The sequence below is a fragment of the Xanthomonas sp. NCPPB 1067 genome (assembly GCF_020783795.1).
GTDB lineage: Bacteria > Pseudomonadota > Gammaproteobacteria > Xanthomonadales > Xanthomonadaceae > Xanthomonas > Xanthomonas melonis.
The window spans coordinates 283,152-340,822 of sequence record NZ_JAJGQG010000002.1; the positions used below are offsets into that span (position 1 = coordinate 283,152).

At 67.1% G+C, this 57,671-nt stretch carries 45 protein-coding genes and 1 other RNA gene (2 of these 46 cut by a window edge); 30 read left to right on the top strand and 16 right to left on the bottom strand.

The window, feature by feature from the left end:
• Window positions 1–561, top strand: partial view of a CoA transferase subunit A gene (locus tag LL962_RS03050; RefSeq protein ID WP_228315846.1) — the 3' portion only. The gene continues 168 nt to the left of window position 1, outside the view; 561 of the gene's 729 nt are visible here — the last part of the coding sequence; its start codon lies off the left edge, out of view; the stop codon is at window positions 559–561.
• A complete protein-coding gene (locus LL962_RS03055) occupies window positions 561–1,199 on the top strand; it encodes a CoA transferase subunit B (protein ID WP_228315847.1) in 639 nt (212 codons plus the stop codon). Before LL962_RS03050 ends, LL962_RS03055 begins: the two co-directional genes overlap by 1 nt.
• 76 nt (window positions 1,200–1,275) lie before the next feature.
• Here LL962_RS03055 and LL962_RS03060 read toward each other — a convergent pair whose 3' ends face one another.
• Window positions 1,276–2,574 carry a glycosyltransferase gene (locus LL962_RS03060; protein ID WP_228315848.1) on the bottom strand — a complete coding sequence of 433 codons (1,299 nt, stop codon included), beginning with the start codon at window positions 2,572–2,574 and terminating at the stop codon, window positions 1,276–1,278.
• Entirely contained in the window at window positions 2,571–4,220 is a 1,650-nt protein-coding gene (locus LL962_RS03065; protein ID WP_228315849.1) for an electron transfer flavoprotein-ubiquinone oxidoreductase, read from the bottom strand. The genes LL962_RS03060 and LL962_RS03065 overlap by 4 nt, the downstream gene beginning before the upstream one ends.
• 125 nt (window positions 4,221–4,345) lie before the next feature.
• On the opposite strand from LL962_RS03065, the gene LL962_RS03070 reads away from it, so the two are divergent.
• Window positions 4,346–4,942, top strand: coding sequence for an alpha-ketoglutarate-dependent dioxygenase AlkB family protein (locus LL962_RS03070; RefSeq protein ID WP_104585590.1), 597 nt, complete (start codon window positions 4,346–4,348; stop codon window positions 4,940–4,942).
• A gap of 373 nt (window positions 4,943–5,315) precedes the next feature.
• On the opposite strand, the gene LL962_RS03075 is transcribed toward LL962_RS03070, so the two are convergent.
• From LL962_RS03075 to LL962_RS03090, 4 genes are all read right to left on the bottom strand, one after another.
• Complete coding sequence (locus LL962_RS03075) at window positions 5,316–5,960, bottom strand: ABC-type transport auxiliary lipoprotein family protein (RefSeq protein ID WP_104585058.1); 645 nt, start codon at window positions 5,958–5,960, stop codon at window positions 5,316–5,318.
• Entirely contained in the window at window positions 5,957–6,883 is a 927-nt protein-coding gene (locus LL962_RS03080; RefSeq protein WP_228315850.1) for an MlaD family protein, read from the bottom strand. The genes LL962_RS03075 and LL962_RS03080 overlap by 4 nt, the downstream gene beginning before the upstream one ends.
• Window positions 6,884–6,885: 2 nt before the next feature.
• A complete protein-coding gene (locus LL962_RS03085; RefSeq protein WP_104585054.1) occupies window positions 6,886–7,722 on the bottom strand; it encodes an ABC transporter ATP-binding protein in 837 nt (278 codons plus the stop codon).
• 85 nt (window positions 7,723–7,807) lie between these two features.
• On the bottom strand, window positions 7,808–8,920 hold the full coding sequence (locus tag LL962_RS03090) for an MlaE family ABC transporter permease (protein WP_228315851.1): 1,113 nt from the start codon (window positions 8,918–8,920) through the stop codon (window positions 7,808–7,810).
• Between the two features lie 155 nt (window positions 8,921–9,075).
• Here LL962_RS03090 and LL962_RS03095 point away from each other — a divergent pair, with 155 nt between their 5' ends.
• Window positions 9,076–10,335 carry a threonine/serine ThrE exporter family protein gene (locus tag LL962_RS03095; protein WP_228315852.1) on the top strand — a complete coding sequence of 420 codons (1,260 nt, stop codon included), beginning with the start codon at window positions 9,076–9,078 and terminating at the stop codon, window positions 10,333–10,335.
• Between the two features lie 59 nt (window positions 10,336–10,394).
• Here the strand turns inward: LL962_RS03095 and LL962_RS03100 are convergent, their stop codons facing one another.
• The 3 genes from LL962_RS03100 to LL962_RS03110 form a co-directional block, all read right to left on the bottom strand.
• Window positions 10,395–10,859, bottom strand: a complete 465-nt coding sequence (locus tag LL962_RS03100) for an H-NS histone family protein (RefSeq protein WP_104585048.1) — start codon at window positions 10,857–10,859, stop codon at window positions 10,395–10,397.
• 142 nt (window positions 10,860–11,001) lie between these two features.
• Complete coding sequence (locus LL962_RS03105; RefSeq protein ID WP_228315853.1) at window positions 11,002–12,696, bottom strand: proline--tRNA ligase; 1,695 nt, start codon at window positions 12,694–12,696, stop codon at window positions 11,002–11,004.
• 177 nt (window positions 12,697–12,873) lie between these two features.
• Window positions 12,874–13,275, bottom strand: a complete 402-nt coding sequence (locus tag LL962_RS03110; RefSeq protein WP_228315854.1) for a DUF4124 domain-containing protein — start codon at window positions 13,273–13,275, stop codon at window positions 12,874–12,876.
• Between the two features lie 119 nt (window positions 13,276–13,394).
• On the opposite strand from LL962_RS03110, the gene pssA reads away from it, so the two are divergent.
• From pssA to LL962_RS03130, 4 genes are all read left to right on the top strand, one after another.
• Window positions 13,395–14,168 carry a CDP-diacylglycerol--serine O-phosphatidyltransferase gene (pssA, locus tag LL962_RS03115; protein WP_104585044.1) on the top strand — a complete coding sequence of 258 codons (774 nt, stop codon included), beginning with the start codon at window positions 13,395–13,397 and terminating at the stop codon, window positions 14,166–14,168.
• The gene (locus LL962_RS03120) at window positions 14,165–14,623 is read left to right on the top strand and encodes an alanine acetyltransferase (protein WP_228315855.1); all 459 of its coding nucleotides are present in this window, start codon (window positions 14,165–14,167) and stop codon (window positions 14,621–14,623) included. The genes pssA and LL962_RS03120 overlap by 4 nt, the downstream gene beginning before the upstream one ends.
• Window positions 14,620–15,102 (top strand): ribosomal protein S18-alanine N-acetyltransferase, encoded by a 483-nt coding sequence (gene rimI, locus LL962_RS03125; RefSeq protein ID WP_208621380.1) that lies wholly within the window; start codon window positions 14,620–14,622, stop codon window positions 15,100–15,102. The genes LL962_RS03120 and rimI overlap by 4 nt, the downstream gene beginning before the upstream one ends.
• A gap of 414 nt (window positions 15,103–15,516) precedes the next feature.
• On the top strand, window positions 15,517–16,650 hold the full coding sequence (locus LL962_RS03130) for a pectate lyase family protein (protein ID WP_228315856.1): 1,134 nt from the start codon (window positions 15,517–15,519) through the stop codon (window positions 16,648–16,650).
• 121 nt (window positions 16,651–16,771) lie between these two features.
• Here the strand turns inward: LL962_RS03130 and LL962_RS03135 are convergent, their stop codons facing one another.
• The 3 genes from LL962_RS03135 to LL962_RS03145 form a co-directional block, all read right to left on the bottom strand.
• Window positions 16,772–19,714: a valine--tRNA ligase gene (locus LL962_RS03135; protein WP_228315857.1), complete on the bottom strand. Its 2,943-nt coding sequence runs from the start codon at window positions 19,712–19,714 to the stop codon at window positions 16,772–16,774.
• Window positions 19,715–19,920: 206 nt separating this feature from the next.
• Window positions 19,921–20,346 (bottom strand): DNA polymerase III subunit chi, encoded by a 426-nt coding sequence (locus tag LL962_RS03140; RefSeq protein ID WP_104585034.1) that lies wholly within the window; start codon window positions 20,344–20,346, stop codon window positions 19,921–19,923.
• 121 nt (window positions 20,347–20,467) lie between these two features.
• Complete coding sequence (locus LL962_RS03145) at window positions 20,468–21,952, bottom strand: leucyl aminopeptidase (protein ID WP_228315858.1); 1,485 nt, start codon at window positions 21,950–21,952, stop codon at window positions 20,468–20,470.
• Window positions 21,953–22,059: 107 nt separating this feature from the next.
• On the opposite strand from LL962_RS03145, the gene lptF reads away from it, so the two are divergent.
• Genes lptF through LL962_RS03160 form a run of 3 tightly spaced genes read left to right on the top strand, consistent with a single transcriptional unit; the run spans window position 22,060 to window position 24,562 of the window.
• The gene (gene lptF / locus LL962_RS03150; RefSeq protein ID WP_228315859.1) at window positions 22,060–23,142 is read left to right on the top strand and encodes an LPS export ABC transporter permease LptF; all 1,083 of its coding nucleotides are present in this window, start codon (window positions 22,060–22,062) and stop codon (window positions 23,140–23,142) included.
• Window positions 23,139–24,245 carry an LPS export ABC transporter permease LptG gene (gene lptG / locus LL962_RS03155; protein WP_104585028.1) on the top strand — a complete coding sequence of 369 codons (1,107 nt, stop codon included), beginning with the start codon at window positions 23,139–23,141 and terminating at the stop codon, window positions 24,243–24,245. Before lptF ends, lptG begins: the two co-directional genes overlap by 4 nt.
• Before the next feature lie 53 nt (window positions 24,246–24,298).
• Complete coding sequence (locus LL962_RS03160) at window positions 24,299–24,562, top strand: hypothetical protein (protein WP_255626162.1); 264 nt, start codon at window positions 24,299–24,301, stop codon at window positions 24,560–24,562.
• Window positions 24,563–24,618: 56 nt separating this feature from the next.
• Here LL962_RS03160 and LL962_RS03165 read toward each other — a convergent pair whose 3' ends face one another.
• Window positions 24,619–25,119 carry an RDD family protein gene (locus LL962_RS03165; RefSeq protein WP_104585024.1) on the bottom strand — a complete coding sequence of 167 codons (501 nt, stop codon included), beginning with the start codon at window positions 25,117–25,119 and terminating at the stop codon, window positions 24,619–24,621.
• A gap of 176 nt (window positions 25,120–25,295) precedes the next feature.
• On the opposite strand from LL962_RS03165, the gene xerD reads away from it, so the two are divergent.
• The 19 genes from xerD (at window position 25,296) to LL962_RS03260 (ending at window position 54,399) form a co-directional block, all read left to right on the top strand.
• Complete coding sequence (gene xerD, locus LL962_RS03170; protein WP_228315860.1) at window positions 25,296–26,267, top strand: site-specific tyrosine recombinase XerD; 972 nt, start codon at window positions 25,296–25,298, stop codon at window positions 26,265–26,267.
• 383 nt (window positions 26,268–26,650) lie between these two features.
• The gene (locus LL962_RS03175; protein WP_228315861.1) at window positions 26,651–27,448 is read left to right on the top strand and encodes a DsbC family protein; all 798 of its coding nucleotides are present in this window, start codon (window positions 26,651–26,653) and stop codon (window positions 27,446–27,448) included.
• A gap of 414 nt (window positions 27,449–27,862) precedes the next feature.
• Complete coding sequence (gene purL / locus LL962_RS03180; RefSeq protein WP_228315862.1) at window positions 27,863–32,029, top strand: phosphoribosylformylglycinamidine synthase; 4,167 nt, start codon at window positions 27,863–27,865, stop codon at window positions 32,027–32,029.
• Between the two features lie 375 nt (window positions 32,030–32,404).
• A non-coding RNA gene (locus LL962_RS03185) (sX9 sRNA) lies at window positions 32,405–32,480 on the top strand.
• A 7-nt stretch (window positions 32,481–32,487) separates the two neighbouring features.
• Window positions 32,488–32,679: a hypothetical protein gene (locus LL962_RS03190; RefSeq protein WP_228315863.1), complete on the top strand. Its 192-nt coding sequence runs from the start codon at window positions 32,488–32,490 to the stop codon at window positions 32,677–32,679.
• A 1,050-nt stretch (window positions 32,680–33,729) separates the two neighbouring features.
• Window positions 33,730–40,113: an ESPR-type extended signal peptide-containing protein gene (locus tag LL962_RS03195; protein ID WP_228315864.1), complete on the top strand. Its 6,384-nt coding sequence runs from the start codon at window positions 33,730–33,732 to the stop codon at window positions 40,111–40,113.
• A 221-nt stretch (window positions 40,114–40,334) separates the two neighbouring features.
• Window positions 40,335–42,218: a S8 family peptidase gene (locus LL962_RS03200; protein ID WP_228315865.1), complete on the top strand. Its 1,884-nt coding sequence runs from the start codon at window positions 40,335–40,337 to the stop codon at window positions 42,216–42,218.
• A gap of 130 nt (window positions 42,219–42,348) precedes the next feature.
• Window positions 42,349–44,076 (top strand): type II secretion system ATPase GspE, encoded by a 1,728-nt coding sequence (gene gspE, locus LL962_RS03205; protein ID WP_167395175.1) that lies wholly within the window; start codon window positions 42,349–42,351, stop codon window positions 44,074–44,076.
• 328 nt (window positions 44,077–44,404) lie between these two features.
• Window positions 44,405–45,622, top strand: a complete 1,218-nt coding sequence (xpsF, locus tag LL962_RS03210; protein ID WP_104585014.1) for a type II secretion system protein XpsF — start codon at window positions 44,405–44,407, stop codon at window positions 45,620–45,622.
• Window positions 45,623–45,865: 243 nt separating this feature from the next.
• Entirely contained in the window at window positions 45,866–46,297 is a 432-nt protein-coding gene (gspG, locus tag LL962_RS03215; protein WP_104536305.1) for a type II secretion system major pseudopilin GspG, read from the top strand.
• A gap of 9 nt (window positions 46,298–46,306) precedes the next feature.
• Window positions 46,307–46,816 carry a type II secretion system protein XpsH gene (xpsH, locus tag LL962_RS03220; protein ID WP_104585010.1) on the top strand — a complete coding sequence of 170 codons (510 nt, stop codon included), beginning with the start codon at window positions 46,307–46,309 and terminating at the stop codon, window positions 46,814–46,816.
• Window positions 46,813–47,229, top strand: a complete 417-nt coding sequence (gene xpsI, locus LL962_RS03225) for a type II secretion system protein XpsI (RefSeq protein ID WP_104585008.1) — start codon at window positions 46,813–46,815, stop codon at window positions 47,227–47,229. The genes xpsH and xpsI overlap by 4 nt, the downstream gene beginning before the upstream one ends.
• Window positions 47,226–47,861 carry a type II secretion system protein J gene (locus tag LL962_RS03230; protein ID WP_104585006.1) on the top strand — a complete coding sequence of 212 codons (636 nt, stop codon included), beginning with the start codon at window positions 47,226–47,228 and terminating at the stop codon, window positions 47,859–47,861. Before xpsI ends, LL962_RS03230 begins: the two co-directional genes overlap by 4 nt.
• Entirely contained in the window at window positions 47,858–48,709 is an 852-nt protein-coding gene (locus tag LL962_RS03235) for a general secretion pathway protein GspK (protein WP_228315866.1), read from the top strand. Before LL962_RS03230 ends, LL962_RS03235 begins: the two co-directional genes overlap by 4 nt.
• On the top strand, window positions 48,706–49,827 hold the full coding sequence (locus LL962_RS03240; protein WP_228315867.1) for a PilN domain-containing protein: 1,122 nt from the start codon (window positions 48,706–48,708) through the stop codon (window positions 49,825–49,827). The genes LL962_RS03235 and LL962_RS03240 overlap by 4 nt, the downstream gene beginning before the upstream one ends.
• On the top strand, window positions 49,811–50,464 hold the full coding sequence (gene gspM / locus LL962_RS03245) for a type II secretion system protein GspM (RefSeq protein WP_228315868.1): 654 nt from the start codon (window positions 49,811–49,813) through the stop codon (window positions 50,462–50,464). The genes LL962_RS03240 and gspM overlap by 17 nt, the downstream gene beginning before the upstream one ends.
• Window positions 50,454–51,266 carry a type II secretion system protein XpsN gene (xpsN, locus tag LL962_RS03250; RefSeq protein WP_228315869.1) on the top strand — a complete coding sequence of 271 codons (813 nt, stop codon included), beginning with the start codon at window positions 50,454–50,456 and terminating at the stop codon, window positions 51,264–51,266. Before gspM ends, xpsN begins: the two co-directional genes overlap by 11 nt.
• Window positions 51,263–53,563, top strand: a complete 2,301-nt coding sequence (gene gspD / locus LL962_RS03255; protein ID WP_228315870.1) for a type II secretion system secretin GspD — start codon at window positions 51,263–51,265, stop codon at window positions 53,561–53,563. The genes xpsN and gspD overlap by 4 nt, the downstream gene beginning before the upstream one ends.
• Window positions 53,560–54,399, top strand: coding sequence for a glycosyltransferase family 2 protein (locus LL962_RS03260; RefSeq protein WP_228315871.1), 840 nt, complete (start codon window positions 53,560–53,562; stop codon window positions 54,397–54,399). The genes gspD and LL962_RS03260 overlap by 4 nt, the downstream gene beginning before the upstream one ends.
• Window positions 54,400–54,459: 60 nt before the next feature.
• Here the strand turns inward: LL962_RS03260 and LL962_RS03265 are convergent, their stop codons facing one another.
• The 3 genes from LL962_RS03265 to LL962_RS03275 form a co-directional block, all read right to left on the bottom strand.
• Window positions 54,460–55,188 (bottom strand): UTRA domain-containing protein, encoded by a 729-nt coding sequence (locus tag LL962_RS03265; RefSeq protein WP_104584992.1) that lies wholly within the window; start codon window positions 55,186–55,188, stop codon window positions 54,460–54,462.
• A gap of 104 nt (window positions 55,189–55,292) precedes the next feature.
• Entirely contained in the window at window positions 55,293–55,868 is a 576-nt protein-coding gene (pnuC, locus tag LL962_RS03270) for a nicotinamide riboside transporter PnuC (protein ID WP_228315872.1), read from the bottom strand.
• A 109-nt stretch (window positions 55,869–55,977) separates the two neighbouring features.
• On the bottom strand, window positions 55,978–57,671 hold the 3' portion of the coding sequence (locus tag LL962_RS03275; protein ID WP_425510026.1) for a TonB-dependent receptor. It continues 505 nt past the right edge of the window; 1,694 of the gene's 2,199 nt are visible here — the last part of the coding sequence; the start codon falls outside the window, past its right edge; it ends in the stop codon at window positions 55,978–55,980.

Sequence of the window (57,671 nt, forward strand, 5' to 3'; positions counted from 1 at the left end):
ACGGTGATTTCCAACAATGCAGGCGTGGATGGCTTCGGCCTGGGGCAACTGCTGGCGACCCGCCAGATCCGCAAGATGATTTCGTCCTACGTGGGCGAGAACAAGGAATTCGAACGCCAATATCTGGCCGGCGAACTCGAGCTGGAATTCAATCCGCAGGGCACGCTGGCCGAGCGCCTGCGTGCGGGCGGTGCGGGCATTCCCGCGTTCTACACTGCCACCGGCTACGGCACCATCGTGGCCGACGGCAAGGAAACGCGTGAGTTCGATGGCAAGCATTATGTGCTGGAAACCGCGCTGCAAGCCGATGTCGCGCTGGTCAAGGCGTGGCGGGCCGACACCGCCGGCAACCTGGTATTCCGCAAGACCGCGCGTAACTTCAACCCGGCCTGCGCGATGGCCGGGCGGGTCTGCGTTGCCGAGGTCGAAGAGATCGTGGAGCTGGGCGCGATCGATCCGGATCAGGTGCATCTGCCCGGCATCTATGTCGATCGACTGGTGCTCAACGCCACGCCGGAAAAACGCATCGAACAGCGCACCGTGCGCAAGGGAGACAACTGATGGCCTGGACCCGCGATCAGATGGCCGCCCGTGCGGCACGTGAATTGACCGATGGTGCCTATGTCAACCTGGGGATCGGCCTGCCGACCCTGGTCGCCAACCACATCCCTGATGGCGTGGATGTCTGGTTGCAGTCTGAAAATGGCTTGCTCGGCATCGGCCCATTCCCGACCGAGGATGACGTCGATGCAGACCTGATCAATGCTGGCAAGCAGACCGTCACTGCGCGTGCGGGCGCCAGCTATTTCGGCAGCCACGATTCGTTCGCGATGATCCGCGGCGGTCACATCGACCTGGCCATTCTCGGCGCGATGCAGGTCACCGACCGCGGCGATCTGGCCAACTGGATGGTGCCCGGCAAGATGGTCAAGGGCATGGGCGGGGCGATGGACCTGGTGGCCGGCGTCAAGCGCGTGGTGGTGCTGATGGAACACGTTGCCAAGGACGGCAGCCACAAGATCCTGCGCGAATGCGACCTGCCGCTGACCGGCGTCGGCGTGGTGGACCGCATCATCACCGACCTGGCGGTGTTCGATGTCACCGCTGACGGATTGGTGCTGGTGGAGGCTGCCGATGGGGTGGAGCTGTCCGAGCTACGCACCAAGACCGGCGTGGTTTTTATTGAGGCAAGTATCTGAAGGATGTTTTGCCTTGCCTGTAGAGATTGGTCGTCATACGACGACCAATCCTTATCAATGCCATGCACTTGAGAAGTTATTGCGATTCGGGCTGCCTTCCGGACAGGACCTGCTCCAAGACTGCTAGCGCCGCGTTGCGGCCAAAGTGTGTCTCGATGTTGCGTAAGCCGTTGGCGGATAGCCGTTGCCACAGGTTCGCGTCGGTTTGGAGCTTGGCTACCGCCACTGCAAATTGTTCAGGCGTATTGGCAAGTAGCACATCATGACCGTCCGTCAGGTGCATGCCCTCCGCCGCGATGGAAGTCGCAATTACCGGAAGCCCGTAGCTCATGGCGCTGTTGACCTTGCCTTTGACGCCCGCACCGGCTCGTAACGGAGCTAACGCAGCCAGAGAGGATTCCATTACCTCACGTAAGTCATCTATGCGGCCGTGCACCTTCACACCTTCCAGCTCGTCGCGAGGAAGTTGGTCTTTCGGCATATCGCCCACCAAGTGCAGCACCGAGTCCGGAAGGTGGCGACGCACCTCGGGCATGATGCTTTTCAAAAGCCACAATACGGCGTCGCGGTTGGGGGAATGGCCAAAGCCGCCGACGAACAATAGCCCGCTTCTCTGAGCATGCGTTGCTTCGCAGCCCTGGATCTCATGGATGTTCGAGAGTACATGGATACTGGCGTCGGGAACCGCAGAGTGAAGGATCTGTAATTCGGCAGCGCTGACCACAAGGGTGTGATCAGCAGCGCGAGCAAAGCGCAGCTCCTGTCGACGCGAGGCGTGGGCTTTGCGAAGTAGAAAACGATCTCCCGACAGCCGTGCTTCTCGCTCCAGTCGAACGAAATGTAAGTCGACCGTATCGAAAACCAGTACGGCTTGCGGTGCGAATGCACGTATCAGCGACCAATTCGCTCGTGCAACATCGGGCCGGGAAACGACGACTGCATTCAGTCGAGCGCCGTGAACTTTCATCCACTGAGGCAAGGGGTGTGCTCCAGCGATTCCGACGAGGGTTACGCCGAGCTTGTGCAGTTGCTCGACTTCGTCCAGGGTTGCATGGCCGCTGTTTGGAAAGAAGGCAACACGACGACCCAGGCTACGGATCAGCATCAGCATGCCAAGCATGCGCACAGAACCTGAATCGCGCCGCGGATCCGGCATCATCGCATCAAGGATAAGGATATCCGACGACAAATTCTGAGTGCTGGCTGATGCGTGCACTGGGCGGTACGACTTCGCACCCGTGACTTCGGAACGGGCCTTAATCTGCGCAAGCGTTTTAAGGACTCCCCCATGGACCAAGCTGCGTACCCCACCGCGCAGCGTTCTGAGCAGCCTTCTAGCCTTCCAGTCCAGCAGTGCGGCCAGTTTGCTGTTCACAGGTTCTGGTAGTTCGGGCCCGAACCACCCTCCGGGGTGACCCAGTTGATGATTTCGTACGGGTCCTTGATGTCGCAGGTCTTGCAGTGCACGCAGTTGGCGGCGTTGATCTGCAGCCGCTTGCCGGATGGGCTGGTGGTGTCTGCGACCATTTCATACACGTTCGCGGGGCAGAAACGGGTACAGGGGTTGTCGTACTCCTGCACGCAGCGGGTGGCGCAGATGTCGGTATCCAGCACCTGCAGATGGACCGGCTGGTCTTCGTCGTGTTCGGTGGCGGCGAAGTACACCGCCTGCAGGCGGTCGCGCGGCGCCAGTTCGCGGGTGCCGTAGTCGCGTTTGGGTTGTTCGTAGTCGCCGATCTTGCGCAACGCAGACCAGTCGGGCTTGTTCTTCAGTGTCCATGGCGAGGCGCCCTTGAGCGCGGTTTCCCAGGCGGCGTTGAGCAGGCCGAACCATAGTCCCTTCTTGAAGCCGGGCTTGATGTTGCGCACCTGCTTCAGCTCGGCCATTGCATCGGAGGCGCGCAGCTTGGCGTCGAAGCCCTGCGGGGCCAGCTGCGACTGCGCCAGATGTTCGGCGGCCAGCATGCCGCTGCGGATCGCCTGATGGGTGCCCTTGATCTTGGGCACATTGAGCAGGCCGGCGGTGTCGCCGATCAGCAGGGCGCCGGGCATTTCCGTTTTCGGCAGCGATTGCCAGCCGCCGGTGACGATGGCGCGCGCGCCGGCGGACAGGATGTTGCCGCCCTCCAGCAGCGGTTTGATCAGCGGATGGTTCTTCCACTGCTGGAAGGCTTCCCAGGGCTGGTACTTCGGATCGCTGTAGTCCAGCCCGCTGACATAGCCCAGCGCGATCTGGTCGTTGTCCAGGTGATACAGGAAGCTGCCGCCGTAGGTGCGGTTGTCGGCCGGCCAGCCCAGCGTGTGTACGATCTTGCCCGGGCTGACGCGGCCTTCGGGGACCTGCCACAGCTCCTTGATGCCGATCGAATACCCTTGCGGGTCGCTGTCGGCGGTGAGGTCGAAGCGCTTGAGCAGGCGCTTGGTCAGGTGGCCGCGCGCGCCTTCGGCCAGCACGGTGACCTTGGCGCGGATGTCGATGCCGGCGGTGTAGCCAGGCTTGTGCGAGCCGTCTTTTGCGATGCCCATGTCGCCGATGCGCACGCCCACCACCTGGCCACTGTCGTCGTGCAGCGTTTCGGCGGCGGCAAAGCCCGGGTAGATCTCCACGCCCAGTGCTTCGGCCTGCGGTGCCAGCCAGGCACACATCGCGCCCAGGCTGACGATGAAGTTGCCGTGGTTGCGCATGCCTGGCGGCACCATCGGGAACTTGCGCGCGCTGTCCTTGCCGAGGAACCAGAATTCGTCATCGGTGGCGGCCACGCAGATCGGCGGCGGGTTGTCGCGCCAGCCCGGCAATAGCGCGTCCAGGGGGGCAGGCTCGATCACCGCGCCGGACAGGATATGCGCGCCGATGGTGCTGGATTTCTCGATCACGCACACGCTCAGCTCGGGATTGAGCTGTTTGAGCCGGATCGCGAACGACAGCCCGGCCGGACCGGCACCGACGGTGACGACGTCGTACTCCATGACGTCACGCTCGACCGCCTCTGGCGCCTGTGCGCCGACTCCCGTTACCGACATTGCTCCGCTCCCGTTGGCTCGATGGCTGATGCGCATTTTCCGGGATTGCATGTGATGGCGGCAAATCGCCCCGATTCATCCGCGGGCGACGGCGTCGTCCGGCCGCACGTGCTAGCGTGCGGCGCATGAGCATTCGGGTCGTCTTGCCGGGAGCGGATATCAGGTGGACGCGCGGTTGGCTGCCGGCCGCGCAGGCCGATGCGCTGCTGCAGACCTTGCTGGCCCAGGTGCACTGGGAGGTACATCGCATCCGCATGTTCGGGCGGGTGGTGGATTCGCCGCGGCTCAGTAGCTGGATCGGCGATGCCGAGGCCAGCTACCGCTACTCGGGCACACGGTTCGCGCCGGAGCCGTGGCTGGACGCGTTGCAGCCGGTGCGTGCGCAGTTGCAGGCCGACACCGGGCACCGATTCAATAGCGTGCTGATCAACCGCTACCGTAGCGGCAGCGATGCGATGGGCTGGCATAGCGACGACGAGCCGGAGCTGGGCGCGCAGCCGTTGATCGCGTCGCTGAGTCTGGGCGCGCGGCGGCGGTTTGCGTTCAAACATCGCAACGATGCGTCGTTGAAGCAGATCCTGGAGCTGGGCCATGGCGATCTGCTGCTGATGGGTGGCGACACCCAGCGACACTACCGGCACGCCTTGCCGCGAACGGCGCGGCTGGTCGGGGAGCGGATCAATCTGACGTTTCGACAGGTCGCGCCTACTGCCGCGGGTTGAGGCCGTGGTGCATGGCGGGTGACGGATGGCCGGGGCTGGGTTGCGGAGAGGGCTTGTTTGCCCTGTTTGCCCTCATCCGGCGCTGCGCGCCACCTTCTCCCGCAGGCGGGAGAAGGGAGGCTGATCTTGCTCTACGCGAGAGGGGGGCTATCGAGCGCTGCGCGCCACCTTCTCCCGCGGGCGGGAGAAGGGAGGCTGATCTGGCTCTGCGCGAGGGGGACGGGGGCTATCGAGCGCTGTACGCCACCTTCTCCCGCGGGCGGGAGAAGGGAAGCTGGATCCGGTTCCGCGTGAGGAGGGGGCTCTCGAGCGGAATGCAGAATGGCGCGTTGGTGCAGACGGATGGCGCGTCGATATGGAACGACGCTTCGGTCTACGGCGTGCGCGGCAAGGAGGCGTTGTCCTGTTGCCCGGTCGTCAGCGTCCAACCGACCAGCTCGGTGGTCACCTGGGTCAGCGCCTGCTCGAACGCCGCCGCGACGGCGGCAGTCTCGGTGCCGCTGGAAGGGCGCGCGACCAGGAAGGTGCGCGAGGCGACCACGCGTTGATCGGCCGAATGCAGCAACTTGGCGTTGAGCTCGATCGTGGCCGACGGCAGCGACTGGCCGGCGTAATCGGATTCGAACCGGCGCAGATCGATCGCCAGTTTGTAATCGGAGCGAATGCCGGTGCCGATATGAGCCACCGCGGCGATCTTGCCGGAGTCCTCGAAGCCGCGCACCACGCTGTCTTCGAGCATGTCGGTGGCCGGCTGCGCCCAGCCTGCGCCGTGGTAGACCTGCAGTTCACCGGGAGTCGGGCGCACATTGATGCGTGGGCTGTCGATGACGCGCGCGGCGCTGGGTTTGGCCACCACCAGCTGCCAGCTCACCTGTGGCCAGTCGGGGTTGGGTGTCACGCGCACGGTGGGCGCGTAGATGGTGGCCGGCTTCTTGTCGCCGCCGGTCAGCACCGAGCAGCCGCCCAACGCCAGCAACGACATGCACAACAAGGGACGCAACAGGCGCATGGCAGTCATTTCGGTTCGAACTCCTTGGGTGCGTCGCGGCCGAGCAGGTAGCGCGCAGGGTTGTTGTCCAGTTTGTCGCTGACCCGGCGCAGGTCGCGGATCAGGCCGCGCAATTCGGTCAGCGTGGGACCGAGCTGGCCCAGGCCGTCGGTGGCGAAGCTGTTGATGGCGGCGCGATTCTCGCCAAGGATGTTGTCGGCGTTGCCGGCGGCCGAATTCAGCTTGACCAGGGTGGCGTCGAGCTTCTCCAGGATGCCCGGCAACTGCTGTACCAGGTTCTGGTCCAGCCGTTTGATGGTGCCGTTGGTGGTGGTCAGGGTGGTGTCGAGATTGCGCGCGGCATCGCGCGCGCTGACGATCAGCGCCTGCATGCCCTCGTCGCGATCGGCGATGCCACCGCTGATCTTTTCCAGGTTCTGCAGCGTGGCCGAGATGCTGGCCACGTTCTTGTCCGACAGCATCTGATCCATGCGTTCGACGATGCGGTTGGCGGTATCGGTGATGTTCTGCAGCGCCGATGGCGTGGTCTGGATGATCGGCGCATCGCTCTTGTCGATGGTGGTCAGCGACGGCGCCTCGGGCGTGCCGCCGGAGAGCTGGATGATCGACGGGCCGGTGAGGCTGGTGATGGCCAGCTTGGCGCGGGTGTCGCTCTTGATCGGGGTGGTGGAATTGACCCGCACATGCGCGACCACCTGGCGCGGGTCGTTCGGCGCCAGGGTCAGTTCGGTGATCGAGCCCACCGCGATGCCGTTGTATTGCACCGGGCTCCCCACCGACAGGCCGGTGACCGCCTCGCGGAACACCACCCGGTACTGCTGCCAGGTGCGGTCGGAGGAATACTTGGCGGCCCACAGCCCGAACAGCAGCAGGGCCAGGCCGGCCACGATGGTGAAGGCGCCGATCAGGACGTAATTGGCTTTGGTTTCCATGCTCAGGCGGTCTCGGTGGAGTCGGTCTTGGCCGCGCGCGCGGCGCGCGCGCGCGGACCGTGGAAATAGTCCTGGATCCAGGGGTGGTCGATTCGCTCGACCTCGGCCAGCGGCGCGTTGGCGATCACCTTGCGATCGGCCAGCACCGCAATGCGGTCACAGATGGCATACAGCGTATCCAGGTCATGGGTGATCAGGAACACGGTCAAACCCAGTGCCTGCTGCAGGGTGCGGATCAAACGGTCGAAGGCGGCCGCGCCGATCGGATCCAGCCCGGCGGTGGGTTCGTCCAGAAACAGCAGGGGCGGATCCAGCGCCAGGGCACGCGCCAGACCGGCGCGCTTGCGCATGCCGCCGGACAGCTGCGAGGGCAGCTTGTCCAGCGCATCGGCCGGCAAACCCGCCAGTTTGATCTTCAGCAGCGCCAGCTCGAAGTACCAGCGCTCCGGGAATTCGCCATGGTGTTCCTTCAGTGGCACCTGCACGTTCTCGCCGACGGTCATCGACGAGAACAGCGCGCCATCCTGGAACAGCACGCCGGTATTGCGGGTGATGTGCTGGCGGTCGGCGAAGCGACCCGAGCGCGCATCCGCGCCCAGCACCTGGATGCTGCCGGCGTCGGGTTCGCGCAGGCCCAGGATGCTGCGCATCAACACCGACTTGCCGGTGCCCGAGCCGCCGACCACGCCGAGGATCTCGCCGCGGCGCACGTCCAGGTCCAGGTCCTCGTGCACGGTCTGGCTGCCGAAACGGTTGGTGAGCCCGCGCACGGAGATCGCCAGCTGGTCGTCGTCGGCGTCCGGGCCGGGATTGGGGAGTGGGGATTGGGGATTGGTCAAAGCACTTTTCTCCCGAATGCCAGTGCAAGCGCTTTGCGCCTGCTCTGCCCGAATCCCGAATCCCGAATGTCGAATCCCGGCCCCATCACCACCCCATCTTCATGAACCACAACGCCGCGATCGCGTCGAGGATGATGACCAAGGAAATCGTCTGTACCACCGAGGAGGTGGTGCGTTCGCCCACCGATTGCGCGGTGCCGCTGACCTTCAGGCCTTCCAGGCAGCCGATCAGGCCGATCACCAGTGCGAACAGTGGCGCCTTGGACAGGCCGACCAGGAAATGCCGCAGCTGGATCGTTTCGTGCATGCGCGCCAGATACATCTGTGGCGGGATGTCCAGGTCGAACGCGCCCACGGTGACGCCACCAGCCAGGCCGGCGATCATCGCGATGAAGGTCAGCAGCGGCAGGGTCAGGATCAGCGCCAGCAGGCGTGGAATCACCAGCAGGTCGATCGGGTCCAGGCCCAGGGTGCGGATGGCGTCGACTTCCTCGCGCGATTTCATCGCGCCGATCTGTGCGGTGAACGCGCTGGCGGTGCGCCCGGCAAGCACGATCGCGGTGAGCAGGACGGCGAATTCGCGCAGGAAGGCGATGCTCACCAGCTCCACCACATAGATCTCCGCGCCGAAGTCGCGCAGGATGGTCGAGCCCAGGAATGCGATCACCGCGCCCACCAGATACGACAGCAGCACCACCAGCGGCACCGCATCCAGGCCCACCTGCTCCATGTGGTGCACGGTGGAGGTCAGGCGGAAACGGCGCGGCTCGTGGATCAGCCGCATGATCTTGACCAGGTTCTCGCCCAGGAAACTGTTGAGCTCCAGGATGTCCTGTCCGACGCCGTGGGTGGCCCGACCCAGGCGGTCCAGCGCCGCGACGAAGCCGTAGTCGCGCTTGGGTTTGGGGCGTTCGTCGTTGAGTTCCTCGATCGTGCACACCAGGGCCTGGTGCTCGTCGCGGAAATCGATGGCATCTTCCTTCAGCCCCATGCGGCCGGCGAAGCGCAATAGCTGCAGGACGCCGGCCGAATCCAGTTGCCCGATCTCGCGAGCGTCGATGCGGCGCACCCCGTCAGGCACGGCCTGCAGCAGTTCTGCCTGGGGCAGGGCGGTCGCCAGGACCCAACTGCCGCCAAGGCGCACCTGGGTCTGATCCTGCGGGTCTTGTTCGAGGCGGGGAGGTTGCGGTTTGATCATGAGTGGCCTGTCCGTGGCGTCAGCATACAGGGACGATGTGAGCGAAAGATGGGGGCGCGATCGAAACGGTCGGCGACGAGGACGCCGACGGCAGGCGCCGCGGCATACACTGGCGCTCTCGCCAGACGGCGTCCTACCGCTCCGACCCGCCACGCATGTCCGCTGCCACCGTCGTTCTCCCGTCCGCCAGCGCTACCTATGCCCAGCGAGTGGCCTTCGTTTCGGAAATCGCCGGGCGCCTGCATTCCTACGGCACGACGGCACAGCGGCTGGAGGCGGCGGTGGTCGGTCTGTCGCAGAAGCTGGGCCTGGACTGTGAGCCCTGGTCCAACCCGACCGGGATCATCCTGAGTTTCAGCGACCCGACCAAGGCGATCGGGTCCAGCGACATCACCCGGGTGATCCGGCTGGCTCCCGGCGAGAACGATCTCTACAAGCTCAGCGTGGCCGACTACGTGGCAGACAGCGTGGCCAACGGGCGCATGAGCATCGCGCAGGGGCACACCGCCTTGCGCCGGCTGGACCGCGAGGTCGATCGACGCGGCAAGGCCTTGCAGGTACTGGCCTTCGGCCTGGCCGCCGCCGGGGTGGCCGGGCTGTGGAAGCTGCCGTGGCTGGATATCTCCACGGCGGGCGGCATCGGGGTATCGATCGGCCTGCTCACCCAGTACACCGACCGGCGACCGGCCACCAAGGAGGCCGGCGAGGCGCTGGCCGGCCTGCTGGCCGGCGTGGTGGCGGCGACGGTCGCTGCGCTGCTCGGGCCGCTCAATCTCAACACGGTGATCATCGCCTCGCTGGTGGTGCTGCTGCCGGGCATGTCGCTGACCAATGCCTTCAACGAGCTGGCCAGCCAGCACTGGGTCTCGGGCACCGCGCGCCTGGCCGGGGCGGTGACCACGGTGCTCAAGCTGACGGTGGGCGCGGTGATTGCGGTGACCTTGACCCACCTGGTCGGGCTGCATCCGCAGGTGGCGGCCCTGCGGCCCCAGGCCGGCTGGGTGGAATGGGCCTCGCTGCTGGTGGCGGCCTATGCATTCGCGGTGTTGTTCAAGGCCAACCGGCGCGATTATCTGTGGATCATGGCTGCGGCGATGTCCGGTTATGTCATTGCGCGTTATGCAGGGCATGCCTGGGGCGGGCCGGCGGGAGTCTTCGCCTCTGCCATGACATTGACCGCCGCCGGCAATCTGTTCGGACGGGTAGTGCAACGGCCGGGCGCATTGATCCGGTTGCCGGGCATCATCATGCTGGTTCCCGGTAGCGTCAGTCTGAGAGGATTTCTGACGTTGGTGCAGCAACAGGACGTCAGCGTCGGACAAGCCGCATTGCTGGCGGTCACAAATATCGTGATGGCATTGATGGCCGGATTGCTGTTCGGCAATCTGTTGATTCCGGCCCGCAAGAATTTATGAGGGTAGAACAGCGCTCAATAAAAAACGCCGGCAATACCGGCGTTTTTATTGGAGACGGATCAGGCGGCCTTGGCTTTCTTGGTGGCGCGCTTGGTGGACGCCTTGCGTGCCGAGGCCTTTTTGGCCGGCGCCTTCTTCGCAGCGCCGCCCGTCTTGCTGATCAGAAAGTCTTCCACTTTCTTGCCGGCGGCGGTCAATTCGGCCAGCCAGCGCGGCTGCTTGCCGCGGCCGGTCCAGGTGTCCTGCGGGTTGGCCGGATTGCGGTACTTCGGCGCCACCTTGCCCAGCTTGCGGCCGGCACGCGGACCCGGCTTGCCGGCAGCAGCCGGGCGACCCGGGCCAGCACCGGCGGCGCTACCGAACAATTCCTCGATGGAATAACCCTGCGCCTTGGCGGCGCGGGTCAGCTGCGAGCGGACCTTGGCGATCGGGGCGCGCCTGGCGACCACGGTATGCTGCTTCTTTGCATTCTTGATCAGTGCCGCCAATTGCTTGGCCGACAGGCCGGTGAGATCGATCGACATCACTACTCCGGAAGATGAGAGAGAAAAGAATGCCGATCCGTGGCAATGGCGGCCATCATAATGTCAGAAAACCGGTATGACAAATGCGCCAGAATAATCTGGCGCATCGCGTTCATCCGATCGGGATGGGCTCGATCGGTTATCAGCGCCCCAAGCGGGAGAATAATCCGGCCTTATCCAGATTTTCCGCGGCATCGGCGGTACGCGCGCGATATTCAAATGTTCCGGCGGCCAGTCCGCGTTCGGAGACCACGACCCGATGCGGAATGCCCAATAGTTCCATATCGGCGAACATCGCGCCGGGGCGCAGGCCGCGATCGTCCAATACGGCATCGATGCCGGCGGCGGTCAGTTCGTCCAGCAGCGCCTGGGCGGCCGCGACCACCTGTGCATCCTGCTTGGGGTTGATCACGCACACTGCGACCTGCCAGGGCGCCATCGGCGCGGGCCAGACGATGCCGGCGTCGTCGTGGTTCTGCTCGATCGCCGCGGCCACGATGCGCGAGATACCGATGCCGTAGCAGCCCATCTTCATCACCGCCACCTTGCCACTCTCGTCGATGACGGTGGCCTGCAAGGCCTGAGCGTACTGGCTGCCCAACTGGAACACGTGGCCGACCTCGATCCCGCGGGCCAGGCGTAGCTCGCCGCCGTCGGCGGCGCGCTCGCCTTCGACCACGTTGCGCACATCGGCCACGGTTTCCGGTTCCGGCAGGTCGCGGCCCCAGTTGACGCCGGCCAGATGGGCGCCCGCCACGTTGGCGCCGACGACGAAATCGGCCATCGCCGCGACATCGCGGTCGGCGACCACGCGGACCGGGCGTGCGGTGTTCACCGGCCCCAGGAAGCCGGCCTCGCAGCCAAGGTGGTCGCGAATCTCGGTCTCATTGGCCAGGCGGTAGTCGGCCAGGCCGGCCACCTTGGCCAGCTTGATCTCGTTGACGGCATGGTCGCCGCGCACCAGAACCAGCACGAAGCCGGCCGGGGTCATCACTGCCACCGACTTGACCGTACGCTGCAGTGTGATGCCCAACAACTGGGCGACATCCTCGCAGGTCTTCTGGGTGGGCGTGGCGACCTGATGCATGGCCTGCCCGGCCTGCGGACGCGGGCCGGGCAGGGCGGCGCTGGCGGTTTCCACGTTGGCCGCGTAATCGGACCCGGTGGAGAACGCCAGCGAGTCTTCGCCCGAGGCGGCAATGACATGGAATTCCTGCGAGGCGTCGCCGCCGATGGCGCCGGAATCGGCCTGCACCGCGCGGAACTCCAGCCCCAGGCGGGTGAAGATGCGGGTGTAGGCCGCCTTCATGTTCTCGTACTCGCGGGCCATGTCCGCATCGGTGAGATGGAACGAATAGGCGTCCTTCATCAGGAACTCGCGCGCACGCATCACGCCGAAGCGCGGGCGGATCTCATCGCGGAATTTGGTCTGGATCTGATAGAAGTTCAGCGGCAGCTGCTTGTAGCTGTTGATCTCCTGGCGCGCGTATTCGGCCGCGGCCTCCTCGGCGGTGGGGCTGTAGCAGAACTCCTGCTCCTTGCGGTCCTTGATCTTGAGCAGCTGCCCGCCGAACTTTTCCCAGCGCCCGGTGGCGTCCCAGAGTTCGCGCGGCTGGATGGTGGGGAACAGCACCTCCACCGCGCCGGCGCGGTTCATTTCCTCGCGCACGATGGCCTCGACCTTGCGCAGGACGCGCAGGCCCAGCGGCGACCAGGTGTACAGCCCGGAAGCCAGCTTGCGGATCATGCCCGCGCGCAGCATCAGACGGTGGCTGACCAGCTCGGCGTCGGCCGGGGTTTCCTTGGTGGTGTGCAGGTGAAACTGGGAAAGACGCATCGGGCTTCGCTTGGGCGGAAAACCCGTAGTTTGCCAGTGTCCCGCCCTGCCGGTCATCGGCGGCGCTGCAATGCCACCCTGCCCGAAGGCAGGACGGGCGCGTCAGGTCCAGATCACCGGCGTTGCAGGCCGGCGGCATCGCGCCGGGCGGCCGCCGGCGCTGCGGCGCTTCCGAACTCAGGTGGCCGGTGCGCCGGTCGTGGCCGGCTTGCAGTACGCCTTGACCGCGGCATCGGCCAGATTGCGCTGGGCGGCACGGGTCTGCGGGTCCAGCACGGCGCCGGGTTTGCCGTCGGCGCCGGCGGCCATGGAGACCTCGCCCTTGCCGCTGAGCAGCTCCAGGTTACGGCGTGCGGTCAGGCACTCGGCCGATTCGGGGGTGGCGGCCTCGGGAGCGGCGACGGTGGCGGTGCCGTTGCGTGCGTCGATCCGGCGCGCTTCATAGCGCTGGCCGGTGGGCGGCGGGGTTTCGGTGTAGTGGGTCACGCCCTTGGCGTCCTTCCACTTGTATAGATCGGTGGCGCCGGCGGCGGCGCTGACCAGCATCAGCAGGGCGCAGAGCCCGGACGACAGGTGCATATGGCTTCCCCTGGATGATTCCCGCCGCGATTGCAGCATCCGTGGCCCGCCCTGGCAAGCGATCGCAGGGCGGGGCAGCGCGCTACCCCCGAACGGACCTCAGGCCCTACACTTGGCGGATGGATGAAATGAGACCGCCTCCGCGCTCGCGCACGATCTACCTGCTGCCGAACCTGTTCACCACGGCCGGGCTGTTTTCCGGGTTCTACGCCATCATCGCCGCCGCCAATGGCCAGTTCGTGCAGGCGGCCATGGCGGTATTCGTGGCAGCGGTGATGGACGGGTTGGACGGCCGGGTGGCGCGCCTGACCAATACCAGCAGCGAATTCGGCGTGCAGTACGACTCGCTGGCCGATCTGGTCAGCTTCGGCATGGCGCCGGCACTGGTGATGTATCACTGGTCGCTGTCGGCGCTGAAGTACGACAGCAGCGTCATGGGCCGGGTCGGCTGGTCGGCCGCCTTCCTGTATGCGGCGTGCGCTGCGTTGCGGCTGGCGCGCTTCAACACCCAGGTCGGGGTGGTCGACAAGCGCTGGTTCATCGGCCTGGCCAGTCCTGCAGCGGCCGGCCTGATGATGTCCTTCGTGTGGGCATTTGCCGACGACAGCCTGGGGTTCGATGGCGAACAGCTGCGTTATGTGGCGCTGGCGGTCACCGTGGTCGCGGCGTTGTTGATGGTCAGCCGGATCCGCTTCTGGAGTTTCAAGGGCGGTGCCCGCGGGCCGCGTGCCGATCGGGTGCCGTTCCTGGCGTTGGCCATCGCCACGGTGGTGATCGCGCTGCTGGTGATCGATCTGGCGCGCGCCTTGTTGGTGATCGGCGTGCTGTATGCGGCGTCCGGCCCGGCGATGTGGCTGTGGCGGCGCTGGCGACGCGTTCCCGAGCTGCCATGAGCGAGCCGGCGCACATGCCGATATGGTCCGACCTGCAGGTGTCGTGCCTGCAGGCGATGGGACATACGGTGTATCTGGACCGCGACACCGTCGAGACGCTGCCGGCCGTGGTGGAGATGGTCCAGGACACGCCTGCCGCCGCACCGGCACGTGCGCCGCATGCTGCGCAACCGGCAGCGCCGGAGGTGACGCCTGCGGTACGTCGACAGGCGCCTGCCCCGGCGCTGCCGCCTGTGCCAGCCACCTCCGCCGTCCCCGTGCGCCGCGGACGCGTGGGACTGCCGGACCGCCTGCAGATGGCGTTGCTGCGGGCATCGGGCTGCAACCCGGGCGATCCGGCCACCCAGACCTTGATGGCATCCTGGCCGCTGTCCGAGTTGCGTGGCAACCCGGCCGCCAAACGTGCGCTCTGGCCGCAGTTGCGCGCGCTGCGGCGTCGCCAAGGCCCGGCGTGAGCGCAATGAACGCCCCGTTGCCCACCTCGCTGCGCGCGATGCGCGAGGGCGATCTGGACGTGGTGATGGAAATCGAGCAGCGTGCCTATCCGTTTCCCTGGACCCGCAGCATTTTTCGCGACTGCCTGCAGGCCGGGTATCCGGGCTGGGTGATGGAGCAGGCAGGCCGGATCATCGGCTACGGAGTGATCAGCGTCGCGGCCGACGAGGCGCACGTGCTCAATGTCTGCATCGCACCGGAAGCGCAGTCGCAAGGATATGGGCGGGTGCTGTTGCGCGCGCTGATCAAGGGCGCCTGCGATCGCGGTGCGCGCCGCGCGTTCCTGGAGGTGCGCCCCTCCAATCCCTCGGCGATTGCGCTCTATCACTCCGAGGGCTTCAATGAAATCGGGCGACGCCCGCGCTACTACCCCTCCCACACCGGGCGCGAAGATGCACTGGTGATGGCGATCGAGCTGTTCTTCGAAGGCTATTCCTGAGCCTTGCAGCGGCGCGCCGATCGCGCCGCCGAGCACCGTGAATCACTGCTGCCTACGACCGCATGGGCGGCCGGGCATCCGCATGCAGGCGCACTGCCAGCGGCAACCGATTGCACTGCTGTGGCGTTTGCTCGCTGGCGCAACGTGGCCAAGTTCGCATGCTGCATTGCAGTGTCCATGACCTTGTCTTGATGTGTCCTCACTCCTGCGATTTGTCTTCTTGCACGTGTCCCGCAACCGTTTGCGTGACTGTGCGTGCACATCTATGCATTGCCTAGATACAAGCGATTGCGATGCTCCTACTATCGGTCCATCGGAACTGAACATTACATAGATGAAAAGTACGTTCCGATTCTGAGAGACGAGGCATGCGCTGCTGCGCGGCGCATCGAACCCACTGAGGGAGACACCAAGATGAAGTCGAAATTTTCGACGGCGGCCGCTGCGTCGCTGTTTGCCGGGTCGTTGCTGCTGACCGGCGTCGCAAGTGCCGATCCGGCGCTGGAAGTGGCGACCACCGGTTGGGCCACACAGAACGGCGGCACCAAGGGCGGCTCGAAAGCGGCAGCCGCCAACATCTATACGGTCAAGAACGCGGCAGAGCTGAAGAACGCCTTGAAGGCCAGCGTTGGCAGCAATGGGCGCATCATCAAGATCAGCGGCATCATCGACATCAGCGAGGGCAAGCCTTACACCAAGACCTCGGACATGAAGTCGCGTGCGCGGCTGGACATCCCGACCAAGACCACCTTGATCGGCATCACCAGCAACGCGGAGATTCGCGAAGGCTATCTGTACGTCAAGGCCAACGACGTCATCATCCGCAACCTCACCATCGAAAACCCGTGGGATCCGGAGCCGGTCTGGGATGCCGACGACGGCGACAACGGCAACTGGAACGCCGAGTACGATGGCCTGACCGTGGAAGGCGCCAGCAACGTGTGGGTGGACCATGTCACCTTCACCGATGGCCGCCGCACCGACGACCAGAACGGCACCGCCAACGGCCGTCCCAAGCAGCACCACGACGGCGCGATGGACGTCAAGAAAGGCGCCAACTTCGTCACCGTCTCCTATTCGGCGTTCAAGTCGCACGAGAAGAACGATCTGATCGGCTCCAGCGACAGCGCCTCCAGCACCGACAGCGGCAAGCTCAAGGTGACCATCCACAACACCTTGTTCGAGAACATCTCCGCGCGCGCACCGCGGGTGCGCTTCGGCCAAGTGCATCTGTACAACAACTACCATGTGGGCAGCACCAGTCATAAGGTGTACCCGTTCTCGCATGCGCATGGCGTGGGCAAGGAATCGAAGATCTTCTCCGAGAACAATGCCTTCGACATCAGCGGCGTGAGCAATTGCGACAAGATCGCTGCCAATTACAAGGGCACGGTCTACCGCGACCAGGGCTCCCTGCTCAATGGCAAGGCGCTGAGCTGCTCGTGGAACAGCAACATCGGCTGGAAGCCGCCGTATACCTACAACCTGCTGCCGGCCAACAAGGTGGCTGCAGACGTCAAGGCCAAGGCTGGCGCCGGCAAGCTGTAACCGCCGCTCCACGCGACGCCGCGCTGGATGCGGCGCCGCAATGCACCACACGACGCCCGCACCCGCTGCGGGCGTCGTACGTTACGAATGCCGCTGCCATGCAGCGGCATCCGTATTTGCCTCAGAGCTTGGCGCGCTGCTCGCGCAGGCCGGTCAGCTGCACCGTCCAGTCGTTCAGGCGTGCACGTTCCTGCTCGACCACCGCCGCCGGTGCGTTCTGCACGAAAGTGGCATTGCCCAGTTTGCCGTTGCACTTGCCGATCTCGCTTTCCACACGCTTGATCTCCTTGTCCAGACGGGTGCGCTCGGCATCCATGTCGACCAGGCCTTCCAGCGGCACCAGCAGCGTCAGTTCGCCGACGATGGCGGTGGCCGATGGCGGCGTGTCCTGGCCGGCCTGCAGCCAGTCGATCGCTTCGAGCTTGAGCAGGAAGGACAGCTGCGACGCGAAGCGGGCAATGCGCGCACGGTCGTCGCCGTTGCCGGACTGCAGCAGCAGGCGGACCTGCCTGGACGGCGGCACGTTCAATTCGCTGCGCACGCGGCGCAGCGCCGAGACCATCGACTTCAGCCATTCGACATCGGCTTCCGCACCGGCATACGCGCTGGTGTCGAGGTCACCGGCCTGCGGGAATGCCTGCAGGGAAATGGTGGCGTCGGTAATGCCCAGGCGCGGGGCGACCTGCTGCCACAGTTCTTCGGTGACGAACGGGGTCAGCGGATGCAGCAGGCGCAGCAGGGCTTCGAGCACGTAGAGCAGGGTGTGGCGCGTGCTGGCGGCAGCTTCGCTGTCCTGGCCGTTGAGTGCAGGCTTGGCCAGTTCGACGAACCAGTCGCAGAACGCATTCCAGGCGAACTCGTACAACGCCTGCGCAAGCAGATCGAAGCGGTAGTTGGCGTAATGCGCGTGGGTGTCCGCAGTGACCTGGTCCAGGCGCGCCAGAATCCACTTTTCCGTTTCGGTGCGCGGTTGCGGCACGCCGGTAAAGTGCGCGCCCTCGCTATTCATCAGCACGAAGCGGGTGGCATTCCACAGCTTGTTGCAGAAGTTCTTGTAGCCCTCTGCACGTCCCAGGTCGAACTTGATGTCGCGGCCATGCGTGGCGAGTGCGGCGATGGTGAAGCGCAGCGCGTCGGCACCGTGGGCGATGATACCGTCCGGGAATTCCTTGCGGGTGGCTTTCTCGATCTTCTCGGCCATGCGTGGCTGCATCAGTCCGCTGGTGCGCTTGGTCACCAGGTCCTCGATGCTGATGCCGTCGATGATGTCCAGCGGGTCGAGCACGTTGCCCTTGGACTTGGACATCTTCTGGCCCTGCGCATCGCGGATCAGGCCGGTGATGTAGACATCGCGGAACGGCACCTGGCCGGTGAAGCTGTCGGTGGCCATGATCATGCGCGCCACCCAGAAGAAGATGATGTCGAAGCCGGTGACCAGCACCGACGAGGGCAGGTAGCGGTCGAAGCCGCGCTCGGCCATCGCGTTCGCATCCGGCCAGCCCAGCGTGGAGAACGGCCACAGCTGCGAAGAGAACCAGGTTTCCAGCACGTCGCTGTCCTGATGCAGCGCGACGTCGGCACCCAGGCCGTGTTTCGCGCGCACTTCGGCCTCGTCATGGCCCACATAGCACGTGCCAGCGGCGTCGAACCAGGCCGGGATGCGATGGCCCCACCACAGCTGGCGGCTGATGCACCAGTCCTGGATGTTCTCCATCCAGTGGCGATAGGTGTTGATCCAGTTCGGCGGCACGAACTGGATCTGGCCGCTTTCGACCAGTTCCAGCCCGCGCCTGGCCAGCGCGTCCATTTTCACGAACCACTGGTCGGTGAGATAGGGCTCGATCACCTGGCCGGTGCGATCGCCGCGCGGCACCTGCAGCTTGTGCGGCTTGGTTTCCACCAATCGACCTTCGTCTTCCAAATGGGCTAAGACAAGTTTGCGAGCGTCATAGCGGTCCAGCCCCACATAAATTGAAGGGATCGAATACGCAAGATGCTGGCCGGTACGTTTGCGCTGGATTTGGTTGAGTTCGCGCCAATCGATGCCTGGTTCGACGAAGGGATACACGTCGTCCGGATACTGCGTGCGTGGATCGACAATCTTTGCCTCAGCCGTGAACAAGTTCACTAACGGGAGGTTATGTCGTTCACCGACCTGATAATCGTTGAAATCGTGCGCAGGCGTGACCTTGACCACGCCGGTGCCGAAGGCACGGTCCACGTAATCGTCGGTGATCACCGGCACTTCCCGCCCGGTCAGCGGCAACACGATGCGTGCGCTGTGCAAGCTGCGGTAGCGCGGATCTTCCGGATGCACCATCACCGCGGTATCGCCGAGCATGGTTTCCGGGCGCGTGGTGGCTACCACCAGATAGTCGCGCATCTCGCGCAGGGTCTCGTTGCCGTCGGCATCGTACTCGACGTGTTCGTAGCTCACGCCATCGGCCAGCGGGTAGCGGATCGACCACAGGAAGCCGTCTTCTTCGACGTTCTCCACTTCCAGGTCGGAGATGGCGGTCTTCAGCACCGGATCCCAGTTGACCAGGCGTTGGCCGCGATAGATCAGGCCCTGTTCGTACCAGCGCACGAACGCTTCGTTGACCGCCGCCGACGGCTGCGGATCCATGGTGAAGCTGCTGCGCGACCAGTCGCTGGAGGTGCCCAGCCGGCGCATCTGGCGTTCAATGGTATCGCCGGACTGCGCCTTCCATTCCCACACCTTGGCGATGAAGCCCTCGCGCCCCAGCGAATCGCGTGTTTCGCCCTTGCCTTCCAGCGCCAGGTTGCGCGACACCACCATTTCGGTGGCGATGCCGGCATGGTCGGTGCCCACCTGCCACAAGGTGTCATAACCGCGCATGCGGTGATAGCGCACCAGCGCATCCATCAGCGTCTGCTGGAACGCATGGCCCATGTGCAGCGTGCCGGTGACATTGGGCGGCGGCAGCAACACGGTGTAGGGCTCACCCGTGCCGGACGGTGCGAAGTAGCCGGCCGCCTCCCACTGCGCATACAGGCGCGATTCGAAGGTAGCGGGGTCGTAGCTGGGGGCGAGGGTGGTCATAGAGGGGCTGGGATTCGTGATTCGGGAGTCGGGATTGGTTGCGTCATGGGGCCGGCGAGAACCATGGGCAACCCATTGCATCAAGGTCGGCGGTGACGCGGTAGAGCTGATTGGCTGTTCGGGATTCGTCGTTGGAAGGATTGCGTGGGTGCGTAACCATCTGCTGTTACCAATCCCCAATCCCGACTTCCCAATCCCCGCCCCACTCACATGTCGTACTTGGTCAGCTCCAGGCCCAGGGCCTTGTACTGTTTCCAGCGCTCGCGCAGCGGTTCGCGGGCGGCGGGGTCGGCGGGGACCACTTCGAGCACGCGGTCGCAGGCGCCCAGGTACGGGTCGTCGCGCAGGTTGATCACCAGCGGTCGGGAAGGGGCGGCGAATTCCGGCGCGGCGATCAGCACCGGGGCCAATTCGTCCTCGTCGTCGGTGCCGGCGATCTGGTGCGGCACGTAGGCCTCGTCGTCGAATGCCCACAGCAGGTCGTCCAGCGCTTCGGCCTGCTCCGCGTCGCGCGCCAGGATCAGCGTGGACAGGTTGGCGTCGTTGGCCTTGCGCGCCAGCTCGCACACCAGCCGCAGCGGTTCGTTGAGGAAGCGCGGCTTGGCGATCAGGTAGAAGTCGGCACGGGGCATCAGGGCGGGGATTCGTTGAGAGGGATTCGGAATTGGCAACGGCAGGTCATGGCCGTGAGCACACTGCTACGGTCGGCGGGATGCGTGCGCTTCGCACGCATCCCGAATCTCCATTCCCCAGTCACGCCGCGCCGCTGGCGGCGCGATCCAGCAGCCACTGGGTCAGCAGCCCGACCGGACGGCCGGTGGCCATGCCGCGCTTGCCTTCGTCGCTGGCCACGCCGGCAATGTCCAGGTGCGCCCAGCGCTGGTTCTCGGTGAAGCGCGACAGGAAGCAGCCGGCGGTGATCGCGCCGCCCCAGCGGCCGCCGATGTTGTAGACGTCGGCGAAGGTGGAGTCGAGCAGGCCCTGGTACTCGTCCCACAGCGGCAGGCGCCAGGCGCGGTCGAACACGTGCTCGCCGGCGGCCAGCAGTTCGTTGGCCAGGTCGTCGTGCTTGCTCATCAGGCCGGCGGTCTGGTGGCCCAGCGCCACCATGCAGGCGCCGGTCAGCGTGGCCACGTCCACCAATGCTTCCGGGTTGAAGCGCTCGGCGTAGGTCAACGCATCGCACAGGATCAGGCGGCCTTCGGCGTCGGTATTGCCGACCTCGATGGTCTTGCCCGACATGCTGGTGATCACGTCCGACGGGCGGTAGGCATTGCCGTCGATGGCGTTTTCCACCGCCGGCACCACCACCACCAGGTTGATCGGCAGCTCGGCCCTGACGGTGGCCACGAAGGTGCCGATGACGTTGGCGCCGCCGCACATGTCGTACTTCATTTCCTCGATGCCGCCCTGCGTCTTGAGATTGACGCCGCCGGTATCGAAGGTGATGCCCTTGCCGACCAGCACGTACGGGCGCGCGTCGCCGCCACCGTTCCACTTCAGCACGATCAGCCGCGGGCGGTTGGCCGAGCCGCGTGCCACCGACAGCAGCGAGCCCATGCCCAGCGCTTCCATCTGCTGCTCGTCCAGGATCTCGGACTCGGCCCCGGGCACCTTGTCGGCGAAGGCGGCAGCGGTCTCGGCCAGATAGGCCGGGGTGCAGTAATTCGGCGGCAGGTTGCCCAGCTCGCGGGCGAACTCCACGCCCTCGGCGGTGGCCACGCCCACGGCCAGTGCGCGGGCGTCGTCGCCGGCGATCGCCAGCGTGGTCAGGCCGGTCTCGTCGACCTTCTTCTTGCCCAGCGTGGCGGTGTAGCGATAGGCGGCATGGTCGCTGACCACCACCGCCTGGCGGATGTTCCAGGCCGCGTCGCGGGCCTTGATCGGAAGTTCGGTCAGGGTCAGCAGGGCGCTGCCCACCGGCCCGGCCTTGAGCGCACGGGTGGCATCGCCGATTGCCTTGAGGTACGGCGCTACGCCGAACTTGCCTGCATCGCCCAGGCCCACCGCCAGCACGCGCGGGGCGGCAACGCCGGGCAGGTCGTGCAGCAGGGTGGTGGCGCCGGTCTTGGTGGCCACATCGCCGCGTGCCACCAAGGCCGTGAGACGGCCCTGGCTGGCGCTGTCCAGCGCCTGGGCGGAGGACGAGAGGGTCTTGTCGGCGAACACGCCAACCACGATGCAGTCGACGTCAGCGCTCGCCGGCGCGTCTTGGTTCAGGGTGAATTGCAGGGCCATTGATCAGATTCCGTAGGCAAATCCGTACAATCGCGAGCCGTTTACGCCGGCCTGGATAGGCTGGCGGCGCCGCGAACGAATCCGAGAGTTTAAAACAAGCCCACCCCATGCCGAAGCTCGATCGATACCTGCTCAGCGATTTCACCCAGAGCTTCCTGGCCACCCTGATCGTGCTGCTGGTCGTCAGCGTTGGCGGCGTGCTGGTGGATATCCTGGGCAATATCGCCGACGGCCGCATCCCGGCGCGCCTGCTGCTGTCGCAGGTGGGCCTGCAATTCGTCGCCTACCTGCCCATCATCCTGCCGCTGGCGCTGATGCTGGGCCTGCTGCTGGCGCTGGCGCGGCTGTACCGTGATTCGGAAATGGCGGTGATCACCGCCATTGGCGTCGGCCCCAGGCGCATGCTGCGGCCCATGCTGATGCTGGTGCTGCCGGTGGTGGCCATCATCGGGCTGTGTTCGCTGTGGCTGGGCCCCTGGGCCAGCCGTACCGCCGAACGCATGCTGGAAGACGCCAACCGCAGCGTGCTGATGGCCGGGCTGGAGTCGGGCAAGTTCACCCCGCTCTCTGGCGGCGGCGTGGTCTACCTGACCACCATCTCCGCCGATGGCAAGGGTTTGGGCAAGGTCTTTCTGCAGCGGCAGAAGGACGACCGCATCGACGTGGTGACCGCCCAGCGCGGCGCGATGTTCTTCGAAGGCAAGACCGACCGCTATCTGCGGCTGGAGGACGGCTACCGCATCGAAGGCCCGGCCGCCGGCGACACCCTGGACTACCGTTTGATGAAGTTCGCCAGCAACGACGTGGCCCTGCCCGATCGCACCCAGGTCCGCGACGCCAACGATCCGGAGGTGATGTGGACCACGCAACTGCTGTCGGATGAACGTCCGGCGGCGCGCGCGCAACTGCATGAGCGGCTGGCCCCGCCGCTGATGGCGCTGGCTTTCGCGCTGCTGACCCTGCCGCTATCGCGCAGTGCGCCGCGGCAGCAGCGCTACGGCCGGATCATGCTGGCCTTCCTGGCGTACATGGTGGGTACCAATCTGATGATCGTGGGCACCCAGTGGATCGCCAACGGCAAGACCCCGGCGGCGCTGGGCCTGTGGTGGTTGACGCTGCCCCTGCTGGCGGTCGCGATCTGGGCCTATTCCCGCGATGGCCGGGTGCGCCGGCCGAGGGCGGGCGCATGAGGCTGATGCCGCGGGTGCATGATTGGTACGTCGGCCGTGCGGTGCTGTTCACCGTGCTGCTGACCTGGGCGGTGCTGCTGGGTCTGGACCTGGTCAATGCGTTTGCCAGCGAGGCCAAGAATATCGGCCAGGGCAGTTACAGCTTCGGGCACGCGGTGGCCTATGTGGCTTACACCGTGCCGCGTCGCGCCTACACCTTGTTCCCCACCGCCGCGGTGATCGGTGCGCTGATGGGGCTGGGGCAACTGGCGGCCACCTCCGAACTGACCGCATTGCGGGCTCTGGGCGTGTCGCGCAAGCGCATGTCCGCCTCGGTGGTGGCCGCCATGGCGCTGCTGACCGCCAGCATGGTGATCAGCGGCGAAACCGTGGGGCCGTGGGCGCAGAACCAGGCAGACACGCTCAAAACCAGCGCCCGCTACAACAGCAATATGGCAATGGCGCGCTACTCCGGATTATGGGCACGCGAGGGCGACACCTTCTTCAATGCGATGAGCGGCGAAGAGAAGTTGCTCGACGGAGGCGGCACCGCGCTGGCCCTGCACGATGTACGGCTCTACCAGCTGGACGCGAGCGGCCGGGTGCGGCAGCTGACGCATGCCGCGGTGGCCGAGCATCGCGATGGTGCCTGGACCTTGAGCAATGTGCGTCGCGACACCTTCCAGGAACGCTCGGTGCAACGCGAGACCTTCGCCCAGTTGCCGTGGCAATCGCAACTCAGTCCGGCTGCGCTGGCGGCCGGGTTGGCCAAGCCGCGCAATCTGTCCGCGCACGATCTGTCGCAGAGCATCGAGTACCGCCGCCGCAACGGGCTGGATGCGCGCGATTACGAAGATCAGTACTGGAGCCGCTGGTTCTACCCGGTGAACGTGCTGGCGTTGTGCATGGCGGCCATCCCGTTCTCGTTCGGTTCGCTGCGCAGCGGCGGCCTGGGCAAGCGGCTCTTCCTGGGCATTCTGTTCGCCCTCGGCTTCTGGCTGCTGCAGTTGTTCTTCGGCCGCATGGCCGGCGCGCTCAAGCTGGACTACCGCATCGCCTATGCGATTCCACCGATGGTGATGTTGGGGGTGTCGGCCTGGTTGTTCCGGCGGCGAAGTAGTTGAGCCGGGTGTGGCGCCCCAGTGTGTTCGGCGTCGCACTGTGTGTGCTGTATGCGATGCCCATGTCGCTGTGCCTGTGGATCGCTCAGCAGGCCGATGGCGACGATAAGGGACGATTTGTGGTGCTGCAGCTGCCGCTCACCCCGCAGCTCGCGCTGCTGGATGCGATCGGCGCGGATGCCTGGCTACGTGGTCTGTCCTGGCTGACGAGTTACCTCGTCCTGGTGCCGCCCTTCCTGGTGGTGCTGTATCTGTTGGGCAGTCTGGTGCAGGCATGGATCGCGCGCGCCCTTCCGCGTTTTCACGGTAGACGACACTGATCGAATGATCCAGGCCGCGATCGCTCGATGGCGCCACAACTCACCCGATGGCAGCGTCAATCAGGTGCTGTCCGCACGCGATGTGCACCGCCATCCAACGACTTGGACGTGCGGTGTAGCCGGGTGCCGCTCGCCCGGTCGTGCCAGGTGAGGCGGTCGCGGTCCAGCCAGGCCCACCAGAATCCGGCGCCGCCCAGGGCCAGCGACAGCGTGCCTACCGCATAGCGCGTCCAGGCCTGTCGCCAGGTGGGGCGTGGCTCCTGCAGTCGCAGCCGCCACGGGCGCATGCCCAGGGTCTGCCCGCCGCGGCGCCAGCTGACCGTGGCGTACGTGCCGGCCACGATCCAGCAGCACAGCCACAGCAGCCACTGCCATGCGCTGAAGGGAGCGATGTTCTGGCGTGCGGGGTGTCCTGCCAGGGTAAAGCCCAGCGTGAAACCGGTGGACACCAGCATCCACAGCGCCAGCGCCGGCCACAGGTCGTAACACAGGGCCAGTATCCGCCAACCCAGCAGGGCAGGTGGGCGGGCGACGTGGGGCGCGGGATTCGATGTCATGGCACGAGCATAGCCGGCGCCGGCGCTGCAACAACGCCGCGCTGCGGCAGCACCTACCTCCCGCTCGGCATGCCGTGCCCCAGTGGCGGCGCATCGGGCCGGCGGTGCGTCGCGGCATGTCACCCATGGCATGCGGTGCCTCGCGCGTCCGGCGTCCTGCGCTCTATGCTGTCGCGATGTCCGCCAGCACTCCCGCCGAGCGCCGTCAGCTCACCCAGCAGCTACCGCCGCTGCAGGCCGCCGATGCCGCCGCCATCGAGCGGTTTCTGGACCGTTTCTGGGCCGAAAACGGCGTGGCACGGCAGACGCTGGACAGCTATCGGCGCGACCTGGAAGGGCTGGCGCGCTGGCGCAACGGCGCGGCCGGCGGCTTGCACGAGGTGGATCGGTCGGCGCTGTTCGACTATCTGCGCTGGCGCACCGAGGCGCGCTACTCGCCGCGCAGCAACGCCCGGCTGTTGTCCACCTTGCGCGCGTTCTACGGGCTGCTGCTGCGCGATGGCGTGCGCGGCGACGACCCGACCGCGTTGTTGGACCCGCCCCACCTGCCGCGCTCGCTGCCCAAGGCGTTGACCGAGACCCAGATCGACGCCCTGCTGGCGGCCCCCGACCTCCAGGCGCCGCTGGGGTTGCGCGACCGCGCCATGCTCGAGCTGATGTATGCGGCCGGGCTGCGCGTGAGCGAGTTGGTCACGCTGCCGGCAGTGGGCGTCAACCTGCGTCAGGGCGTGCTGCGGGTCACCGGCAAAGGCAGCAAGGAGCGCCTGGTACCGTTGGGCGAAGAATCCCAGCATTGGCTGGAGCGCTACCTGCGCGATGCGCGCCCGCTGCTGGCCGCCGGCAAGGCGGTGCCCGCAGTGGACGGGCAAGTCCCCTTGTTCATCGACGCGGCCCGCCAGCCGCCCAGCCGCCAGCACTTCTGGTCGCTGGTCAAACGCTACGCGGCGCTGGCCGGCATCGACCCGGCCACGGTGAGCCCGCATGGCCTGCGGCATAGTTTCGCCACGCATCTGCTCAACCGTGGCGCAGACCTGCGCGCGCTGCAGATGTTGCTGGGCCACAGCTCGCTCTCGACGACCCAGATCTACACGCTGGTGGCACGCGCGCACCTGCAGACACTACATGCCCGGCACCATCCGCGCGGCTAGCAAGTACCCCTTGGGCACGGGATCGTGCCGCGACGAACGCTCACAGGCCGGAGGAAGGTCTGGCATCGGGCGCCTGACGCCGGCGTAGGTCGCACGTGCGCCCCGTTCGACTCCCGGGGCCTGCTCCGGACCCGGCATGTCGTGATCGCGGTCGCCATTGGTGTGAATCCTCTGGAACGTATCAGGCCGGGCCTCCCCTGCATCCGCTCCGGCCGCAGGGGAGGCTCGCCAGAGCTGCGGCAACGCGGTCCGTGCTGCGGCAGGGACGACGGGCGGGGCGTCGTGAAGGTATCGCGCCGGGAGCGAACCCCCTGTCGCGCCCGCTGCCAGGCTTCATCTGCGCTGTGCGAGAATCGAGCCACCCCATTCCACTGGATGCGTGAATGTATCGTCTTGCCATCGCCGCGCTGCTAGGCGCAATCAGCCTCACCGCTTGCGCGCAATCCTCGCAGCCTGCGGCAAGCAATGCCGCCAAGCCAGCCGCCGCCCCCACCGCCGCCGCCGGGAATGTCGACCAGCGCGTGGGCAGCGCGCTGAAGGCGCTGGACCCTGACTTCAAGCCCGATTACATCGGTGCCGCGCCGTTCCCCGGATTCCGTGAGGTGGTGGTCGGCGGTCAGGTGCTGTACGTCAGCGATGACGGGCGTTACCTGATCCAGGCGCAGCCCTTCGATATCCAGAACAAGCAGTTCGCCGCCAGCCCTGGCTTGCTGGCGTATCGCCGCAAGCAACTGGAGACCGTGCCCAAGGCCGATCGCATCGTGTTCGCGCCGGCCAATCCCAAGTACACCGTGACGGTCTTCACCGACGTGGAATGCGGCTACTGCCGCAAGCTGCACAGCGAGATCGGCGAGCTCAACAAGCAGGGCATCGCGGTGGAATATCTGGCGTTTCCGCGCATGGGACTGGGCAGCCAGGACCACAAGGAAATGATCGCGGTGTGGTGCGCGGCCGATCGCAAGCAGGCATTGACCGCTGCCAAGTCCGGCCAGCCGGTCGCCTCCAAGGACTGCAAGAACCCGGTATCGATGGAATACACGCTGGGCCAGCGGCTGGGCGTCAACGGCACCCCGGCGATCTTCGCACCCGACGGCACCCAGCTCGGCGGCTATCTGCCGCCGGCGCAGTTGCGCGAGGCGCTGGAAAAGCGTGCGGTGACCACTGCCGGTGGCAGCCGCTAAGGTCTGGCGCAGTTCGGGCTGGCGGTGCGCCGCTGGCAGATGTGCCGCGGTGGTTGTCACAGACAAAGGAGGCCGGGTGCATCTGCGTCCCGGCCTTTGTCGTTGACGGGAGCGCAGTTGCACGGATGGCCTGCGGGCAGCGTGTGGCGGCCAACAGGGTGGCCGGGCATGGGCAGGCGCGGAAATGCAGCGAGGAGTTGCGGCGGAGCCTGCTCCCACTGCGTCGTCTACACGGGCAGCATCGGCGTCGTGGCGGTGGCGTGCGCCACGCTGCCGCCCTTGGACGGCGCACCGTAATGCAGCCAGTGGTCGAGCCCGTGAGCCGCCAATCCCGAATCCCGGCCAGCCAGCCGGCCGGCTCCGACCAACCTCCGTTACAATGATCGGCCCCGTTTCTGACACGGTTCCCCGGACATGATGGTCCTCGAGGGCGCTTCCGCCCTTTCGCCGTTCCGCCGCGCTCGGCTCGAAACCCGCCTGCAAACCCTCGTTCCCGCGCTGCGCATCACTGGCGCCTGGCACGTCTACTTCATCCGCGCCGAGGCCGGGCAATCGCCCGACCAGGCCACCTTGCAGCGGATCCTGCAGGCCGCAGCCGACCCGGCGCCGCGTGCCGAGGACGCCTCCTCGCATTACGTGGTGCCGCGCCTGGGCACGTTGTCGCCGTGGTCGAGCAAGGCCACCGAACTGGTGCGCGGAGCCGGGCAGCCGATCCAGCGGGTGGAACGCGGTACCCGCATCGATCTGGCGGGCTGGCCGCACGATGCCGCAGCGCAGGCCGCCGTGGCCAAGCTGCTGCACGACCCGATGACGCAGTCCTTGCTGGGGTCGGCCGCCGCCGCCGAGGCGCTGTTCAACGTGCCGGACCCGGGCCAGCTGCAGCGCGTACCGCTGGATGGGCTGGAACAGGCCAACCGCGACCTGGGCCTGGCGCTGGCGCAGGACGAGGTCGATTACCTGCGCGAGCGTTTTGCCGCGCTGGGTCGCGACCCGGCCGACGTCGAACTGATGATGTTCGCGCAGGCCAACTCCGAGCATTGCCGGCACAAGATCTTCAATGCCAGCTGGACCATCGACGGCAAGCCGCAGGAGCGCTCGCTGTTCCGCATGATCAAGCACACCCACCAGCAGACCCCGCAGCACACCTTGTCGGCCTACAGCGACAATGCGGCGGTGGTCGAAGGCGTGCCGGCCGCGCGCTACCGCCCGGATCCTGCCACCGGCGAATACCGCAGCGAAGCGGTGCTGCCGTCGGCGTTCGCGATCAAGGTCGAAACGCATAACCATCCGACTGCGATCGCACCGTTCCCCGGCGCGGCCACCGGTGCCGGCGGCGAAATCCGCGATGAAGGCGCCACCGGCCGCGGCGGCAAGCCCAAGGCCGGCCTGACCGGTTTTTCGGTTTCGCACCTGCGCATCCCGACGCTGCCGCAGCCGTGGGAAGCACCGCGCGCGCTGAACCCGCGCATGGCGCCGGCACTGGACATCATGCTCGACGGCCCGCTCGGCGGCGCCGCGTTCAACAACGAATTCGGCCGGCCGAACCTGCTGGGCTATTTCCGCAGCTTCGAGCTGGCCGAAGGGCAGGGCCTGACCCGCGCCTACGACAAGCCGATCATGCTGGCCGGCGGGTTGGGCGCGATCGATCGTCGCCAGGTCGAGAAGCTGCGCCTGCAGCCGGGCGATGCGGTGATCGTGTTGGGCGGCCCGGCGATGCTGATCGGGCTGGGTGGCGGCGCGGCCAGTTCGGTGGCGGCCGGCGACAGCGCCGAGGCGCTGGATTTCGCCAGCGTGCAGCGCGAGAACCCGGAAATGGAACGCCGTTGCCAGGAGGTGATCGACCGCTGCGTTGCGCTAGGGGGCGACAACCCGATCCGCTGGTTCCACGACGTGGGTGCGGGTGGTTTGTCCAACGCCATTCCGGAGCTGCTGCACGATTCGGGGGTGGGCGGCATCATCGACCTGGGCCGCGTGCTCAGCGACGATCCGTCGCTGTCGCCGCTGGAATTGTGGTGCAACGAATCGCAGGAACGCTATGTGCTCGGCGTGCCGCAGGCGCGCCTGGACGAATTCGCCGCCATCTGCGCCCGCGAACGCTGCCCGTTCGCCGCAGTGGGTGTGGCCACGGCCGAGGAGCGGCTGGTGGTGGGGTATGGGACGTTGGACGCCGGGACTCGGGACACGGGATCTCTCGGGACCCGGGACCCGGGACCCGGGACCCGGGAAGAGCAAACGCAAGAGCGTGATTCTGCTTCGTCCGCCGGTGGTGCGTCCGTCGCCGCCGATCCTGCTGTCCCGGGACCCGGGTCCCGGGTCCCCGGTCCCGGCCTTCCCATCGACCTGCCGATGGACGTGCTGTTCGGCAAGCCGCCGAAGATGCATCGCGATACGGTGCATCCGGCCGCGCCGCAGTGGCCGGTGCTGCAGACCGCTGGGCTGGATTTGCACGAGGCCGGCCTGCGTGTGCTGGCGCATCCCACCGTGGCGTCGAAGAGTTTTCTGGTCACCATCGGCGACCGCAGCGTGGGCGGTCTGACCGCACGCGAACAGATGATCGGGCCGTGGCAGCTGCCGCTGGCCGATTGCGCGATCACGCTGGCCGGTTTCGAGACACTCGAAGGCGAGGCGATGTCGATCGGCGAGCGCGCGCCGCTGGCGCTGTTGAATGCGGCGGCATCGGCACGCATGGCGGTCGGCGAGGCGATCACCAACCTGTGCGCCGCCCCGGTGCAGGCGCTGGACAGCATCAAGCTCTCGGCCAACTGGATGGCCGCGGCCGGTCATGCCGGCGAAGACGCGCTGCTGTACGACGCGGTGCGCGCCATCGGCATGGAGCTGTGCCCGGCGCTGGAGCTGAGCATTCCGGTGGGCAAGGATTCGCTGTCGATGCAGGCGCAGTGGGTGACAGGCGGGACCCGGGACCCGGGACCCGGGACTCGGGAAAAGCAACCGCAAACGCAAGAGCGTGATTCTGCGTCGCTCGCCGATGGCGCCTCCGTCGCCGTCGATCCTGCTGTTCCGGGACCCGGGTCCCGGGTCCCGGGTCCCGTCACCACCCACAAGAGCGTTTCCCCCGTCTCGCTGATCATCAGTGCGTTTGCGCCGGTAAGCGATGTCCGTACCCAGCTGACGCCGCTGTTGCGCAACGACGAACAGAGCGAGTTGTGGTTGATCGGGCTCGGTGGCGGCAAGCAGCGCCTGGGCGGGTCGGTGCTGGCACAGGTGTACGCCGACGACGCGGCGCTGCCGGCATTCGGTGGCGAGGTGCCGGACCTGGACGATGCGCAGCGGCTGCGCAGCTTCTTCGAGCTGATCCGCGATGCGCGCCAGAGCGGGTTGCTGCTGGCGTATCACGATCGCAGCGACGGCGGTGCGTTCGCTGCGCTGTGCGAAATGGCGTTCGCTTCACGGCAGGGCCTGGACATCACGCTCGATGCCTGGGGCGAGGATGCGTTCCGCAGCCTGTTCAACGAAGAACTCGGTGCGGTCGTGCAGATCGCCAGCGAAGACCGCGCGGTGTTCGCGGACCTGGTCGAGCGGCATGCGCTGACCGAATGCGCCCAGCGCATCGCGCGCCCCACCGGCACGCCGCGCGTGCGGGTGAGCGGTCAGGGCAGGGTGCTGGCCGAATGGCGCTGGGAGGAATTGTTCGACGCGTGGTGGTCGGTGACCCACGCCATGCAGAAGTTGCGCGACAACCCCGACAGCGCCGACGAAGAGCGCGCGCTGGCACGCGACTTCAAGGCTCCCGGCCTGCGGCCGACGCTGTCCTTCGATCCATCCGAGGATGTGGCCGCGCCGTTCGTGGCCACCGGCGCGCGGCCCAAGGTGGCGATCCTGCGCGAGCAGGGCGTCAACGGGCAGATCGAAATGGCCTACAACTTCGAGCGTGCGGGATTCCGTGCGTTCGATGTGCACATGAGCGACCTGATCGCAGGGCGCGTGGATCTGGCGCAGTTTTCCGGCTTCGCTGCGTGCGGCGGTTTCAGCTACGGCGACGTGCTGGGCGCCGGCCGCGGGTGGGCCACCTCGATCCTGGAACGCTCGGCCTTGCGTGACGCCTTCGCCGCGTTCTTTGCGCGCAGCGACACGTTTGCGCTGGGCGTGTGCAACGGCTGCCAGATGCTCAGCCAGCTCAAGGACATCATCCCCGGTGCCGAGCATTGGCCGCGTTTCCTGCGTAACCGCAGCGAACAGTTCGAAGCGCGCACCGCGCTGCTGGAAGTGGTGGAGTCGCCGTCGATCTTCCTGCGCGGAATGGCCGGCTCGCGGATTCCAGTGGCGGTGGCGCATGGCGAAGGGCGCGCTGAATTCGATACCGCCGTGGACCAGGCCGCCGCACGCGTGGCCTTGCGCTATATCGATGGCGATGGTGTCGTCGCGTCGCGCTATCCGCTCAATCCGAACGGCTCGCCCGACGGCATCACCGGCCTGACCAGTACCGACGGCCGCGCCACCATCCTGATGCCGCACCCCGAGCGCACGCCGCGCACGGTGAACCTGAGCTGGCATCCGGCGGAGTGGGGAGAAGAAGCCCCGTGGTTGCGCATGTTCCGCAACGCGCGTGTGTGGTGCGGCTGACCGGGCGATCCGAACGCACATGCCGCACGGACAATGGTGATCGCAACGGCCGGGTGGGCGTCCTTCCGGCCGTTGTCGTTTGCGGACGCTGGCGAGCGCCGCGGCCTGCAGGCGCCATGGCGCGAGAGGGCGCAGCATGCATGGGCCTGCCAACGCCCCGGCAGTGAAACAAGGAAGCGGTTTGCGAGCTCGGCACGCAGTCCCTGAGTAGTGCCTTCCGGCACGCGGGGGTGTCGTGAATTAGCGCGACGAAAGCGATATTGCGGCGATCATCTCGCGTGGCTACGTCTGCGATCCATGGCAAATGAAAGTTAGAGAAGCTAACAAAGCGACTGTGCAGCCGTCAGGCGGGCGCGGCCGGTGTTCGGAATCGGCATGTACCACTTGTACACTTCGGTTGCTCCGCGCCGTCTGCACCCACCTGACGACTGCTCGCTACGTTCTGTTAGCCGCTCTTAATGACTCTGGTCGCCGGCTTCCGTGCGATCCAGCGTCTGGATGAAGCAAGGCAGTGGATCGTGTCGCATGATGGGCGCCTCGATTCATCACGCATCGAATGCTTCGATTCCGGGCCTTCCCGTGCGCCGCAAAGCCCTGGAATGAGCGCGGAAAGCGTGCAGGCGCCCTTGGAAACCGCTGTGCGTACGTGAGTTGTCGGACTTGGCACTATCCGAGCCGGCATCGCATCGCGAAGCGCCGGTGCCGGGCGCCTGGGCAGGCGCGTCGATATCGCACCGAGCGCGATCGTACTACGCCGAGGTGGAATGGAACTCTGCAAGTGCGCAGCGCAATGCTGGCAGGAATCAGTGGCACTCCCCGGGACGTGCGGTGCCTATCGCAGCGATAGCGCCATGATCGTTGGTGCGCAGCGACCTGGACACGGGATCCGCTGCGCAATGGAATGCGCGAAGGAGGGGCCACGAATGCCGCTGGCGCGCGCAGTCAGTCGCTCTCGATGCCACTACCGGCACCGCATTTTAAGCGGTGTCGATTTCGACGCGAGCGGCCAGGTGTTGCGGTACGTCGGGTGGTCGCGCCAATCCAGCCTCAGTGGACATAGCGGCGCCTCGAGGCGTTCCGGCACCGGCGTTTCATCGTTTCACTCGAGCCCCAGCAGTGTCGAGCGACCGCCCAGGGCGCGTTGCGGGGGGCGGCTCTGCTGGCGTCAGGGATCCGTCGCCCGTGATGTTGTGCACGCGCCGCGCCGATTCTCTGGCGCGGGTCTGCGCCCCGCGATACGGCGACGGCAGTTCAGACGCGTGAAGACGGCGGCGCTGGACGCGGCTGCGGCCGACCAAGGTTTTGCGCAATCCAGCCTGCTGCCGTCCTGTCGGCGGACTCTTTTTGTCCGCAGCGGGCACAGCTATTCAGTCCGAAAATGTCTCATGAGACACGACGTAGGTCTCTGTTTTCCAAAGAATTATCAAAAAAATAATAAAAGCAAGCCGAAGTGTGACAAAAAGCACGCTTATCTTCGCTTCCTGTCAAAAACTTGACGCCTGATTTGGCGGCTGTTAACACTTCGCGCAGCTCTATGGTTGGGTAGCGTTCACTTTTTGACTATCCAGGGTGCAGGTACAACGTCCACCCGCCGGCAGGTCCATAGCGCCAGCAACCACGGGGAATCGCACGGTGCGGTCGGCCGCTCGATGGTGGGGGTTTGTCACTAACCAGTCCCAACAACTCAGGAGTCGTAGTCGATGAATCGGATTTATCGCAAGGTCTGGAACAAATCGTTGGGCGTGTGGACCGTGGCCTCGGAATTGGCCAGCGGCGACAGCCCTGGAGCAGTCGCTCAGGCCTCGCTCATCGACCGCCGGCACAGCCTGGCGCTGACTGCCGCAATCGCCCTGGCGCTGGGTAGCGCAGGACTCGTCGCCCCCATCGATGCCGCTGCGCAATCGGTCGAAGTCGGCCGTGGCGCCTCTGCACCTGCCGGCAAGGCCACCGCCATCGGTGCCGGCAGCCGTGCCAGCGCCACCGGCGCGGTCGCCACTGGCGCCGACAGCAGCGCCACCGGCGTGAACAGCAGCGCGATCGGTCGCCAGACCAACGCCATTGGTGAAAACGCCGTGGCCATCGGCTACAACAGCTTCGTCCGCCAGGCTGGCGAGAACGGCGTGGCGCTGGGCGCCAATGCCGGCGTCACCGGCGCCAATTCGGTCGCGCTGGGCGCAGGCTCGCGTACCCACGAAGACGACGTGGTGTCGATCGGCAGTGGCAATGGCCGCGGCGGCCCCGCGACGCGCCGCATCACCAACCTGGCCGCCGGTGTCAATGCGACCGACGCGGTGAACCTGCAGCAGCTCACTGCGGTGTCCGATGTGGCTTCGGCCACGGCCCGCAGCTTCGCTGCCACCGGCGACGGCAATGCGCTTGCCGAAGGTGTCGACAGCGTGGCGGCCGGTTCCAACGCGTCGGCGCTGAGCGATTACAGCACTGCGCTGGGTTCCAGCAGCATTGCATCCGCGCAGGGCGCTACCGCAATCGGCAGTGGCGCAAGTGCCACGACCGACAACGCCATGGCAGTCGGTTTCAATAGCACCGCCATCGCCGAGAATGCCACTGCGCTTGGTGGCAACAGCAACGCATCGGGCGATTCCAGCACGGCGGTGGGCGGTGCAAGCCAGGCCGCTGCCAGCGGGGCCACCGCACTCGGTTACGAGGCCATCGCCAATGGTGCGGACTCCACGGCGCTGGGCGTGAGCAGTGTGGCCTTCGGCGACACCAGCACCGCCGTGGGCAGCGCGAGTGTGGCATTCGGTGCCGGCAGCGCTGCCTTCGGCGTCAATGCCGCTGCAGGTGGCGAGCAGTCCACCGCGATCGGCGCAAACAGTACGGCTCTCGGCGATCGTGCCGTTGCGCTGGGTGTTTCCAGCTATGTAACGGGCTACGACAGCATTGCACTGGGTGTCTCAAGCTATGCCTTGGGCGATGAAAGCACTGCAATCGGCCCATTCAGTCAGGCCGCTGCGGCGGGCGCCGCCGCCGTCGGCAGCTATGCCAGCGCCAGCAACGTCTATGCCACGGCGGTCGGTGCCTATAGCACTGCCAGCGACGTCCACGCTACCGCGCTCGGTGCCGACAGCAGAGCAACGGGATACTTCAGCACCGCAGTCGGCGGCTGGAGCGTCGCCAGTGGGCGCGTTGCGACCGCGATCGGTAACGGGAGCATCAGTGAGGGGGAGGCATCGATCGCGCTAGGCTATACCAGCGTGGCGCGGGGTGATGGTGGCATCGCCGTCGGTACCCAAAGTCTCGCCCTCGGTGGCGACAGCGTGGCGCTGGGCCAGTACACGAACGCGGTTGGCACAGGCGCCATGGCGCTCGGTGGCCAATCTTATGCGCTTGGCGAGGAGAGCGTCGCGCTGGGCTGGCGATCCAACGCCTCGGGCACGCAGAGCGTCAGCCTTGGCAGCGGTGCGTATACGCCCGCTGACAACAGCGTTGCGCTGGGCGCAGGCTCCCTCGCCGATCGCGCCAACACGGTGTCGGTGGGCGCAGCCGGCGCCGAGCGTCAGATCACCAACGTCGCTGCCGGTACCGAGGACACCGACGCGGTGAACCTGCAGCAGCTCACCGCGGTGTCCGATGTGGCCTCGGCCACGGCCCGCAGCTTCGCTGCCACCGGCGACGGCAGTGCGCTTGCCGAAGGTGTCGACAGCGTGGCGGCCGGTTCCAACGCGTCGGCGCTGAGCGATTACAGCACCGCGCTGGGTTCCAGCAGCATTGCATCGGACATCAACACCACCGCCGTCGGCAGCGGTGCGGTGGCCAATTTCAACAATGCCACCGCGGTGGGCTTCAACAGCATCGCCAGCGATCGCTACGCCACCGCGCTGGGCGCGGACAGCACGGCGTCGGGCTTCTATGGCACGGCGGTCGGCAGCACCAGCGTGGCCGAAGGCCGCGGCGCCACCGCGATCGGTTTCGAAAGCATCGGCAACGGGCTCGAATCCACCGCGTTGGGCTTCGCCAGCGTGGCATGGGGCGACACCAGCACCTCGGTCGGTGCGGAGAGTACCGCGTATGGCGAGGGCAGCGTGGCGCTGGGCTTCAGTACGGGTGCCGGTGGTACGGGCTCCATTGCGATCGGTAACACCACCTTCAGTGGCGGCGAACGTGCGATCGCGATCGGTGCGCAGAGCAATGCCGGTGGCGATCGCAGCCTTGCGCTGGGCGCCGACGCGGTTGCCAGCGACACCGCAAGCGTCGCCATCGGCGATGGTGCGCAGGTTGCGGTTGAAAGCAGCGTGGCGCTGGGTGCAGGTGCCTTGGCCGATCGCGCCAACACGGTGTCGGTGGGCACGGTCGGCGGCGAGCGTCAGATCACCAACGTGGCGGCCGGTACCGAAGGTACCGATGCGGTGAACCTGGACCAGCTCAATGCCGTGGCTGGCGCTGCCGAAAATACCGCGCGCCTGTATGCCGGCACCGGCGCAGGCACGGCCGTGGCGCAGGGCGAGGATGCGACGGCGTCCGGTTCCGACGCGACGGCGGACGGCGATTACAGCAGCGCCTTCGGCGCCAGCAGCCAGGCCACTGCCATCGGTGCGGTGGCGATCGGTAGCGGTGCCAGCGCCACTGCGCAATACGCCAGCGCGGCCGGCTACAACGCCGCTGCCAGCGGTTTCAGCAGCGTGTCCAATGGCGCGCTCAGCCAGGCCGGCGGCGACTACGCCGTGGCGGTGGGCGGGGAAAGCGAAGCGGCCGGTGCGCAGAGCACCGCGCTGGGTGCGGCGGCCGGCGCCTATGGCGACGGTTCGCTGGCTGCCGGCGCGTTGAGCGAGGCCGAGGGCAGCGAATCCACCGCAGTGGGGTATTTCGCCAGCGCCAATGGCGAATCGGCCACTGCGGTCGGTGCGGAAAGCGTCGCCAACGGCACCAGCGCTGCTGCATTCGGTTTCGGCGCCGAGGCCACCGCCAACTATTCCACCGCACTGGGCGGCTACTCCACCGCCAGCGGTTTCAACAGCACGGCCCTGGGTAACTTCAGCACTGCCAGCGGCTCGAACACCGTCGCCGTGGGCGGTGATGCCAGCGCCACCGGCGCCTACAGCATCGCGGCAGGCCAGGGCAGCGTGGCCAGTGGCTACAACAGCGTGTCGGTCGGCGGCGCCTTGCTCGGCCTGTTGCCGACCGAAGCCTCCGGCGATTTCTCCACCGCAGTCGGTGGCGCGGCGTGGGCGCCGGGCCTCAACAGCACCGCACTCGGTAATTTCGCCGAGGCCTCGGGCGAAGGCAGCGTGGCCCTGGGCGCCGATTCGGTGGCCGATCGCGACTTCGCGGTGTCGGTGGGCAGCGCCGGCAACGAGCGTCAGATCACCAACGTGGCCGCCGGCACGCAGGGGACCGATGCGGTGAACCTGGATCAGCTCAATGCCGTGGCCGAAGCCGGCCAGGCCACCAGCAAATACTTCCAGGCCAGCGGCAGCGACGACAGCGATGCCGGCGCCTATGTCGAGGGCGACAACGCACTGGCGGCAGGCGAGGGTGCCAATGCGATCGGCGACCGCAGCACCGCACTGGGCTCCGGTGCCCAGGCAGTGGCCGATGCGAGTACCGCCCTGGGCGTGAGTGCACTGGCCAGCGGTACCGGTAGCGCGGCGGTGGGCAGCAATGCGCAGGCCCTGGGCGAGAACAGCAGCGCCGTCGGCAGCAACGCGCAGGCCAGCGACATCGGCGCCACCGCCAATGGTGCGGGTGCACAGGCCGTGTCCACCTACACCACGGCGCTGGGCAGCGAGGCGGTGGCGTCCGACAACCAGGCCACGGCGGTGGGCTTCCGCGGTACCGCGTCGGGCGTGGCCAGCGCCGCGTTCGGCGGTTACAGCCAATCCACCGGCAGGCTGTCCTCGGCACTGGGCTACGGCGCGGAGGCATTGAGCGATTACAGCACTGCCGTGGGTGCTTCGGCGCGGGCGGCAGGCGCCAGTGCCGTGGCCGTGGGCGAGTTCAGCGAAGCGACCGGTGCGGAAAGCGTAGCGGTGGGCGGCAGCACGTTCTTCGGTTTCATTCCTGCGCGTGCCTCCGGCACCGGCGCCGCTGCGTTCGGCGCGGGCGCCTGGGCCACCGACGACTACACCACGGCGATCGGCTGGAACTCGTACGCCGATGGCGCCAACGCAAGCGCGCTGGGACAGAGCGCGGCCGCGCTGGCCGACAACACGCTGGCAGTCGGCGGCGGTAGCCGCGCCGATGCGGTCGGTGCGAGCGTGATCGGTGTGGACGGATCGGCCACCGGTATCAACAGCACGGGCGTCGGCCGGCAGGTCAATGTGATCGGCGAGAACGCGGTCTCGGTAGGCTACAACTCGTTCGTGCGCCAGAGCGCGGTCAATGGCGTGGCCCTGGGCGCCAACGCCGGTGCCACCGGTGCCAATTCGGTGGCGCTGGGCGCGGGTTCGCGGACCTACGAGGCCGACACGGTGTCGATCGGCAGCGGCAATGGGCGCGGCGGTCCGGCGACGCGCCGCATCGTCAACGTCAGCGATGGCCAGGCGGCGACCGATGCGGTCAACAAGGGCCAGCTGGATGCCTTGTCGGCCGATGTGCAGACCACCAGCAGCATGTTCAAGACCACCGGCGATGCCGTGGCCACCGCCAACGGCGAGCGCAGCACGGCCGCAGGTTCCGGGGCTGCAGCGACCGGCGCACGCAGCGTTGCCATCGCGTCCGGCAGCCGCGCTTCGGCCACCGGTGCCAGTGCGATGGGCGTGGACAGCAGCGCCAGCGGCATCAACAGCACCGCGATGGGCCGCCAGACCAATTCCATCGGCGAGAACGGCGTTGCGCTGGGTTACAACTCGTTCGTGCGCGAAAGCGGCAGCAATGCCGTGGCCCTGGGTGCCAATGCCGGTGCCAGCGGCGCCGATTCGGTGGCCCTGGGCTCGGGGTCGCGGACCTATGATGCCAATACGGTGTCGGTCGGTAGCGGCAATGGCCGTGGTGGTCCGGCGACGCGGCGTATCGTCAACGTTGGCGCCGGTGCGATCGCCGATGCCAGTACCGATGCGATCAACGGCGGCCAGTTGTTCCAGTCGCTGAGCAATGCGGCCAGCTTCCTCGGCGGCGGTGCGGCGATCGGTGCGCAAGGCGTCTTCGTGGCGCCGACCTACGTGATCCAGGGTGCCAGCTACAACAACGTGGGTGCGGCGCTGACTGCGCTGGACAGCAGGGTCAGCGAACTCGATGGGCGGTCTGTCGCCGCAGCGCTGCGCCCGACGCCGCCGAGCAATACGGGCGTGCCGGTTGCGCCTGTCTCCACCCCGGTCAGCAATGTCTCGGCCGGCGTGCAGGGCACGCCGACTGCGGCGGTGGTGGGTGCGATCACGCCGGCCGCCACGCCCACGGTGGTGGGGAACGCGGCGGTCGCCAATCACGTCACCGGCACCGCGATCGGCAACAACGCCTACGCGCATGGTCCCAACGACACGGCGATCGGCAGCAATGCGCGCGTCAACGCCGATGGCAGCACCGCGGTGGGCGCCAACACGCAGATCGCGGCAGCGGCGACCAATGCGGTGGCGCTGGGCGAAGGCGCGCAGGTCGCAGCGGCATCGGGCACGGCCATCGGCCAGGGCGCGCGCGCCACCGCGCAGGGTGCAGTGGCGCTGGGCCAGGGTTCGGTCGCCGACCGCGCCAACACGGTGTCGGTGGGGAGCGTGGGCGGCGAGCGTCAGGTGGCCAATGTGGCCGCCGGTACGCGCGCCACCGATGCGGTGAACAAGGGGCAGCTGGACAGCGGGGTCGCCGCGGCCAACAGCTACACCGACAGCCGCTACAGCGCGATGGCCGACAGCTTCCAGAGCTACCAGGGCGATATCGAAGACCGTCTGCGTCGGCAGAACCGTCGTCTGGACCGCCAGGGCGCGATGAGCTCGGCGATGTTGAACATGTCCGCCAGCGTGGCGGGCATCGCCTCGCAGAACCGCATCGGTGCCGGCGTCGGCTTCCAGAACGGCGAATCGGCGCTGTCGGTGGGCTATCAGCGTGCGATCAGCCCGCGCGCCACCCTGACCGTGGGCGGTGCGCTCAGTGGCGATGACCGTTCCATCGGCGTGGGTGCCGGTTTCGGTTGGTAAGCGCGGTTGCATCAACGCGACGGCGCGGTTGCGCGCCGTCGCGGCAGGGCAGGGCCTGAGGGGGCGGGCAGGGACCGTGGCTAGGCCAGCCAACGGATCCGCATGCAGGGATGGCCGTATCAGGAGCGATCGACAAGAGGCAGCGGGCCGCACCACGGCTGCGCTGCGTTTTCGACGCGGCTCCAAGCCTGATTGACGAAAAACACGAAGAGGACTTCACCGTGATCGACAAGACTTTCCGCCTCACTCCGCTGACCGGCGCCATTCTGATGATGGCCCTCGGTGCTTCCGGCACCTTGGCCGCGGCGCCCAAGCTGCTGGTCAAGGAACCGGCCCAGGCAGCCCCTGCCGGTGCCGCCTTCAGCAGCCGCCTGATCGTGCGCTACAAGGACGATTCGGCCGCCGCGACCGATCGCAACAGCAAGCTGAGTGCCGTGCAGGCCGCCGTCGGCCGCGTCGGTGCCGCATCGGGCGCACGCAGCGCCGCTGCCGCCGCGAAGGCGACCTATGTGCGCAAGCTGGGAATCGGTTCGGACCTGATCAAGCTGTCCAGTACCCTGACCCCCGCGCAGGTGGACAAGGTGGTGGTGGAGCTGAAGAACGATCCTGTCGTGGCCGATGTGCAGATCGATCGCATGCTGCGTCCGGTGGAAATCCGGAAGAGCGTGGCCGCCATCGACGTGAGCCCGCAGCTGGTTCCCAACGACCCGTTGTACGCGCAGTACCAGTGGCACCTGAGCAACCCCACCGGCGGCATCAATGCGCCGGCGGCATGGGATCTGTCGCAGGGTGCGGGCGTGGTGGTGGCGGTGCTGGATACCGGCATCCTGCCGGGCCATCCGGACTTCGCCGGCAATCTGCTGCAAGGCTACGACTTCATCTCCGATGCCGAGGTCTCGCGCCGTCCGACCGATGCCCGGGTTCCCGGCGCGCTGGACTACGGCGATTGGGAAGAGGCCGACAATGTCTGCTACCCCGGTTCGGTGGCACAGGAAAGCTCCTGGCACGGTACCCACGTCTCCGGTACCGTGGCCGAGGCGACCAACAACGGCGTCGGTATGGCCGGCGTGGCGCCCAGGGCGACCGTGCTGCCGGTGCGCGTGCTCGGCCGCTGCGGCGGTTACACCTCCGACATCGCCGATGCCATCGTGTGGGCCTCCGGCGGCACGGTGCAGGGGATCCCGGCCAACACCAATCCGGCCGAAGTGATCAACCTGAGCCTGGGCGGTGGCGGGGCCTGCGATGCGGCCACCCAGCTGGCGATCAATGGCGCGGTCGCGCGCGGCACCACCGTGGTGGTGGCGGCCGGCAACAGCAGCGACGACGCGGCTGACTACTCGCCGGCCAGCTGCAACAACACCATCACGGTGGGTGCGACCCGTATCACTGGCGGCATCGCCTACTACTCCAACTACGGCAGCAAGGTCGATCTGTCCGGTCCGGGCGGCGGCGGCAGCGTGGACGGCAATCCGGGCGGCTATGTCTGGCAGGCCGGCTACACCGGCGCCACCACGCCGACGTCCGGTTCCTACACCTACATGGGCCTGGGGGGCACCTCGATGGCATCGCCGCACGTGGCCGGCATCGTGGCCCTGGTGCAGAGCGCAGCGATCGGTCTGGGCGAAGGTCCGTTGACGCCGGCCGCGGTGGAAGCCCTGCTCAAGCAGACCAGCCGCCGTTTTCCGGTGACCCCGCCCAGCGCAACGCCGATCGGCAGCGGCATCGTCGATGCCAAGGCCGCACTGGAAGCGGTACTGGAAGAGCCCTGCGATCCGGAGACCGAGAGCTGCGCACCGACCGCCATCGCCCTGACCAACAAGGTGCCGCTGACCGGCCTGAGCGGCGACTACGCCAGTTCCACGCTGTACAGTTTCGAAGCCAAGGCCGGTGCGGTGCTGAGTTTCATGACCTATGGCGGCACCGGCGACGTGTCGGTCTATGTCAGCCATGAAGCCGAGCCCAGCACCACCAGCTTCGATGCCAAGTCGACCCGTCCCGGCAACAGCGAAACCGTCCGTTTCACTGCGCCCAAGGCAGGGACCTACTACATCAAGCTGGTCGGCGCGATGGACTATGCGAAGGTGACGCTCGTCGCGCGACAGTAAGCTCGAGCAATAGTGTGACCGATGCCCCCGGCCAATCACCGGGGGCATCGTTTTTCAGGGTGATCGAACGACGCGCGCTTGATCGTCGCGGCAAACTGCTACAGTCGGCGCCGGACCAGTGGAGACGAGTGTGAACGCGGTTGCCGTCGATCCAATTGAGCATCGAAGCGCGGAGACGCGCATCGTCGAAGCGCTGCTTGAACGCCGTCGTCTGAAGGACACCGATCTGTTGCGCGCGCGTCAGCTGCAGGCCGAATCGGGGATGGGGCTGCTGGCCTTGCTGGGCCGCCTGGGCCTGGTGTCCGAGCGCGATCATGCGGAAACCTGCGCCGATGTGCTTGGCCTGCCGCTGATGGATGCGCGCCAACTCGGCGATACCCCGCCGGAAATGCTGCCCGAAGTGCAGGGGCTGTCGCTGCGCTTCCTCAAGCAATTCCACCTGTGCCCGGTGGGCGAACGCGATGGCCGGCTGGATCTGTGGATCGCCGACCCATACGACGATTACGCCGTCGACGCAGTGCGTCTGGCCACCGGCTGTGCACTGTTCCTGCAGGTCGGTCTGCGTTCGGAAATCGACGACCTGATCGAGCGCTGGTATGGCCAGGGCCGCAGCGCGATGGGCACCATCGTGGAAACCGCCGATGGCGATGCCAACAGCAGCGACGATATCGAAGCCTTGCGCGATCTGGCCTCCGAAGCGCCGGTGATCCGCCTGGTGAACCTGGTGATCCAGCACGCGGTGGAGCTGCGCGCCTCCGACATCCACATCGAACCGTTCGAAAGCCGGCTCAAGGTGCGTTACCGCGTGGATGGGGTGCTGGTGGAGGGCGAAAGCCCGCCCGCCAAGCTGACCGCCGCGGTGATCAGCCGCATCAAGATCATGGCCAAGCTCAATATCGCCGAGCGCCGCCTGCCGCAGGACGGACGCATCATGTTGCGCGTACAAGGCAAGGAACTGGACCTGCGCGTCAGCACCGTGCCGACCGCGCATGGCGAAAGCGTGGTGATGCGTCTGCTCGATCGCGAAACGGTGGTGTTCGACTTCTACAAGCTCGGCTTCACCGAAGAATTCCTGCCGCAGTTCCGCAAGGTGCTGGAGCAGCCGCACGGCATCATGCTGGTCACCGGCCCCACCGGCTCGGGCAAGACCACTACGCTGTACACCGCGCTGAGCCAGCTCAATACCGCCGACGTCAAGATCATCACCGTCGAAGATCCGGTGGAATACCAGATCGAAGGCATCAACCAGATCCAGGCCAAGCCGCAGATCGGGCTGGATTTCGCCAATGCATTGCGCAGCATCGTGCGCCAGGACCCGGACATCATCATGATCGGCGAAATGCGCGATCTGGAAACCGCGCGCATCGCGATCCAGTCCGCGCTTACCGGCCACCTGGTGCTCTCGACGCTGCACACCAACAACGCCGCCGGCGGCATCACCCGCCTGTTGGACATGGGGGTGGAGGATTACCTGCTGACCTCCACCATCAATGGCATCCTGGCGCAGAGGTTGGTACGCAAGCTGGATCTGGCCAATGCCGAACGCTACGCCGCCGCGCCGGAGGAGATCGAGAAATTCGATCTGCGCCGCCTGCAGCCGGAGGGCGAGATCTTCCTGTATCGCCCGCGCCCGTCGGCCGCCGCGCCGACCGGTTATCTGGGCCGCACCACCATCGTCGAATTCCTGGTGATGAACGACGAACTGCGCCGTGCGGTGATGCGTCGCGCCGGCATGGGCGAGATCGAACAACTCGCCCGCCAGGCGGGCATGCGCACCATGTACGAAGACGGCCTGGCCAAGGCCCTGCGCGGCGAAACCACGATCGAAGAAGTGCTGCGCGTGACGGAGGATGCGTGATCTGTCCGGTTGATGCTGTCGAAAGGCCGGGAAAGCCGGGAAAGCCGGGACCCGGGACCCGGGACCCGGGACCCGGTAAACGCAACAGCGAGAAGCCGGCGACGGCGTCGCTCGCTAGCGAACCAAGCGCGGCCATCCTTCAGTTGCGCAGCGGCGCGCTTCTCACGGGTCCCGGGTCCCGGATCCCGGGTCCCGACAAGTGCAACAACAAACCGTCGGCCCTAGCGTCGCTTGCCAGCGCGGCCATCGTGCCGTTGCTCAGCGCCCGGCTTTTCACGGGTCCCGGGTCCCGGGTCCCGGGTCCCGGCTTTCCCGGCCTTCCAGCCTGATGCCCCTCTACCGCTACAAAGCGCTGGACGCGCACGGCGAAATGCTCGATGGCCAGATGGAAGCGGCCAGCGATGCCGAGGTGGCGCTGCGCCTGCAGGAACAGGGCCACCTGCCGGTGGAAACCCGCCTGGCCACCGGCGAAAACGATTCGCCCTCGCTGCGCATGCTGCTGCGCAAGAAGCCATTCGACAATGCTGCGCTGGTGCAGTTCACCCAGCAACTGGCGACGCTGATCGGTGCCGGGCAGCCGTTGGACCGCGCCCTGTCGATCCTGATGGACCTGCCCGAAGACGACAAGAGCCGGCGGGTGATCGGCGACATCCGCGACACCGTGCGCGGCGGTGCGCCGCTGTCCTCGGCCCTGGAACGCCAGCACGGGCTGTTTTCCAAGCTCTACATCAACATGGTGCGCGCGGGTGAGGCCGGCGGCAGCATGCAGGACACCTTGCAGCGGCTGGCCGATTACCTGGAACGCAGTCGCGCGCTCAAGGGCAAGGTCATCAACGCCTTGATCTATCCGGCGATCCTGCTGGCGGTGGTGGGTTGCGCGCTGCTGTTCCTGCTCGGTTACGTGGTGCCGCAGTTCGCGCAGATGTACGAAAGCCTGGATGTGGCGTTGCCCTGGTTCACCCAGGCGGTGCTGAGCGTGGGGCTGCTGGTGCGCGACTGGTGGATCGTGCTGGTGGTGGTGCCGGGCATGCTGGGACTGTGGCTGGATCGCAAGCGACGCAATGCGGCGTTTCGGGCGGCGCTGGACGAATGGCTGTTGCGCCAGAAGGTGGTCGGCAGCCTGATCGCGCGGCTGGAAACCGCACGCCTCACGCGCACCCTGGGGACCTTGCTGCGCAATGGTGTGCCGTTGCTGGCGGCGATCGGCATCGCGCGCAACGTGATGTCCAATACCGCCCTGGTCGACGACGTGGCCGCCGCTGCCGACGACGTCAAGAACGGCCATGGCCTGTCGATGTCGCTGGCGCGCGGCAAGCGCTTTCCGCGGCTGGCGCTGCAGATGATCCAGGTGGGCGAGGAATCCGGCGCGCTGGATACCATGCTGCTCAAGACCGCCGACACGTTCGAACTGGAAACCGCACAGGCCATCGATCGCGCGCTGGCCGCGCTGGTGCCGCTGATCACCCTGGTGCTGGCCTCGGTGGTGGGCCTGGTCATCATTTCGGTGCTGGTACCGCTGTATGACCTCACCAATGCCATCGGCTAGTCGCGGCGGCGCGGCCGACCTGCAGGCACGCGCAGTGCGCAGCTGCGATGTCGCTGTGGGCAGCGCGATCGCCATGCGGCATGCTGGCGCGCGTGCGCTGCACCGTGCCGGTCACAGGCAGCGGCCGACGATGGTGCCCCATTTTTTCGGCGACCGTCCTGTCCATGGGCGGGAACCATTGCTCTGGTCGCCCTGTCTTGTATTGGCGGCAGCATTCTTCATCGACGTGCAAGGAAATCGTTCATGATCAAGCGTTCCATCACCCGCAGTCCGTCGCGTGCAGGCCAGGCCGGTATGAGCCTGCTGGAAATCATCATCGTCATCGTGCTGATCGGTGCGGTGCTCACCCTGGTCGGCAGTCGCGTGCTCGGCGGTGCCGATCGCGGCAAGGCCAATCTGGCCAAGTCGCAGATCCAGACCCTGGCCGGCAAGATCGAAAACTTCCAGCTGGACACCGGCAAGCTGCCGAGCAAGCTCGACGACCTGGTCACCCAGCCCGGCGGCAGCAGCGGCTGGCTGGGCCCATACGCCAAACCGGTCGAACTCAACGATCCGTGGGGCCACACCATCGAATACCGCGTGCCGGGCGATGGGCAGCCGTTCGACCTGATCAGCCTGGGCAAGGACGGGCGCCCCGGCGGCAGCAGCTACGACGCGGACATCAAGTACCAATAAGCCGCGTCCATGTGCCGTGCGCGTCCGCCGTTGCGTTGCCCTCCCGCAGTGTTCGGCCCCGGCCGCAGACGCGCGCGCGGCACCTCGTTGCTGGAAATGCTGCTGGTGATCGCGCTGGTCGCCATGGCCGGCGTGCTGGCGGCGGCCGCCCTGAACGGCGGCATCGACGGCATGCGCCTGCGCACCGCCGGCAAGGCGATCGCCTCGCAGTTGCGTTACACGCGCACCCAGGCCATCGCCACCGGCACTCCGCAGCGGTTTCTGATCGATCCGATGCAACGCCGCTGGGAAGCGCCCGGCGGTCATCATGGCGATCTGCCGTCTTCGCTGGACGTGCGCTTCACCGGTGCGCGCCAGGTGCAGTCGCGGCAGGATCAGGGCGCGATCCAGTTCTTTCCCGATGGCGCTTCCACCGGCGGGCGGATCGATCTGCAGGTCAAGGACGCGCGCTGGCGCGTGGACGTGGGCTGGATCACCGGCGAAGTGCGTTCCGGTCCGTTGCGGACGCCAGCGCCATGAGGCGACAACGCGGCTACTCCCTGATCGAGGTGATCGTGGCCTTCGCCTTGCTCGCGCTGGCGCTGAGCCTGTTGCTGGGATCGTTGTCCGGTGCCGCACGTCAGGTGCGTGCGGCCGACGAAGGCACGCGCGCCACGCTGCACGCGCAATCGCTGCTGGCTGCGCAAGGCATGGAGAAGCCGTTGGTGCCCGAACAACAGCAGGGCAGCTTCGAGAACGGGCATTTCCGTTGGTCGATGGACGTGCGCCCGTACGAGGAGCCGCGCCGCAACCCGCAGGCGCCGGTGGCCCCCGGCGCGAACCGGCTGCTGCAACTGACCCTGGTGGTGCGTTGGGGCGAGGCGCCCAGCCAGAAGCTGCAGTGGCGCACCTTGCGGCTGGTTGCGCCCACCGCGCAGGACAGCGCGCTATGACGCGTGCGCGCAGCGCCGGCTTCACCCTGATCGAAGTGCTGCTGGCCACCATGCTGCTGGTCGGCGGGCTGGCGCTGGCCTTCGCCACCTTGCGCTCGGCCAGCGCGGTGAGCCAGCGCGGCGAAGCCATCGCCCAACGCAGCGAGCGCATGCGCGCGGTCGAGGAGTTCCTGCGCCGGCGGCTGGCCGCCGCGTTGCCGCTGGCGATGAGCATCGATCCGCAAAGCCAGCAGCCGATGCTGTTCGTCGGCGAACCGCAGCGCATGCGGTTTGCCGCCGACGTGCCGGACTACCTGGGTCGCGGCGGCCCCTACCTGCACGATCTGTCGGTGGCCGGCGACGGGCAGCGGCGCAGCCTGCAGATTGCGCTGACCATGTTGCAATCGGGCAAGTCGATCGAAGAAGGCAAGGCATTGCCGCCGGAGACGCTGACCGATGGCGTGCAGCAGGTGAGCTTTCGCTATCGCGGCATGGATCCGCAGAACGGACGCCTGAGCGCCTGGTTGCCGCAATGGGAGTGGCACGACCGTCTTCCCCTGCTGGTGCGCATCGAGATCCGCAGCGACGATACGGCCTGGCCGCCGCTGGTGGTGGCGTTGCCGCAATCCAGCAACCCGGGAGCCGGGCAATGAGCGCGATGCGCGGTGCCGCGCTGGTGCTGGTGCTGTGGTTGATCGCGTTGCTCACCGCGATGATCGGCGCGTTCGCGCTGACCGCACGCGTGGAAGCGCTGCAGGGCAACATGCTGCGCAATGGCGCGCAGGCGCAGGAATACGCGCGCGCCGGCCTGGAGTACGCGCTGTTCCGCTTGCGCAGCGCCGATACCCAGGCGCGCTGGCGCGCAGACGGCCGGCGTTATCGTTGGCAGATGGACCAGACCAGCGTGGAGATCCGCATCGTCGACGAAAGCGGCAAGGTGGATCTGAACATGGCCGAGCCGGCATTGCTCGCCGCGCTGGTGCGTGCGGTGGATGGCGAGCAAGGCCGCGACACGCGCATCGCCGGCGCCATCGTCGATTGGCGCGATGGCGATTCGTTGAGCCAGCCCGGCGGCGGCGCGGAAGATCGCGACTACGCCGATGCGGGCCTACCCTATGGCGCCAAGGACAGCCCGTTCGAAACCCTGGGCGAATTGCGGTTGGTGCTGGGCATGGATGGCGAGCTGTATCGCAAGCTGCTGCCGAACCTCACCTTGTACAGCGGTCGCTCGCGTCCGGAAGCGCGCTTCGCGCCGGGCCCGGTGTTGACGGCGATGGGCCTGGACGCACGGCAGCTGCTGGCGCAGCGTGACGCGCCGCTGGGTTTGCCGGGCAGCGAGGCGACGGTCGGTGGCTCTGACACTTATAGTATCGAGAGCCGGGCGCGACTGAGTCAGGGACGCGAGGCAGTGTTGCGGGCGGTCGTGTCCATCAGCGCGTCCGCGTTACCGGGGTCGGCCTATACCGTGTTGCGTTGGGAAGAGGGAGCAGCAGTGCAATGACCGCATGGCGGGACACCTTGGGTCGTATCGGCGTACGCGCCATGCCGGGCGCCGGCGGCTTCTGGCGTTGGTGGCAGCAATCGCTGCTGGCGTGGCTGCCGCAGCGCTGGCAATGGCAGCTGGGTCTGTCGCAGGCGCGCCTGCTGTTGCAGCTCGACGGCGACAGTCTGCAGCTGTTGCGTCAGCGCGATCAGAGCCGCGAGACGATCGCCAGCCTGCCGTGGCCGGTGCAGCCGCACGAGGTCAACGGCGTGCTGCCGACCGCGCTGGACGGCCTGCCGCGGCATTGGCTGCTGCCGGCGGCGCAGGCGTTGCGGCGTCCGTTGCGGTTGCCGGCCGCGGCGGCGGCGCGCCTGCAGGATGTGGCGCGCTTCGAGATCGACCGGCAGACCCCGTTCACTGCCGACCAGGTGTATTTCGATGCGCGCGTGCTCGACGTGCGCGAAGACGGCCAGCTCGATGCCGAACTGGTGGTGGTGCCGCGGCGCATGATCGATGGCGAGGCCGGCGTGCCCGATGCCTGGGCGACCGCGTTGTCCGGCATCGACGTGGCCGATGCGCAGGGCGCGCCGCTGGGGGTGAACCTGCTGCCGCCGGCGCGCCGGCTGCGCCGCAGCGACCCGATGCAGCGCTGGAACCTGCTGCTCTCGGCCACCGCACTGGTGCTGTTGGCGGTGGCCGGCTGGCTGCTGCTGGACAACCGCCGGCAGGCCGCCGACGAGCTGCGCGCCAAGGTGCAGTCCAACGCTGCGCGCGCACGCCAGGTGGCTGCCGAACGCCAGCAACTGATGGACCTGGTGGAGGGGGCGACGTTCTTCCAGCAACAACGTGCCACCCGTCCGACCTCGGTGGAGATCTGGGACGAGCTGAGCCGGCGGCTGCCGCGCGGCACCTATCTGGAGAAATTCTCGGTCGAAGGCGGGCAACTGCAGTTGATCGGCCTGAGCAACGAAGCCTCCTCGCTGGTGCGGCGGCTGGAAGGCTCGCCGTTGTGGCACACGCCGTCGCTGACAGGCGTGCTGCAGAGCGATGCCGGACGTGGTGTCGATCGTTTCACCATCACCGCCGAGCTGGTCGGCCCGGATGCGAAGGAGGCCGCCGATGCCGCGCAGCGTTAAGCGCGATCGCTGGATCGCTCTGGGCCTGCTGCTGCTGGTCCTCGGCGTGGCCTACTTGGTGCTGGTGCACCCGTGGTTCACCCAGCCGATGATCGCCGCACAGGACGAACTGCAGGCGCTGCGCGAACGCGAGCTGCGTGTGCGCGTGCAATTGCAGCAGGCGCCGCAGGTCAGCCAGCGCTTGCAACAGGCACGCCAGACCCTGGAGAGCCGGCCGGGGTTCCTGCCGGAAACCTCCGCCGAGCTGGCCTCGGCCGGGCTGGTGCAACGGCTGGAGCGCGCCGTGGTGGAAGCCAGCCCCGGCAACCGCAGTTGCGCCATCAGCAACCGTTCGCCGCTGCAGCCGGAAAGCAAGGGCCGCTTCACCCGCGTGGCGGTGCAGGTGCGCCTGCGCTGCGGCACCCCCGAGCTGGCCTCGGTGCTGTACAGCCTGGAGAACGGCACCCCGCGCCTGTTCGTGGACAATCTCAACGTGATGGCGCAGCGCTACCAGCTCTCGCCCAACGAAAGCGGCAACGGCCTGGATATCGCGTTCGAACTGGCCGGCTATCTGCGCCCGGGCGCCAGCGCTGCGCCGTTGAACACCGAGGCCGCGCCGGCTGCCGCCGAGACTGCGGAGGCCAGCGATGCGTCTTGACCTGATCGGTCTGAGGACCTGGCTGCTGGCCACCGTGGTGGGCTGGGCCCTGTTGGTGTGCATCCTGGCCGTGGCCGGCCTGGGCAAGCGCGTGGAGCTGCTGCCGGACGATCCGGCACTGGTGCAGCGCCTGCCCACGCTGCCGGCACCGGCGCCCGAGCGACTGGGGCAGTTCGGGAAATACTCGGAGATCGCCGCGCATCCGGTGTTCGCCGAAGATCGTCTGCCGCATCCGTTCTTCCTGTCCGGCAACGACGGCAGCGGCGCCGCCTCGACGGTGCGCCTGACCGGTGTGCTGCTGACCGACAACTTCAAGATGGCCACACTGACCCTGGACCCGCAGGATTCGGTGCGCGTGCAGCTCGGCGGCGAGGCGGTCAAGGGCTGGCGCCTGCTCGCCCTGCAACCGCGCAGCGCCACCATCGAGGGCCCGGGCGGCACCCAGACCCTGGAACTGCACGTGTTCAACGGCCAGGGCGGGCAGCCGCCGACCGCCAACGCGTCCGCGCGAGGTGCGCCCGCTGGCACCCCACCGTTGCCGGCGCCCGGCGTGGGTGCGCCCGCCGATGCCGCCGCGACGATGCCGCAGCCGCAGCCGCAGCCACAACCGGCCGCGCCGCCCGAGCAACAGCCCGGCGGCCAGCCCCCGCCGACCGTGCCGCCGCAGCGCAGCGATGGCGCACAGGAAGCTCCACGTCCCTCCGACGATCAGATGCGGGCCATCCGCGAACGCATCGAAGCCCGACGCCGCCAGCTGCAACAGCAGCGCCAGAGCGGCTCTACCCCCGGTCAGACCCAATGAGTGAACGCATGACGCCGCGCCTGTTTCCCGTGTCCCTGCTGATTGGCCTGCTGGCCGGTTGCGCCACCACTCCGCCGCCGGACGTGCGCCGCAATGCGCGCCTGGATCCGCAGGTCGGCGCCGCCGGCGCCACCCAGACCCCCGCCGAGCAGCGTGCCGACGGCAATGCCAGCGCCAGGCCCGGCCCGGTGATCCGCCGCGGCAGCGGCACCATGATCAACCAGAGCGCCGCGTCGGCGCCGGCGCCCACGCTGGGCATGGCCAGCAGCGGCAGCGCCACCTTCAACTTCGAAGGCGAATCGCTGCAGGCCGTGGTCAAGGCGATCCTGGGCGACATGCTCGGGCAGAACTACGTCATCGCCCCCGGCGTGCAGGGCACCGTAACCCTGGCCACGCCCAATCCGGTGTCGCCCGCGCAGGCGCTGAACCTGCTGGAAATGGTGCTGGGCTGGAACAACGCCCGCATGGTGTTCAACGGTGGCCGCTACAACATCGTGCCGGCCGATCAGGCGCTGGCCGGCACGGTGGCGCCCAGCACCGCCTCGCCCTCGGCCGCGCGCGGTTTCGAGGTGCGCGTGGTGCCGCTGAAGTACATCTCGGCCAGCGAAATGAAGAAGGTGCTCGAGCCCTACGCGCGCCCGAACGCCATCGTCGGCACCGACCCGGCGCGCAACGTGATCACCCTGGGCGGCACCCGCGCCGAGCTGGAAAACTATCTGCGTACGGTGCAGATCTTCGACGTGGACTGGCTGTCGGGCATGTCGGTGGGCGTGTTCCCGATCCAGTCCGGCAAGGCCGAGAAGGTCGCCGCCGATCTGGAAAAGGTATTCGGCGAACAGAGCAAGACGCCCAGCGCCGGCATGTTCCGCTTCATGCCGCTGGAGAACGCCAATGCGGTGCTGGTGATCACCCCACAGCCGCGATACCTGGACCAGATCCAGCAATGGCTGGACCGCATCGACAGCGCTGGCGGCGGCGTGCGGCTGTTTTCCTACGAGCTGAAGTACATCAAGGCCAAGGACCTGGCCGATCGCCTGGCGGAAGTGTTCGGCGGCGGGCGCGGCAACGGCGGCGACTCCAGCGCCTCGCTGGCACCGGGTGCAGAGACCAGCGTGCTGGGCGGCCAGCTGGGCAATCGCGACAGCAGCATGGGCGGCAGCTCCGGCCTGACCGGTGGCAGCATCGGCGAAAATGGAGGTGGCACGGTTGGCGGTGAGTTCGGTGGCGGCAGCGGCATGGGCGGCGGCAGTACTGGCGGCGGCCTGGGCAACGGCAGCCTGCAACTGTCGCCGCGCAGCAACGGCAATGGCGCGGTGACGCTGGAGGTGGAGGGCGACAAGGTCGGCGTGTCGGCCGTGGCCGAAACCAACACCCTGCTGGTGCGCTCCACCCCGCAATCCTGGAATTCCATCCGCGACGTCATCGAAAAGCTCGACGTGATGCCGATGCAGGTGCATATCGAGGCGCAGGTGGCGGAGGTCAATCTGACCGGCGAGCTTGAGTACGGCGTCAACTGGTACTTCGAGAATGCAGTGAATGCCCCGGTGGCGTCTGGTGGCGCCGGATTGCCGCCGGCCGCAGGGCGTGGCATCTGGGGCGATATCGCAGGAACCGTCACCAACACGGGCGGCTTGGGTTGGACATTTCTTGGCAAGAACGCAGCGGCGGTCATCAGTGCGCTGGATACCGTAAGCAATGTGCGTTTACTGCAGACACCTTCGGTGTTCGTGCGAAACAATGCCGAGGCCACGCTGAATGTGGGCTCGCGCATTCCGATCAATTCGACGTCGATCAATACCGGGCTGGGCAGCGATAGCAGCTTTTCCTCGGTGCAATACATCGACACCGGCGTGATCCTGAAAGTACGTCCGCGCGTGACCAAGGACGGCATGGTGTTCCTGGACATCGTGCAGGAAATCAGCACCCCGGGTGCACGGCCTGCAGCGTGTACGGCAGCGACCACAACCACCGTCAATAGCGCTGCCTGCAACGTCGATATCAATACGCGTCGCGTCAAAACCGAGGCGGCGGTGCAAAGTGGCGACACCATGATGCTCGCAGGCTTGATCGACGACACGACGACCGATGGCAGTCAAGGCGTTCCCTTCTTGAGCAAGCTGCCGGTCGTCGGCGCCCTGTTCGGTCGGAAGACCAGAGACACCGGTCGCCGCGAAGTCATCGTGCTGATCACCCCGTCGATCGTGCGCAACCCGCAGGAAGCGCGCAATCTCACCGACGAGTACGGCCAGAAGTTCAAGGCCATGGAGCCGTTGAAACCCAGCCAGAAGGCGCAATGAGTGCAGCACTGCCCGTCGTGCTGGTGCCGGTGGGCACCGACGACGAGGCGTTGGATGCCTGCCTGGGCGCGCTGGATGCCGCCACGCCCGCCGGCACGCGGGTGTGGCTGGCCGACGATGCGCAGGCCGGTCCGCGCGGGCGCGCGGTGATCGAACACTGGCTGGCGCGCACCCAGTTGCAGGCACATCACACCCGCCGCCAGCGCATGCTCGGCGCGGTGGCGCATCTGGACGAAATGCTCAGCGCCTGCGGCGATGCCGATGTGGCGGTGCTGGGTGTGGATGCCTGCCCGCTGCCGGGCTGGCTGGGCCAGCTGAGCGCGTGTTTCGCACGCGACGCCGCCATCGCCACCGCCACGCCGTGGAGCAATGTGGGCGAAGCCTGCAGCTGGCCGCGGCTGGGCGAACTCAATCCGCCGCCCGACGCACCGGAACGGCTCGCCGCCGCCTGCGCGGCGATGCCGCCGCTGCACCCGGAACTGCCCTCGGCGGTTGGCCATGCGGTGCTGTTGCGTGGCAGTGCACGGCGCAAGGCCGGCGGCCTGGATGCCAGCAGCTACGGTTCCTGGTATGCCGCGCTGGTGGACTTGAGCCTGCGCATGGGCGGCCTGGGCTGGCGCAACGTGCTGTGCGACACGGCCTTCGTGGCTTCGCCGCACGAAGGCCTCCCGGCCGACGGCGACATGGAAGCGCTGGCCACGCGCTGGCCGGCCTGGCACGCGCGCCTGGCCAGCTTCCTCATGCACGACCCGCTACGCGCCCAGCGCGAGCAGCTGAGCCAGTTGCTGGCCGACCTGCCGCCGCCGGATCCGCAGCGCACGCTGTTCGACGCGTAATCGTCCCGCAGAAAAGATGGCAGCACGAGCACGCTCGCCCTCGAATCCCGAATCCCGGCGCTACAGCGCCACGCGCATCGGCGCTTCGGTGCGCACCACCACATCCAGCGCATCGTGGCGCCAGGATTCGATGTCCAGTTCCACCGCCTGGCCGTCCTCGGCAAAGCTTACGCGCTGCAGGCGGAAGCACGGCGTGCCGGTGGTGGACTGCAACAGCGTGGCCTGCGTGGCATCCAGCCCGGCCGGATGCATCGACAGCTGCGCGCGGCTCAGGAACAGCCCCAGCTTCTGGTTGAACACCGCCGAGAGCGAGCCGGCCAGGTCGTGTTCGAGCAATCCGGGTGCCCAGGCGGCGAGCACCACGTTGGTTTCCAACAGCACCGCGCGGCGGTCGATCCAGCGCCGGCGTTGCAGCACGAAGACATCCTCGTAGCGCGACTGAAGCCTGAGCGCTGCCGCGAAGGCGGCACCGGCGGGCTGGCGGGTCGCGCTCAACAGTTCGGTACGCGGTTTGCGCCCCTGCGCGGCCACGTACTGCATGAACCCGGCGATGCTGGTGGGGTCGTAGCGCACGCGCGGGGCGCTGACGAACCAGCCACGGCGGTTCTCGCGATAGATGCGGCCCTCGGCTTCCAGTTGCTGCAGGGCCTCACGCAAGGTGATCCGGGTGCAGCCAAAGCGCTCGGCCAGCTCGCGTTCCACCGGCAGGCGGTGATCCGGGCCCCAGGCGCCGGCAGCGATCTGAGCGCTGATGGCATCGGTGATGGTGGCTTGGCGCGAGACGCTCATGCGGCGCTCGGCCGCGGGATGACACACAGCATGTGCAAGGCGATGACCAGGAACCCGAAGGCGACGATGGTAAAGAAAGAAAGCGGCCGCGAACCGGCCTTGCCTCACGGTGCGAGGATCGGCTGCGATGCGCGTTGCGCGTTCCAGCTGCGCCAACCATACACGGCCAGCGCAACGAAGCCGGCGTAGAGCAGGGCAGTGGGGTATAGCCCTTTGCTGAGGAACACGCCCACGTAGATGCAGTCGAGCGCGATCCACAACACCCAGTTGGCGATGCGCTTGCGCGCGGCCCAGACGCTGGCGACCAGGCTGAAGCTGGCCAGCGCCGCATCCAGCCACGGCAGCACCGCGTCGGTGCGATGGTGCATGTAGGCGCCCAGCGCCGCCGCGAACGCCGCGCCGATGCCCAGCGAGAGCCACAGCTCCGGTTGCGGCATGGGCAACGGGCGAATGCGCGGATCGGCGGTGCCGCGGTCCTGCCAGCGCCACCAGCCATACAGCTGGGTGAGCACATACACTCCCTGCAGCAACATGTCCGAGTACAGCTTCCACTGATAGAACAACCACGCATACAGCGCCACTGCGACGATGCCGACCGGCCAGCACCATCGGATGCGTCGGGCGGTCAGCCACACGCCCAGCAGATTGATCACGACGGCGATGGATTCGAGCAACGACATGCAATGCCTGATGGAAAGTGGACAGCGGTGGGAGAGGCGCACCCCGTGCAAACATCCTTCCCCCGCCTGCGGAGGAAGGTGCCCGAAGGGCGGATGGGGGTGGCAGACCTCAAAAATCCACCTGCACCGTCAGGCGTGCGGTTCGCGGTGCGCCGGGGAACAGGTAGGCATCGCCCTGATACTCGCCGGAATCGCGCCAGTAGCGCTTGTCGAACACGTTGTCCACGTTCACGCGCCAGGTGGTGGCCAGGCCGCCGATGGGCGCCGCATAGCGTGCCCCCAGGTTGGCGACGGCGTAGGCCGGCACGCTGGCATTGCCGAGCCGGTCGGCGAACTTGCGTCCGCTGTACTGCACTCCTGCCAGCAGCGCCAGGCCCTCCACGCCGGGGACGCGGTAGTCGGCCTGCACGCTGGCGCGCAGCTTGGGCACGTTGATGGCCTGATGCCCTTCGTAATCGGCAATGGCGGTGTCCTCGGCGCGCGCGCGGATCGCGGCGATGCTGGCGAACAGGCGCAGCTGCTCGGTCGCCGCGCCGTCGGCCGACAGTTCCAGGCCGCGGTTGTGCAGCCGGCCCTGCTGCACGAACAGCAGTCCGCCATCGGCCTGCGGCTGGGTGAACTGATAGGCCTGGCGGATGTCGAACAGCGCCGCGCCCAGGCGTACTCCTGCCAACGCGATCTTGGCGCCGGTTTCCAGCTGGTAGGCGTTGGTGGGCGGCAGGATCTCATCGGCGTTGTCGGCGAACCACGGTGCGGTGCCGCCCGCGGCCAGGCTCTTGGCGTAGCTGGCATACAGCGACACGTTCTGCTGCGGCTTGAACAGCAGCGCGGCCTGCGGCAGCACGGTGTCCTTGCGTGTGCGCCGTTCCAGCACGCCATCGCGGTCGAAGCTGCGTTCGTCCAGGCGAACCGCACGTGCGCCCAGCGACAGTTCCCAACGGGTGCCCAGACCGATGCGGTCGGCCAGCACCAGCGCGCGTTGCCGGCTGTCCAGGCGGCGTTGCTTGGGGTCCAACGGCACCTCGGTCTGCGCGAAGACGTCCGGATCGCGGTCGATGCGGCCGCTGCCGACGAATTCGTTGACCGAGCCGAAGCGATCGATGGTGCGGCGTAGCCAATCGCCGCCGATGCTGAGGCGGTGTTCCAGCACACCCGTGGTCAGCTTGCCTTCCAGGGTGGCACGCAGTTGATCGTGCACGCGGGTGTCGTCGGGGCTGCGATAGTCGTAGATGTCGTACTCGCCCTGCGCACTGAAGACGTTCGGCGTGACGATGTCGGCGCAGCCGGCCGCGCCGTAACAGCCCCAGGCGAACGCGGAGAAATCGTTGATCGCCGAGCGGCTGTGCGCCGCCTCGGCCGTGGCGCGCCAGTCGTCGTTGAACTGGTAGGCGTAGCGCAGCTGCGCGTTGAGCGTATCCATCTGCACCGGGCGCGCCCACGGCTGGTAGCCGAGCAGGCGGCGCACGTCGATGCCGCGCGGTACCTCGGTGCCGCCGAGCAGCTGATAGCCCGGCACCGAGCGTTGCTGGCGGTGCTGGTATTCCACATCGAGCTGCAGCAGCGATTGTGGATCGATCTTCCAGTCGCCGGCCAACGACAGGAAATTGCGATAGCCGTCGGCGTGCTCGACATAGCTGTCGATGTCTTCGCGCGCGGCATTCACGCGCAGGCCCAGCGCGCGCTCGGCACCGAACCAGCCGCCCAGATCGGCGGCGAGATAGCGCGAGCCCTGCTCGTCGGTTCCCACGGTCACGCTGCGGACGGGCTCGGGGCGTTTGGTGCGGTAGTCGATCAGGCCGGCCG

Bases quoted from the DNA above. Each gene is read 5' to 3' on its own strand.
- LL962_RS03230 (WP_104585006.1), top strand. From the start codon at position 47,226: ATGACGCGTGCGCGCAGCGCCGGCTTCACCCTGATCGAAGTGCTGCTG.
- LL962_RS03160 (WP_255626162.1), top strand. From the start codon at position 24,299: ATGCCCATGTCGCTGTGCCTGTGGATCGCTCAGCAGGCCGATGGCGAC.
- LL962_RS03235 (WP_228315866.1), top strand. From the start codon at position 47,858: ATGAGCGCGATGCGCGGTGCCGCGCTGGTGCTGGTGCTGTGGTTGATC.
- xpsH (WP_104585010.1), top strand. From the start codon at position 46,307: ATGTGCCGTGCGCGTCCGCCGTTGCGTTGCCCTCCCGCAGTGTTCGGC.
- LL962_RS03110 (WP_228315854.1), bottom strand. From the start codon at position 13,275: ATGCACCTGTCGTCCGGGCTCTGCGCCCTGCTGATGCTGGTCAGCGCC.
- LL962_RS03175 (WP_228315861.1), top strand. From the start codon at position 26,651: ATGTATCGTCTTGCCATCGCCGCGCTGCTAGGCGCAATCAGCCTCACC.
- LL962_RS03265 (WP_104584992.1), bottom strand. From the start codon at position 55,188: ATGAGCGTCTCGCGCCAAGCCACCATCACCGATGCCATCAGCGCTCAG.
- pssA (WP_104585044.1), top strand. From the start codon at position 13,395: ATGGATGAAATGAGACCGCCTCCGCGCTCGCGCACGATCTACCTGCTG.
- LL962_RS03165 (WP_104585024.1), bottom strand. From the start codon at position 25,119: ATGACATCGAATCCCGCGCCCCACGTCGCCCGCCCACCTGCCCTGCTG.
- purL (WP_228315862.1), top strand. From the start codon at position 27,863: ATGATGGTCCTCGAGGGCGCTTCCGCCCTTTCGCCGTTCCGCCGCGCT.
- LL962_RS03055 (WP_228315847.1), top strand. From the start codon at position 561: ATGGCCTGGACCCGCGATCAGATGGCCGCCCGTGCGGCACGTGAATTG.
- LL962_RS03070 (WP_104585590.1), top strand. From the start codon at position 4,346: ATGAGCATTCGGGTCGTCTTGCCGGGAGCGGATATCAGGTGGACGCGC.
- xpsN (WP_228315869.1), top strand. From the start codon at position 50,454: ATGCGTCTTGACCTGATCGGTCTGAGGACCTGGCTGCTGGCCACCGTG.
- LL962_RS03195 (WP_228315864.1), top strand. From the start codon at position 33,730: ATGAATCGGATTTATCGCAAGGTCTGGAACAAATCGTTGGGCGTGTGG.
- LL962_RS03090 (WP_228315851.1), bottom strand. From the start codon at position 8,920: ATGATCAAACCGCAACCTCCCCGCCTCGAACAAGACCCGCAGGATCAG.
- gspM (WP_228315868.1), top strand. From the start codon at position 49,811: ATGCCGCGCAGCGTTAAGCGCGATCGCTGGATCGCTCTGGGCCTGCTG.
- xpsF (WP_104585014.1), top strand. From the start codon at position 44,405: ATGCCCCTCTACCGCTACAAAGCGCTGGACGCGCACGGCGAAATGCTC.
- lptF (WP_228315859.1), top strand. From the start codon at position 22,060: ATGCCGAAGCTCGATCGATACCTGCTCAGCGATTTCACCCAGAGCTTC.
- xpsI (WP_104585008.1), top strand. From the start codon at position 46,813: ATGAGGCGACAACGCGGCTACTCCCTGATCGAGGTGATCGTGGCCTTC.
- LL962_RS03075 (WP_104585058.1), bottom strand. From the start codon at position 5,960: ATGACTGCCATGCGCCTGTTGCGTCCCTTGTTGTGCATGTCGTTGCTG.
- LL962_RS03240 (WP_228315867.1), top strand. From the start codon at position 48,706: ATGACCGCATGGCGGGACACCTTGGGTCGTATCGGCGTACGCGCCATG.
- xerD (WP_228315860.1), top strand. From the start codon at position 25,296: ATGTCCGCCAGCACTCCCGCCGAGCGCCGTCAGCTCACCCAGCAGCTA.
- gspD (WP_228315870.1), top strand. From the start codon at position 51,263: ATGAGTGAACGCATGACGCCGCGCCTGTTTCCCGTGTCCCTGCTGATT.
- LL962_RS03135 (WP_228315857.1), bottom strand. From the start codon at position 19,714: ATGACCACCCTCGCCCCCAGCTACGACCCCGCTACCTTCGAATCGCGC.
- LL962_RS03065 (WP_228315849.1), bottom strand. From the start codon at position 4,220: ATGTCGGTAACGGGAGTCGGCGCACAGGCGCCAGAGGCGGTCGAGCGT.
- lptG (WP_104585028.1), top strand. From the start codon at position 23,139: ATGAGGCTGATGCCGCGGGTGCATGATTGGTACGTCGGCCGTGCGGTG.
- LL962_RS03145 (WP_228315858.1), bottom strand. From the start codon at position 21,952: ATGGCCCTGCAATTCACCCTGAACCAAGACGCGCCGGCGAGCGCTGAC.
- LL962_RS03190 (WP_228315863.1), top strand. From the start codon at position 32,488: ATGACTCTGGTCGCCGGCTTCCGTGCGATCCAGCGTCTGGATGAAGCA.
- LL962_RS03080 (WP_228315850.1), bottom strand. From the start codon at position 6,883: ATGGAAACCAAAGCCAATTACGTCCTGATCGGCGCCTTCACCATCGTG.
- LL962_RS03260 (WP_228315871.1), top strand. From the start codon at position 53,560: ATGAGTGCAGCACTGCCCGTCGTGCTGGTGCCGGTGGGCACCGACGAC.
- LL962_RS03130 (WP_228315856.1), top strand. From the start codon at position 15,517: ATGAAGTCGAAATTTTCGACGGCGGCCGCTGCGTCGCTGTTTGCCGGG.
- LL962_RS03140 (WP_104585034.1), bottom strand. From the start codon at position 20,346: ATGCCCCGTGCCGACTTCTACCTGATCGCCAAGCCGCGCTTCCTCAAC.
- gspG (WP_104536305.1), top strand. From the start codon at position 45,866: ATGATCAAGCGTTCCATCACCCGCAGTCCGTCGCGTGCAGGCCAGGCC.
- LL962_RS03095 (WP_228315852.1), top strand. From the start codon at position 9,076: ATGTCCGCTGCCACCGTCGTTCTCCCGTCCGCCAGCGCTACCTATGCC.
- pnuC (WP_228315872.1), bottom strand. From the start codon at position 55,868: ATGTCGTTGCTCGAATCCATCGCCGTCGTGATCAATCTGCTGGGCGTG.
- LL962_RS03105 (WP_228315853.1), bottom strand. From the start codon at position 12,696: ATGCGTCTTTCCCAGTTTCACCTGCACACCACCAAGGAAACCCCGGCC.
- LL962_RS03120 (WP_228315855.1), top strand. From the start codon at position 14,165: ATGAGCGAGCCGGCGCACATGCCGATATGGTCCGACCTGCAGGTGTCG.
- LL962_RS03100 (WP_104585048.1), bottom strand. From the start codon at position 10,859: ATGTCGATCGATCTCACCGGCCTGTCGGCCAAGCAATTGGCGGCACTG.